At 72.0% G+C, this 57,671-nt stretch carries 44 protein-coding genes (2 of these 44 running past the window's edge); 31 read left to right on the top strand and 13 right to left on the bottom strand.

Going from position 1 to position 57,671, the window contains the following annotated elements; translation table 11 throughout:
• Positions 1 to 118, top strand: the end of a protein-coding gene (locus tag ACFWY5_RS20990; RefSeq protein ID WP_379633715.1) for a MerR family transcriptional regulator. The gene continues 770 nt to the left of window position 1, outside the view; 118 of the gene's 888 nt are visible here — the last part of the coding sequence; the start codon falls outside the window, past its left edge; its stop codon occupies positions 116 to 118.
• Here the strand turns inward: ACFWY5_RS20990 and ACFWY5_RS20985 are convergent.
• The gene (locus tag ACFWY5_RS20985; protein ID WP_379633713.1) at positions 115 to 1,281 is read right to left on the bottom strand and encodes an MFS transporter; all 1,167 of its coding nucleotides are present in this window, start codon (positions 1,279 to 1,281) and stop codon (positions 115 to 117) included. The two genes, ACFWY5_RS20990 and ACFWY5_RS20985, sit on opposite strands and share 4 nt — an antisense overlap.
• A 104-nt stretch (positions 1,282 to 1,385) precedes the next feature.
• On the opposite strand from ACFWY5_RS20985, the gene ACFWY5_RS20980 reads away from it, so the two are divergent.
• The 13 genes from ACFWY5_RS20980 to ACFWY5_RS20920 all read left to right on the top strand — a co-directional run bounded on the left by ACFWY5_RS20980 (position 1,386) and on the right by ACFWY5_RS20920 (position 26,681).
• On the top strand, positions 1,386 to 2,402 hold the full coding sequence (locus tag ACFWY5_RS20980; protein WP_379633711.1) for a cysteine synthase family protein: 1,017 nt from the start codon (positions 1,386 to 1,388) through the stop codon (positions 2,400 to 2,402).
• Positions 2,399 to 3,790 (top strand): argininosuccinate lyase, encoded by a 1,392-nt coding sequence (argH, locus tag ACFWY5_RS20975; RefSeq protein WP_379608895.1) that lies wholly within the window; start codon positions 2,399 to 2,401, stop codon positions 3,788 to 3,790. The genes ACFWY5_RS20980 and argH overlap by 4 nt, the downstream gene beginning before the upstream one ends.
• Positions 3,787 to 4,983 (top strand): ATP-grasp domain-containing protein, encoded by a 1,197-nt coding sequence (locus tag ACFWY5_RS20970; RefSeq protein WP_379633709.1) that lies wholly within the window; start codon positions 3,787 to 3,789, stop codon positions 4,981 to 4,983. The genes argH and ACFWY5_RS20970 overlap by 4 nt, the downstream gene beginning before the upstream one ends.
• 69 nt (positions 4,984 to 5,052) lie before the next feature.
• Positions 5,053 to 8,028, top strand: coding sequence for an amino acid adenylation domain-containing protein (locus ACFWY5_RS20965; RefSeq protein ID WP_379633707.1), 2,976 nt, complete (start codon positions 5,053 to 5,055; stop codon positions 8,026 to 8,028).
• Positions 8,025 to 8,267, top strand: a complete 243-nt coding sequence (locus ACFWY5_RS20960) for a phosphopantetheine-binding protein (protein WP_184966298.1) — start codon at positions 8,025 to 8,027, stop codon at positions 8,265 to 8,267. Before ACFWY5_RS20965 ends, ACFWY5_RS20960 begins: the two co-directional genes overlap by 4 nt.
• Positions 8,268 to 8,270: 3 nt before the next feature.
• Positions 8,271 to 8,507, top strand: a complete 237-nt coding sequence (locus tag ACFWY5_RS20955; RefSeq protein ID WP_379608899.1) for a phosphopantetheine-binding protein — start codon at positions 8,271 to 8,273, stop codon at positions 8,505 to 8,507.
• Positions 8,504 to 9,664: an acyl-CoA dehydrogenase family protein gene (locus ACFWY5_RS20950; RefSeq protein ID WP_379633704.1), complete on the top strand. Its 1,161-nt coding sequence runs from the start codon at positions 8,504 to 8,506 to the stop codon at positions 9,662 to 9,664. The genes ACFWY5_RS20955 and ACFWY5_RS20950 overlap by 4 nt, the downstream gene beginning before the upstream one ends.
• Positions 9,665 to 9,666: 2 nt before the next feature.
• Positions 9,667 to 10,392 carry a thioesterase II family protein gene (locus ACFWY5_RS20945; protein WP_379608903.1) on the top strand — a complete coding sequence of 242 codons (726 nt, stop codon included), beginning with the start codon at positions 9,667 to 9,669 and terminating at the stop codon, positions 10,390 to 10,392.
• Positions 10,389 to 11,750 (top strand): AMP-binding protein, encoded by a 1,362-nt coding sequence (locus ACFWY5_RS20940; RefSeq protein WP_379633702.1) that lies wholly within the window; start codon positions 10,389 to 10,391, stop codon positions 11,748 to 11,750. The genes ACFWY5_RS20945 and ACFWY5_RS20940 overlap by 4 nt, the downstream gene beginning before the upstream one ends.
• Positions 11,747 to 14,845 carry an amino acid adenylation domain-containing protein gene (locus ACFWY5_RS20935; protein ID WP_379633700.1) on the top strand — a complete coding sequence of 1,033 codons (3,099 nt, stop codon included), beginning with the start codon at positions 11,747 to 11,749 and terminating at the stop codon, positions 14,843 to 14,845. Before ACFWY5_RS20940 ends, ACFWY5_RS20935 begins: the two co-directional genes overlap by 4 nt.
• An 11-nt stretch (positions 14,846 to 14,856) precedes the next feature.
• Positions 14,857 to 15,024 (top strand): MbtH family protein, encoded by a 168-nt coding sequence (locus tag ACFWY5_RS20930; protein ID WP_379633698.1) that lies wholly within the window; start codon positions 14,857 to 14,859, stop codon positions 15,022 to 15,024.
• An 18-nt stretch (positions 15,025 to 15,042) separates the two neighbouring features.
• A complete protein-coding gene (locus ACFWY5_RS20925) occupies positions 15,043 to 23,583 on the top strand; it encodes an amino acid adenylation domain-containing protein (RefSeq protein WP_379633696.1) in 8,541 nt (2,846 codons plus the stop codon).
• A gap of 194 nt (positions 23,584 to 23,777) precedes the next feature.
• On the top strand, positions 23,778 to 26,681 hold the full coding sequence (locus tag ACFWY5_RS20920) for a BTAD domain-containing putative transcriptional regulator (RefSeq protein ID WP_379633694.1): 2,904 nt from the start codon (positions 23,778 to 23,780) through the stop codon (positions 26,679 to 26,681).
• A 412-nt stretch (positions 26,682 to 27,093) separates the two neighbouring features.
• Here ACFWY5_RS20920 and ACFWY5_RS20915 read toward each other — a convergent pair whose 3' ends face one another.
• On the bottom strand, positions 27,094 to 27,702 hold the full coding sequence (locus tag ACFWY5_RS20915) for a cysteine hydrolase family protein (protein WP_379633692.1): 609 nt from the start codon (positions 27,700 to 27,702) through the stop codon (positions 27,094 to 27,096).
• A 182-nt stretch (positions 27,703 to 27,884) separates the two neighbouring features.
• Positions 27,885 to 28,868: a GlxA family transcriptional regulator gene (locus ACFWY5_RS20910; protein WP_379633690.1), complete on the bottom strand. Its 984-nt coding sequence runs from the start codon at positions 28,866 to 28,868 to the stop codon at positions 27,885 to 27,887.
• A 208-nt stretch (positions 28,869 to 29,076) separates the two neighbouring features.
• Between ACFWY5_RS20910 and ACFWY5_RS20905 the strand changes: the two genes are divergently transcribed.
• Positions 29,077 to 29,400, top strand: a complete 324-nt coding sequence (locus ACFWY5_RS20905; RefSeq protein ID WP_379633688.1) for a hypothetical protein — start codon at positions 29,077 to 29,079, stop codon at positions 29,398 to 29,400.
• A 16-nt stretch (positions 29,401 to 29,416) separates the two neighbouring features.
• Here ACFWY5_RS20905 and ACFWY5_RS20900 read toward each other — a convergent pair whose 3' ends face one another.
• Positions 29,417 to 30,550, bottom strand: coding sequence for a serine hydrolase domain-containing protein (locus ACFWY5_RS20900; RefSeq protein ID WP_379633686.1), 1,134 nt, complete (start codon positions 30,548 to 30,550; stop codon positions 29,417 to 29,419).
• Between the two features lie 200 nt (positions 30,551 to 30,750).
• On the opposite strand from ACFWY5_RS20900, the gene ACFWY5_RS20895 reads away from it, so the two are divergent.
• The gene (locus ACFWY5_RS20895) at positions 30,751 to 31,473 is read left to right on the top strand and encodes a helix-turn-helix domain-containing protein (protein WP_379633684.1); all 723 of its coding nucleotides are present in this window, start codon (positions 30,751 to 30,753) and stop codon (positions 31,471 to 31,473) included.
• Between the two features lie 440 nt (positions 31,474 to 31,913).
• Here the strand turns inward: ACFWY5_RS20895 and ACFWY5_RS20890 are convergent, their stop codons facing one another.
• On the bottom strand, positions 31,914 to 33,182 hold the full coding sequence (locus ACFWY5_RS20890; RefSeq protein ID WP_379633757.1) for a D-arabinono-1,4-lactone oxidase: 1,269 nt from the start codon (positions 33,180 to 33,182) through the stop codon (positions 31,914 to 31,916).
• Positions 33,183 to 33,480: 298 nt separating this feature from the next.
• Here ACFWY5_RS20890 and ACFWY5_RS20885 point away from each other — a divergent pair, with 298 nt between their 5' ends.
• Entirely contained in the window at positions 33,481 to 34,458 is a 978-nt protein-coding gene (locus ACFWY5_RS20885; protein WP_379633682.1) for an aldo/keto reductase, read from the top strand.
• On the opposite strand, the gene ACFWY5_RS20880 is transcribed toward ACFWY5_RS20885, so the two are convergent.
• Together ACFWY5_RS20880 and ACFWY5_RS20875 are read right to left on the bottom strand one after the other, a co-directional pair.
• Positions 34,443 to 34,892 (bottom strand): NUDIX hydrolase, encoded by a 450-nt coding sequence (locus ACFWY5_RS20880; RefSeq protein ID WP_379608914.1) that lies wholly within the window; start codon positions 34,890 to 34,892, stop codon positions 34,443 to 34,445. The genes ACFWY5_RS20885 and ACFWY5_RS20880 overlap by 16 nt on opposite strands.
• The gene (locus tag ACFWY5_RS20875) at positions 34,882 to 35,532 is read right to left on the bottom strand and encodes a TetR/AcrR family transcriptional regulator (protein WP_379608915.1); all 651 of its coding nucleotides are present in this window, start codon (positions 35,530 to 35,532) and stop codon (positions 34,882 to 34,884) included. The genes ACFWY5_RS20880 and ACFWY5_RS20875 overlap by 11 nt, the downstream gene beginning before the upstream one ends.
• 336 nt (positions 35,533 to 35,868) lie before the next feature.
• Here ACFWY5_RS20875 and ACFWY5_RS20870 point away from each other — a divergent pair, with 336 nt between their 5' ends.
• The 4 genes from ACFWY5_RS20870 to ACFWY5_RS20855 are packed head-to-tail and all read left to right on the top strand — an operon-like array spanning position 35,869 to position 41,368.
• Positions 35,869 to 38,964 carry a bifunctional cytochrome P450/NADPH--P450 reductase gene (locus tag ACFWY5_RS20870; protein ID WP_379633680.1) on the top strand — a complete coding sequence of 1,032 codons (3,096 nt, stop codon included), beginning with the start codon at positions 35,869 to 35,871 and terminating at the stop codon, positions 38,962 to 38,964.
• Between the two features lie 52 nt (positions 38,965 to 39,016).
• Positions 39,017 to 39,691 (top strand): response regulator transcription factor, encoded by a 675-nt coding sequence (locus ACFWY5_RS20865; protein WP_379633678.1) that lies wholly within the window; start codon positions 39,017 to 39,019, stop codon positions 39,689 to 39,691.
• Positions 39,688 to 40,992 (top strand): ATP-binding protein, encoded by a 1,305-nt coding sequence (locus tag ACFWY5_RS20860; protein WP_379633676.1) that lies wholly within the window; start codon positions 39,688 to 39,690, stop codon positions 40,990 to 40,992. The genes ACFWY5_RS20865 and ACFWY5_RS20860 overlap by 4 nt, the downstream gene beginning before the upstream one ends.
• Entirely contained in the window at positions 40,976 to 41,368 is a 393-nt protein-coding gene (locus ACFWY5_RS20855; RefSeq protein WP_379633674.1) for a VOC family protein, read from the top strand. The genes ACFWY5_RS20860 and ACFWY5_RS20855 overlap by 17 nt, the downstream gene beginning before the upstream one ends.
• Here the strand turns inward: ACFWY5_RS20855 and ACFWY5_RS20850 are convergent.
• Complete coding sequence (locus ACFWY5_RS20850; RefSeq protein ID WP_379633672.1) at positions 41,345 to 42,637, bottom strand: sulfatase; 1,293 nt, start codon at positions 42,635 to 42,637, stop codon at positions 41,345 to 41,347. The genes ACFWY5_RS20855 and ACFWY5_RS20850 overlap by 24 nt on opposite strands.
• Before the next feature lie 105 nt (positions 42,638 to 42,742).
• Here ACFWY5_RS20850 and ACFWY5_RS20845 point away from each other — a divergent pair, with 105 nt between their 5' ends.
• Entirely contained in the window at positions 42,743 to 43,540 is a 798-nt protein-coding gene (locus ACFWY5_RS20845; protein ID WP_379633670.1) for an NAD(P)H-binding protein, read from the top strand.
• 67 nt (positions 43,541 to 43,607) lie between these two features.
• A complete protein-coding gene (locus tag ACFWY5_RS20840) occupies positions 43,608 to 43,766 on the top strand; it encodes a hypothetical protein (protein ID WP_379608922.1) in 159 nt (52 codons plus the stop codon).
• Between the two features lie 7 nt (positions 43,767 to 43,773).
• Here ACFWY5_RS20840 and ispG read toward each other — a convergent pair whose 3' ends face one another.
• Positions 43,774 to 44,868, bottom strand: coding sequence for a flavodoxin-dependent (E)-4-hydroxy-3-methylbut-2-enyl-diphosphate synthase (gene ispG / locus ACFWY5_RS20835; RefSeq protein WP_379608924.1), 1,095 nt, complete (start codon positions 44,866 to 44,868; stop codon positions 43,774 to 43,776).
• On the bottom strand, positions 44,865 to 46,601 hold the full coding sequence (locus ACFWY5_RS20830; protein WP_379608925.1) for a 1-deoxy-D-xylulose-5-phosphate synthase: 1,737 nt from the start codon (positions 46,599 to 46,601) through the stop codon (positions 44,865 to 44,867). The genes ispG and ACFWY5_RS20830 overlap by 4 nt, the downstream gene beginning before the upstream one ends.
• 164 nt (positions 46,602 to 46,765) lie before the next feature.
• Between ACFWY5_RS20830 and ACFWY5_RS20825 the strand changes: the two genes are divergently transcribed.
• The 7 genes from ACFWY5_RS20825 (at position 46,766) to ACFWY5_RS20795 (ending at position 54,525) form a co-directional block, all read left to right on the top strand.
• Positions 46,766 to 47,821, top strand: coding sequence for a polyprenyl synthetase family protein (locus tag ACFWY5_RS20825; RefSeq protein ID WP_379608926.1), 1,056 nt, complete (start codon positions 46,766 to 46,768; stop codon positions 47,819 to 47,821).
• A complete protein-coding gene (locus ACFWY5_RS20820) occupies positions 47,818 to 48,771 on the top strand; it encodes a 4-hydroxy-3-methylbut-2-enyl diphosphate reductase (RefSeq protein ID WP_379608927.1) in 954 nt (317 codons plus the stop codon). The genes ACFWY5_RS20825 and ACFWY5_RS20820 overlap by 4 nt, the downstream gene beginning before the upstream one ends.
• Positions 48,768 to 50,156: a family 2B encapsulin nanocompartment shell protein gene (locus ACFWY5_RS20815; RefSeq protein ID WP_379608928.1), complete on the top strand. Its 1,389-nt coding sequence runs from the start codon at positions 48,768 to 48,770 to the stop codon at positions 50,154 to 50,156. The genes ACFWY5_RS20820 and ACFWY5_RS20815 overlap by 4 nt, the downstream gene beginning before the upstream one ends.
• Positions 50,156 to 52,306, top strand: coding sequence for a germacradienol/geosmin synthase (locus tag ACFWY5_RS20810; RefSeq protein ID WP_379633667.1), 2,151 nt, complete (start codon positions 50,156 to 50,158; stop codon positions 52,304 to 52,306). The genes ACFWY5_RS20815 and ACFWY5_RS20810 overlap by 1 nt, the downstream gene beginning before the upstream one ends.
• Entirely contained in the window at positions 52,303 to 53,631 is a 1,329-nt protein-coding gene (locus ACFWY5_RS20805) for a family 2B encapsulin nanocompartment shell protein (RefSeq protein WP_379608930.1), read from the top strand. Before ACFWY5_RS20810 ends, ACFWY5_RS20805 begins: the two co-directional genes overlap by 4 nt.
• Before the next feature lie 94 nt (positions 53,632 to 53,725).
• Positions 53,726 to 54,178, top strand: coding sequence for a hemerythrin domain-containing protein (locus ACFWY5_RS20800; RefSeq protein WP_379608931.1), 453 nt, complete (start codon positions 53,726 to 53,728; stop codon positions 54,176 to 54,178).
• A complete protein-coding gene (locus ACFWY5_RS20795; protein WP_379633665.1) occupies positions 54,175 to 54,525 on the top strand; it encodes a nucleotide pyrophosphohydrolase in 351 nt (116 codons plus the stop codon). Before ACFWY5_RS20800 ends, ACFWY5_RS20795 begins: the two co-directional genes overlap by 4 nt.
• Before the next feature lie 114 nt (positions 54,526 to 54,639).
• Here the strand turns inward: ACFWY5_RS20795 and ACFWY5_RS20790 are convergent, their stop codons facing one another.
• Positions 54,640 to 54,963: a hypothetical protein gene (locus ACFWY5_RS20790; protein ID WP_379633663.1), complete on the bottom strand. Its 324-nt coding sequence runs from the start codon at positions 54,961 to 54,963 to the stop codon at positions 54,640 to 54,642.
• Between the two features lie 256 nt (positions 54,964 to 55,219).
• Complete coding sequence (locus ACFWY5_RS20785; RefSeq protein WP_379633661.1) at positions 55,220 to 55,822, bottom strand: TetR/AcrR family transcriptional regulator C-terminal domain-containing protein; 603 nt, start codon at positions 55,820 to 55,822, stop codon at positions 55,220 to 55,222.
• 81 nt (positions 55,823 to 55,903) lie between these two features.
• Here ACFWY5_RS20785 and ACFWY5_RS20780 point away from each other — a divergent pair, with 81 nt between their 5' ends.
• Positions 55,904 to 57,151 carry an FAD-dependent monooxygenase gene (locus ACFWY5_RS20780; RefSeq protein ID WP_379633659.1) on the top strand — a complete coding sequence of 416 codons (1,248 nt, stop codon included), beginning with the start codon at positions 55,904 to 55,906 and terminating at the stop codon, positions 57,149 to 57,151.
• A gap of 405 nt (positions 57,152 to 57,556) precedes the next feature.
• Here the strand turns inward: ACFWY5_RS20780 and ACFWY5_RS20775 are convergent, their stop codons facing one another.
• Positions 57,557 to 57,671: the final stretch of an ATP-dependent RecD-like DNA helicase gene (locus tag ACFWY5_RS20775; protein WP_379633657.1), read on the bottom strand. 1,988 nt of this gene lie beyond the right edge of the window; the window shows 115 of its 2,103 coding nt (coding positions 1,989–2,103); its start codon lies beyond the right edge, outside the window; the stop codon is at positions 57,557 to 57,559.

Genomic DNA, 57,671 nt, shown 5'->3' with positions numbered 1-57,671 from the left:
TCCGCGGGCGGCCAGGTTGTGGGAGCTGGTGTCGATCATCCAGGAGACCCCCTGGCCGGCGGAGCAGACGATCGCCTACGGCTGGCTCGAGTCCACGCTCCGCAAGCTGGAAGGCTAGGTGTCGAGGGCGCGTACGCAGGTCAGGCCGGTCAGCGCGACGACGGCCATGACGGCGAACAGGGGGCGCAGGCCGATCTGCTGGGCGAGCAGGCCGCCCACGAGAGCCCCCAGCGGCATCGTGCCCCACGCGATCAGCCGGTAGCAGCTGTTGACCCGGCCCAGCATCGCGTCCGGGGTGATGCGCTGGCGTAGCGAGACCATGACCACGTTGGCCACCACGATGCCGATCCCGCCGACGAAGAAGCCCACGCCGACGAGGTACGGGCTGGTGGTGACCGCGGGGACGCCGATGAGCACCGCGCCGGCCGGCAAGGCCACGAAGAGTGTCCGGGTACGGCCCAGCCGCCGCTCCAGCCAGGCGCCGGTCAGCGAGCCCACCAGGCTGCCCGCGGCGATGGTGCCCAGGAGCAGGCCGTACCCGGCTTCCGGCAGGCGCATCGGGCCCGTGGCGTACAGGACGAGGACGGCCGTCGTGGCGTTGCTCGCGAAGTTGAACAGGCCGGTCAGCGCCGCCAGCCGGCGCAGCACCTTCTGCCGCCACAGGTAGCGCAGCCCAGCCGCGATGTCGGCGCGCAGGGTGGCGGGTTCGGCGCGGTCGACGCGGTAGGAGCCGCGCACGAGGAACAGGGCGGCGACGGCCAGCAGCCACAGGGCGGCGGGGGTGGCGAAGGCGAGCGCCGCCGCGGCCGCCGCCAGCAGGCCGGCGAGTGGCGGGCCGATGAACTGGTTCGCGGTCAGTTCGGCGGCGAAGAGGCGGCCGTTGGCCTGGGTGAGGCGCTCGCGGGGGACGATCTGGGGGACGATCGACTGGGCCGCGGTGTCGTAGACGGTCTCGGCGGTGCCGATGAGGAAGGCGGCGCCGTACAGGATCCAGATGGAGCCCCAGCCGAGCAGGACGGCGGCGGTCACGGCGGCGAGGAGCGCGGCGCGCGTCACGTTGGCGGCGAGCATGGCGCGGCGGCGGTCGAGGCGGTCGACGAGCGCGCCCGCCGGCAGCGCGCACAGGAGCCAGGGCAGGGTGACGGCGACGGCGAGGCCGGCCACGAGCGGCGGGGAGCGGGTGAACTGGACCGCGACCAGGGGCAGCGCGACCTTGAGTATGCCGTCGGCGAGGTTGGACAGGCCGGATGAGGTCCACAGCTGCCAGTAGGCGCGCGACATCGGTGCAGGGTTTCACGTAGATCGCCGGTCGTGCAATGGCCAGGCGATAGGGCGGCAATAGCGACATTTGGCGTAGTGGCCTCATCACGGGATGGAGGCCGGCCTTGACAGAAGCGACTGCGGCATACCAGAACCCCCGCCTGGTACGACTGGGACCGAACCTGTGGGCTGCGTGCTTCACGCTGATGAAGCTCATCCCGGCGCGCTACATCCTGCGCCGGGCCGCCGAGCAGGGACTGCTGACGCCGGACACGGTGATCGTGGAGACCACCTCCGGCACGTTCGGGCTGGCGCTGGCCATGCAGGCGGTGCACCTCGACCGCCGCCTCGTGCTGGTCAGCGATCCGGCGATCGACGAGCGGCTGTACCGGCGGCTCACGGACCTGGGCGCGGTCGTGGACCGGGTGCCCAAGGAGGCGGGCGACGGGCCCGGCGGGTTCCAGACGGCTCGGCTCAACCGGCTCGCCGAGGTACGCGCGGAGCTGGAGCACTCCTTCTGCCCGGAGCAGTACACGAACCCGGACAACCCACGCTCCTACGCGATCGTCTCCGAGCTGCTGCGCGAACGGCTGGGCCGGGTCGACTGCGTGGTCGGGCCGGTGGGCTCGGGCGGCTCGATGTGCGGGACCGTCACCCACCTGCGCCGCACCGACCCGCACTGCCGCGCCATCGGCGTGGACACCCACGGCAGCGTGCTGTTCGGCCAGCCCGAGGGACACCGGGAGCTGCGCGGGCTCGGCATGAGCGTGCTGCCGGCCAACCTCGACCACAGCGTCTTCGACGACGTGCACTGGTGCTCGGCTGCCGCCGCCTACCAGGCCACCCGCGAACTGCACCGGAGCCACGCCCTGTTCATGGGCCCGACCAGCGGCGCCGCGTACCTGGCCGCGCGCTGGTGGGCGCAGCAGAACCCGGAGGCGGTCACGGTGGTGATGATGCCGGACGAGGGCTACCGCTACCAGGACACCGTCTACGACGACGCCTGGCTGGCCGAGCACCGCCACGACCGGCTGCTCCTGCCCGCCGAACCCAAGATCGTCGACGTGGCCGCCGCGGCGGACGCCGCCTGGACCGGGTTCGCCTGGGGACGGCGTTCCTACGGCGAGGTCGTGGGACCGTGAACAACGACGCCGGGCGCATCCTCGGCGAGCTCGGACTAAGGACCAGGCAGGTCGTGTACGGCGCCGCCGCCCCCGACGAGCTCCCGATGATCATGAAGGTGGACCGGGCCCACCTGGTGATGCTCGCCGAGCGGCGGCTCATCGGCAGGAAGGCGGCCGCGGCCCTGCTGCGCTGCCTGGAGGACCTGACCCCCGGCGACCTGAGCGGGCGCCCGGCCCCCCGCGGCACCTACCTCATGTACGAGGGATACCTGATCGAGCGGCTCGGCCCCGACGTCGGCGGCGTCCTGCAGACCGGCCGCTCGCGCAACGACCTCAAGGCCACCATCACCTCACTCCGGTGCCGCGCCTGGCTGCTGGACTTCGCCGAGCAGGCCATCCGCCTGGAGGCGATCCTGCTGGCGCGGGCCCGCGCCCACCAGCCGGTGGTCATGCCGGTGTACACGCACTTCCAGGCGGCCATGCCGATCACGTACGGCTACTACCTCCTGGGAGTGGCGCGGGCGGTGGGCAGGGAGATCGACGCGCTGGCGGCCGCGGCAGGCGGGCTGCACATCTGCCCTCTCGGGGCCTGCGCCGTCGCCGGTACGGACCTGCCCATCGACCCGTCGCGCACCGCGAGCCTGCTCGGCTACATCGACGCCGCCCGGCACGCGCTCGACGCCGTCGCCAGCCGGGACGCCGTGCTGCGCATGCTGGCATCGGCCGCCGCGCTGAGCGTCGTGCTCAGCAGGCTGGCCACCGACCTGCAGCTGTGGAGCACGGCCGAGTTCGGCTTCATCGCCTTCCCCGACCGGCTGGTGGGAGGCAGCTCCGCCATGCCGCAAAAGCGCAACGCCTTCCTGCTGGAACACCTCAAGGCCAAGCCGGGACGGGCGATCGCCGCCTGGGCCGGGGCGGCGTCGGCCATGGCGGCGACGCCGTTCACCAACACGATCGAGGTCGGCACCGAGGCCATGGAGTGCGTCTGGCCGGGGCTGGCCGCCGTCGAGCAGGCGGTGCAGCTCGCCCAGGTCGTGGTCGGCGGGGCCAGGCCCAACGCCGACCGGATGGCCGAGCGGGCCGCGGGCGGCTTCACGACCGCGACCGCGCTGGCCAACCGGATGGTCCGCGACGGCGTGCCGTTCCGCACCGCGCACCGCGAGGTCGGCGCGGCGGTGCGCGCGGCGCTCGACGCGGGCGCCACCTCGCTGGCGGACCTCGACCTCGCCCAGGTCGTCCGCGAGCAGGCCTACGGCGGCGGGCCGGGCGCCTTCGCCGAGCCCTACCAGCGTGCCTACGCCTCCTGGGTCCGCCACCGCCGGTGGTGCCTGGACTGGCGCGACTCGCAGGCCGAGGCCGACGCCGCGCTGGCGACGGCCGTGACGAGCGTGATGGAGCAGGCATGAGCTGGTTCGTGCTCGTCGAGAGCAACACCACCGGGTCCGGGCGGGTGTTCTGCGAACGCGCCCGCGAACTGGGACTGCGGCCGGTCGTCCTGGCCCGCGACCCCGCCCGCTACCCCTACGTCGCCGCCGACGGCATCGCGGCCAGGCAGATCGACACCGGCGACCCCGCGGTCGTGCTGGCCGCCTGCCGCCGGCTCGGCGGCCGGGTCGCGGGGGTGACCAGCAGCTCCGAATACCACATCGCGACCGCGGCCGAGGTGGCCAGACGCCTCGGCCTGCCGCACCCCGACCCCGGCGCCATCCGCGCCTGCCGCGACAAGGCGGTCCAGCGGGCCGTGCTGCGCGAGGCCGGGGTGCCGAGCGCCGCCTTCGCGCCCGCCCGCACCCCCGGCACCGCCGTCGCGGCCGCCCAGCGCATCGGCTTCCCCGTCGTCGTCAAACCCGTCGCCGGATCGGGCTCGGTCGCCACCCGCCTGTGCCGCGACGCCGCCGAGGTCGAGGCGGCCACCCACCACGTCCTGAACACCGACGGGCTGCCGCCGCAGAGCGCGGTCATGGTCGAGGAATACCTGCGCGGCGCCGAATACTCGGTCGAGACCTTCGACGACCAGGTGGTCGGCGTCACGCGCAAGCACCTCGGCGCGGAGCCGTACTTCGTGGAGGTCGGGCACGACTTCCCCGCGCCGCTCGACCCGGCCGCGCGCGCCGCGGCGGGCGAGCTCGCGCACGCGGCGCTGAAGGCGCTGGAGCTGTGCTGGGGTCCCGCCCACGTCGAGATCCGGTACGGCGCCGCCGGCGCGCGCATCGTCGAGGTCAACCCCCGGCTGGCCGGCGGCATGATCCCGCGCATGGTCGAGGAGGCCACCGGGATCGACCTCATCCGGCACACGGTGGCCAAGGCCGCCGGCCGCGACGAACCCCTGCGGGCCACCCGGGACCGCGCGGCCTCGATCCGGTTCCTGGTGGCCGGCGAGGAAGGCACGTTGACCGCGATCGACGGGACCAAGGACGCCGGCCGCGTGCCCGGAGTGGTCGAGGTGGGCCTCACCCGCGAGCCCGGCCAGTACCTGGTGCTGCGCCGCTCGTTCCAGGACCGGCTCTGCTACGTGATCGCGGCCGCCGACACCGGCGCCGCCGCGGCCAGGGCCGCCACGACAGGACTTCACGCACTGAAAGCACGCATCACGACATGAGCGCGATAGGGCGCCGATAGGGAGACGAAGGGCGGTCCGACCACCGTGAAAACAGCGAACGGAGGAGCGGTGAAGACGGTAACGGCGCTGGTGGAAGCGCGGGTGGCGGCCTCGCCCGACGCGATCGCGATCGTGGACTCGACCGGATCGACGTCGTACGGCGAGCTGAACCGCCGGGCGGAAGCCGTGGCGGCCCGGCTGCGCGCGAAGGGCGCCGGCCCGGGTTCGATCGTCGGCGTCCGGCTGGGCCGGTCGGCGGCGATGGTCACGGCCTGGCTCGGCGTCCTGAAGGCCGGGGCCGCCTACCTGCCCCTGGACGGCTCCTACCCCGAGGCGCGGCTGCGCTTCATGCTCGACGACTCGGGCGCCGAGCTGGTCCTTTCCGAAGCGGACGTCCTTGGGATCGACAGGCCCGAGGCCCCCGGACCCGACGCGCCCGCAGCGCGCGTCGAGCCCGGGGACCTGGCCTACGTGATCTACACCTCCGGCTCCACGGGCCTGCCCAAGGGCGTCATGATCGAGCACCGGAGCATCGCCAACACCCTGCAGTGGTACGCCGACATCTTGGGCGTGTGCCCGGGTGACCGGGTGGGGCAGACGGCGGCGAGCGGGTTCGACATCGCCGGCTGCGAGATCTGGGGCGCCCTCATCGCCGGCGCCGAACTGCGCATCGCCCCGGAACCGGCCAGGAAGTCGCCCGAGGAGCTCTGCCGCTGGGCCGCGGACGGCCGCCTGGACGTGCTGTTCATGGTGACCCCGCTGGCCCAGCTCGCCATCGAGCACGGCTGGCTGGACGGCTCATCGCTGCGCGTGCTGGCCACCGGCGGCGAACGGCTGCTGGTCGCGCCGCCCGAGGGAGCCGGCTACCGCTTCCTCAACATGTACGGGCCCACCGAGACCGCCGTGGTGGCGACCTGCACCGAGGTCGCGCCGGGCGCCGAGCTGCCGCCGCCGATCGGGACGCCCATCGCGAACACGACCGCGTACGTGCTGGACGAGGACGGCGCGCCGGTGCCGGACGGGGCCGAGGGCGAGCTGTATCTCGGCGGAGCCGGGGTCGGCCGGGGCTACCTGGGCCGGCCGGAGCTGACCGCCGAGCGCTTCGTCGTCCGCGACGGTGAGCGGCTCTACCGCACCGGCGATCTGGTGCGCCGGCTCGCCGACGGCAACCTGCGCTTCGCCGGCAGGACCGACGACCAGGTGAAGGTCCGCGGCTTCCGCATCGAGCTGGGCGAGGTCGAGGCGCAGCTCCGCGCCTGTCCCGGCGTGGGCGAGGCGGCCGTGGTCGTGTGGGAGCCGGAACGCGGCTTCCCCCGCCTGGCCGGGTACGCCTGCGGCGACTTCGACGCCGCCCGCGTACGCGCGCTGCTGGCCGAACGGCTGCCCGAGCACATGGTGCCCGCGGTGATCGTGCCCATGGGTCGCCTGCCGCTGACCCCCAACCAGAAGCTCGACCGGGCCGCCCTGCCCGATCCCGCGGAGCACGGCGCCGAGCCACGCCCGGCCGCCGGGTTCGACCCCGCGCAGGCGGCGCTGGCCGAGGACTGGCGACAGGCGTGCGGGGTCACCGCGCGCGACGCCGACGACAGCCTCGTCGTGCTCGGCGCCGGCTCCCTGGACCTGATCATGCTGCAGGCGCGGCTGGCGGACCGGATCGGGCTGCCCGTCCCCGCGGGTCTGCTCAACCTTTCCCAGCCGCTCAAGGAGCAGGCCCGCCTGCTGGCCGGGATCGAACCCGGCGCCGCCGTACCCGTGCGGGCCGCGCGGGCGTACGAGGGGCCGGGCAGCCTGGGGCAGGAGGCGGTCGTCTTCCTGGAGGAGCTGACCGGCAGCGGCATGGGCTACCAGTACCAGATGATCCTGGAAGGGCCCGGCACGCCGGACGTCTCCCTGCTGGAGAAGTCGCTGCTGGCGGTCCTCAGGAACCAGGCGGCGCTGAGCTGCCACTGGCGGATCACCGCCGCGGGCCTCGAAGGCCGGCGCGAGGAGCCCGACACCGTCCCGCTCGCGCTGCACCGGGTGGCGACCGAAGAGGTCGAGGCCCTGGTGGCCCGCCTCGTGGACCGGCCCTTCCGCTACGACGACTTCCCCCTGGTCGGCTGGGACCTCATCCTGCACCCGGGCGGCACCGTCCTGCTCCAGCGCGAGCACCACCTGATCCACGACGGCTGGTCGGTGGGCGTCTTCCTCAGCCAGCTCCAGGCCGCCTACGACGGCACGGAGCCGAGGGAGAGCCGGGTCAGCTACTTCGACTGGGCCAGGGACCAGCGCGAGTGGGCCGACGGCGACCGCAGCGCGGCGACCAGGGCCTACTGGCACGAGCGGCTGAAGGACTGGCGCCCCGACTCCGATCCGCCCGGCGAACTGCGCACCCACCTCAGCCTCCAGCCGCTCGGCGAGGCGCGCTCGGCGCTGCTGGAGTCCGCTGCCGCGCGGCTGGGCGTCACGCCGTACGCGCTGATGCTGGCCGTCTTCCGCCAGGTCACGGCGGAGAGCGTGGTCGGCGCCAGCTTCGCCAACCGCGACGTCGACACCCAGGAGCTGGTCGGCCTGTTCGTGAACGTGCTGCCCCTCGTCAGGGGCCGCCTCCACGGCGAGAGCCCGGCGGACGCGGCCCGCGCCGAGATGGCCCTGGTCGTCGCGGCCGACCGGCACCAGAGGCTGCCCACGCCCGAGATCCTCCGGGTCAGCGCCCCGGGCGCCAGGAGTCCGCTCTACCCGATCATGTTCAGCCAGCACGACTCGCCGCTGCCCGAGCTGAGCCTGGGCGCATGGCGGCCGCGCGTACGCGAGCTGGGCAACGGCCGCGGCAAGACCGACCTCAACGTGATCGTCATGAACCGCGGCCTCCAGCACGGCAGAAGCACCGGCCGCCGTGACGCGAGCGCCTACGCCCTGCGCTGGGAGCACGAGCTCACCCGCTTCCCCGACCACGTGGTCAATGAACTCCAGCGGCGGTTCACCCGGCTGCTGGACCACGCCTGCGCGCACCCGGACCAGCCGTGGCCGCCCGCCGGCGACAACCGGAACGGAGAGACAAGATGATCGAATCACAGGTCGCCGAGATCGTCCGCAAGCGCTGGTGCGAGGTCCTGGAGACCCCGCAGGTCGCGCAGGACGACGACTTCTTCCTCTCGGGCGGGCACTCGCTGCTGGCCGTACGGCTGACCGCCGCGCTGAGGGAGGACCTCGCCGTCAGAATCCCCGTCTCGGTGCTGTTCGAGTCCAAGACCCTCGAGTGCTACGCCGGCCGGGTCGCCGACTTCGTCCTGGCGGAAACCTGAGCGATGGACGAGCTGACCACGGCCGTGCGGGCCGCATGGGAACAGAGCCTCAACGTGTCCGTCGGCGACGACGCCGACTTCTTCCGCCTCGGCGGCGACTCGATGAAGGCCATCACCATCTGCGCCAAGGTCGAGGAGTCGTGCCAGGTACGGCCCAGGCTCAGGGTGCTGTTCGACAACCCGCGCTTCGACGCCTACGTGAACGCGGTCTCCGACATCGTGCGGGAGAAGCGGCGATGAACGACTTCGTGCCTTCGACGTCACCGGAGGAGATGCTCAAGGACCCCTGGGTCTCCCGGGCGATCCTCGCCGAGGTGCTGGACTGGCTGCGCGCGCACGCGGCGGACCGGCCGGAGCCGGAGCAGCGGGCGCTGGCCCGCGCGGCAGGGGTCGCCTCCGGGCTGTTCGCGGCCGAGTTCCCCGAGAAGTACGGGGGCTGGTCGCTGCCGGAGCTGGTCGTCGCCGACCTGCGGGAGGAGGCGGCCGCCAGCGGCCTGCCGTACTCGCGGCACATCCTGTCCTGCCCGGACGGGCCGAGCAGGATCGTGCTGTGCGGCACCCCCGAGCAGCGTGAGCGGTGGCTGCGCCCGATGATCGAGGGGCGCATGCGGCGCTGCCTGGCGATGACGGAGGAGAGCGGCGGCTCGGACGTGTCGGCCATGAGCACGACCGCGACCCGCGCGCCCGGCGGCTGGGTGCTGAACGGCCGCAAGTTCATGATCAGCAACGCGGAGACCGCGGACGCCGCGGTCGTGCTGGCCAACGTCGTGGGCGAGCCCGCGGCGGGGCCGACGTTCTTCATCTTCACCACCGACGTCCCCGGCTGGCGGATCGTCCGGCGGCTGCCGGGCATGGAACCCGGCTACGACCCGTACGAGGTCGAGCTGGACGGGATCGAGGTCGGCGACGAAGCGGTGCTCGGCGGTCCCGGCCAGATCGGCGGCGCGAACGGCATGGCCATCGAGTGGCTGCCCTACGGCCGGGTCTCGCTGGCCGCGCGGGCGATCGGCCTGGCCCGGTGGGCGCTCGGCGTCGCGCGGGCCCACGCCGCCCAGCGCAGGATCGCCGGCGGGCGGCTCAGCGACAAGCAGTACATCCGCGAGTTCATCGTCCGCTCCGACGTCAAGATCGAGGCCTCCCGCGCGCTGATCAGGCAGGCCGCCCGCGCGCTGGACGAGGGCCGGATCGCGGTGCGCGAGGCGGCGATCGCCAAGCTCCACGCCACCGAGTCGGCCTGCGAGGTCATCGACGACGCCATGCAGACGCTCGGCGGGCGCGGCTGGCTGCAGGAGTACGGGCTGGAGCGGGCCTACCGGGAGGCACGCGTCTTCCGCATGGTGGACGGCGCCTCCGAGCTGCTCAAGGAGACCATCTTCCACATCCCGGGCGGAGAATGATCATGAGCGACTGGCTTCAGCCGATCCGCGAGCAGGGCAGGGACAGGTTCGTCTTCTTCCCCTCAGCCGGTTCGAGCGCCTCGGCCGCGCTGGCCCTGGCCGACGCCGTGCCCGATGGGTGGTCGTTGTGGAGCGTGCAGTACCCGGGCCGCGGCCCCCGGCTGCGCGAGCCGCAGGCCGCCTCGGTCAGGGAGATCGCGGTGGGCTGCCTGCCCGAGCTGCTGCGGGCGCCCGGCCGCCTGCTGCTGTTCGGCCACAGCTTCGGCGCCTTCGCCGCCTACGACACCGCCCAGCTGCTCGCGGCCAAGCAGCGGCCCGCCGCCGGGCTGGTCGTCTCCGGCTCGGCGGCGCCCGGCTCGCCCATGCCCGACCTGTCGCCGGAACGGCTGAGCGCCGGATCGCTGATCGCCTCGATGACCCGTCAGGGCGGCACCGCGGCCGAACTGCTCGACAACGAGGAGCTGATGGAGCTGGTGCTGCCCGCGCTGCGGGCCGACCTCGCCCTGGGCAGGCAGTACGTGGACGACCACCCGGCGCCGCTGGCCACCCCCGTGCTCGCGCTGGCCGGACGGCACGACCCGGTGATGACCGAGGCGCACCTGGCGACCTGGCGCCGGCACACCGCCGCCTGGCTCGGCTGCGAGTCCAACGAGGGCGACCACTTCTTCTACCTGCGTGACCCGGCGGTGCTCGCCGGGGCCGTCGACCGGCATTGGCGGGCGGCATGATCTATGACCAGGTGATGAGCTGGATCAGGAAGGACCCCGAGCGGGCCTGCGTGCTGGAGGGCGGCAGGGTCCACACCTGCGGCCGGATGCTGCGCGACATCGAGGAGTTCAGGACCGAGCTGGCCCGCGCCCGCGTCGGCCCCGGCGACCTCGTGGCCGTGGCCTGCGCGGGCCGGGGGCGGGCGATCGCCGGCATGCTCGCGGCCTGGTCCGCCGGCGCCGCCTACCTGCCGCTTGCCCACGGCCTGCCCAAGGCCAGGGTGCGGACGATCCTCGACACCGCCCGTCCCGCCGTCGTGCTCACGGACGGCGACGGTGACGGGCCGGGCTCCGGCAGCTGCCGTCTGCTGGCCGATCCGGCCCCGATCGACCCGTCCACCGCGTACGTGATCTTCACCTCGGGCTCCACCGGGAAGCCGAAGGGCGTGGTCGTCAGCCACGCCGGGCTGGGCCCGATGACCCGCTGGTACAAGGAGATCACCACGCTGGAGCCGGGTGACGTGGCCGGCCAGGTCGCGCAGCTCAGCTTCGACGCCAGCGTGCTGGAGATCTGGGGCGCGCTGGCCAACGGCGCCGCGCTCGCGGTGCCCTCGCTCGACGCCGTGCTCGACCCGGCCGACTACCGGGACTTCCTGCGCGAACACGAGGTCAGGGCGTCGTTCGTACCGACCGGGATGGTCGCGGGCGTGCTCGACCAGGACTGGCCGGCCGGCTTCCCGACCCGCATGCTGTTCACCGGCGGCGACCGGCTCACCCGGCGGCCCGAGCCGCGCCACCCGTTCGCCTTCTACAACATCTACGGTCCCGCCGAGTGCACCGTCGCCGCGACCTGCCAGCGGGTCGGGCCGGGCGAGGGGCCGCCGCCCATCGGGCGGGCGCTGCCGTACGTGCGGGTCCGGGTCAGCGGCGACGGCGAGCTCTGGCTCGGCGGGCCCGCCCTGGCCCTCGGCTACCTCGGCGCGGGCGACGAGGCCTTCGTCCACCACGACGGCGAGCGCTGGTACCGCACCGGCGACCTCGTCTCCGCCGACGCCGACGGCGTGCTCCACTACCTGTCGCGCGCCGACGACCAGATCCAGATCGGCGGGCGCAGGACCGAGCCGGCCGAGATCGTCCACGCCATCCTCATGCTCGCCGGCCTCACGGACGCGGTCGTCTACACCCGGGACACACCCTCGGGAGAGGTACGGCTGGCCGCCGCCGTCACCCCGGCCACCGCGAACCGGCAGGACATCCAGCGCCACCTCCAGGACCTGCTGCCCGCGTACATGATCCCGTCGGAGATCGCCGCGATGGACGCGCTCCCGCTCACCCGCCACGGCAAGATCGACGTCGACGCCCTGAGGGGAAGCTCGTGAACCACGTCCGCGTGCCCCGCGTCCAGCACCGCCTCTGGCTGGCCGACCAGCTCACCCCCGGCGACGCCGGCTATCTGGGCAGCACCTTCCTGCGCCTGCGCGGCCCCCTCGACACCGGGGCGCTGGAGCGGGCGCTCACCACGATCGTCACCCGGCACGAGGTGCTGCGCACCTCCCTGGACACCCGCGACGGCGAGCTGGCCGGAGTGCTGAGGCCGGCCGCCGGCTTCCGCCTCGATGTGCGCCCGATCGGCGAGGACGACCTCGGCCCGGCGCTCGCGGCGGAGGCGGCGACGCCGCTCGACATCTCCGCCGGTCTGCCCCTGCGCGCGCTGCTCCTGCGCCTGGCGCCGGACGAGCACGTGCTCTGCCTGACCGTGCACCACCTCGCCTTCGACCGCGGCTCGGTCGGCATCCTCTACCGCGAGCTCACCGAGCTGTACGCCGGGCGTGAACTGCCGCCGATACCCCGGCAGTTCCGCGACCTGGCCGCGGCCGACGACGCCGCGTACGACGCGGGCGAACTCGCCTCGATCGTGGCGGAGCGGCGCGAGGCGCTGGCCGACCTGAGCCCGTTCGAGCTGGCCCCCGACCATCCTCGGCCGCAGATCCGCGGCGGCGAGGGAGCGCTGCGCCACGGGTTCGAGCTGCCGGAGGAGACCGCCCGCGCTCTGGCCGAGCTCGCCCGCGGCCAGGGCGCCTCCCTGTACATGGTGCTGCTGGCGGGCGTGCACGCCCTGCTCTACCGCTACAGCGGCCGGGGTGACGTCACCACCGGCGCGTCCTCGTCGACCCGGCGCGAGCCGGTGATCGGCCCGTTCTTCAACATGCTCGTGCTGCCCGGCGACGTCTCGGCGAACCCGGCCTTCACCGAGCTGGTCGGCCGCGTGCGCGACGCCGCCCTGGACGCCTACGACGGCCGGGCGCTGGCCTTCGACTCCCTCGTCACCGAGCTGCGGGTCGAGCGCGACCCGTCCAGGACGCCGCTGTTCCAGATCCTCGTGGACCTCACCGCCCCCGTCACCCTGCCCGGCCTGGACGGCGTCGAGGTCAGCGAGATCCTGACCCCCGGCGGCGGCTCCAAGTACGACCTCACGATCGAGTTCCGCCGCGAGGGCGACGGCGTCGCCTACTCCGTCGAATGGGACACCGCGCTCTACGAGAGCACCACCGTCATGCGGCTCATGGCGCACCTGCGGGCGGTGCTCGACGCGGTCGCCGCCGACCCGTCGCTGCGCGTGGACGACGTGCCCGTGCTCGCCGACGCCGAGGTGCTCGGCCTGCGCGCGCACGCCGAGCCCGGCCGGGTCGAGCTGCCGGAGCGCTGCCTGCACGAGCTGTTCGCCGAGCAGGCCGCCCGCACGCCCGCCGCCCCCGCGGTCCAGGACGGCGCGCACACGCTCACCTACGCCGAGCTGGAGCGCCGGGTCGACGCGATCGCCCGCGCGCTGGCCGCCCGCGGCGTAGCCGCCGACACGCCGGTCGGCGTCATGCTGGAGCGCTCGGCCGACCTCGTGGCCGTGGTGCTCGGGGTGCTGAAGGCCGGCGGCGCGTACCTGCCGATCGAGCCCGACACCCCGCCCGCCCGCGTGCGCAGGCTCCTCGACCTGGCCGGCGCGGAGCTCTGCGTGAGCGCGGGCGACGTCGCCGAGCTGCTGCTCGGCGAGGGCCCCGACCCCGATCCGGTACGGCCGGGCCACCTGTGCGCCGTCTACTTCACCTCCGGCTCGACCGGCGAGCCCAAGGGCGTGGCCTGCACCCACCGGGGCTGGGTCGGCCAGATGGCCAACCTGCAGGAGCGCTACCAGCTCGCCCCCGGCGAGGCCGTCCTGCTCAAGACGCCCCTGACCTTCGACGACGTGGCCAGGGAGATCTTCTGGCCGCTCATGGCCGGCGCCCGCGTCGTGGTGCTGCCGCCCGGCCTGCACCGCGACGCGCAGGCGCTGCTGCGGGCGGCGATCGAGCACGAGGTGGTCTGGCTGCAGTTCGTGCCGAGCATGCTGGTGATGTTCCTGGACGAGATCGGTCCGGGGGCGCGCGAAGGCCTGCACGCCCTGCGGCACGTGGTCTCCGACGGCGACCGGCTGCGTCCGGAGACCGTCGCCGCCTTCTACGACCGGCTCGGCTGCCGGCCAAGGCTCAACAACCACTGGGGCACCACCGAGGTCTCCATCGACTCCACGCACCACGTGTGCACGCCCGCCGACGCCGACGGCGGCGAGGCGGTCTGCCTGGGCCGGCCGATGGAGAACCACGAGGTGTACGTGCTGGACCACACCCTCCAGCCGGTGCCGCACGGGGCGGTCGGCGAGCTGTGCATCGGCGGGGTCGGACTGGCCCGCGGCTACGTGGGCGATCCTGGCAAGACGGCGCGGGCCTTCGTCCCCCATCCGTGGCGGGCGGGCGAGCGCGTCTACCGGACCGGCGACACCGGACGGCTGCGGCCCGACGGCTCCCTGCAGTACCGGGGTCGGCGCGATCACCAGGTGAAGGTGCGGGGGGTGCGGATCGAGCTGGGTGAGGTGGAGGCGGCGCTGCGCGCCTGGCCCGGTGTGACCGACGCGGTGGTCGCCACCTGGGAACCGCTCCCGGGGGACAAGCGCCTTGCCGCCTATGTGAGCTTCGACGGGCCCGCGCCCGGGGTGGGCGAGGTGCGGGCGTTCCTGGGGGAGCGGCTGGCCCCGCAGGCGGTGCCGAGCGCGATCGTGGCGCTGCCGAAGCTGCCCAGGATGCCCAGCGGCAAGGTGGACCGCAGGTCGCTGCCGGAGCCGGACCCCGGCACCCTGAGCGACGAGCCGTTCGTGCCCCCGCGCACCGACACCGAGCGGGCGATCGCCGAGGTGTGGGCGGCCGTGCTGGGCGTGCCCAGGCTGGGCGCCAACGACGACTTCTTCGCGATGGGCGGGCACTCGCTGCTGGTCACCAGGGCGGTCAACCGGATGCGGGAGGCCTTCGCCCTCGACATCCCGCTGCGCCTGGTGTTCGAGCACTCCACGGTACGCGCCGCGGCCGCCCGGCTCGAAGAGCTGATCTTCGCCGAGATCGAGGCGATGAGCGACGACGAGGCCGCCCGCCTCATGGTCGCCGAAACGTGAGGAGGCACCCCATGTACAAGGTCGTCGTCAACGACGAGGAGCAGTACTCCATCTGGCCCGCCGCCCGGGACGTCCCCTCCGGCTGGCACGAGGAGGGCACGAGCGGCACCGAGGAGGAGTGCACCGCCCACATCGAGCGGGTGTGGGTGGACATGCGCCCGCGCAGCCTGCGCACCTGAGTCCTTGAGGGAGCGACGATGAACATCGACAGCCTTTCGCCCGAGAAGCAAGCCCTGCTGCGCAGGCGCCTGCAGGGCCGGGCCGGGGGCGGCGACGGGGGCATCCCGCGCCGCCCGGCCGGTGCCGCGCCGCTCTCGCCGGTGCAGCACGCCATGTGGGTCACCAACCAGTTCTTGGACTCGAACGCGGTCTACACCGTCCCCCGGCTGCTGCGGATCCCGGGCGAACTGGATGTCGACGCCCTGCGCCGCGCCCTCGACGCCCTGGTGGAACGGCACGAGATCCTGCGCACCGCCTACCGGGGCACGCCGCCGCTGCAGGAGGTCGCCCCTCCCGGCCCCGCCGCCCTGCGCCTGACGGCCGCCGCCGATCGGGACGAGGCGCTCGCCCTTGCCCTCGCCGAGATCGCCACCCCCTTCGACCTGGCCGAAGGCCCGGTCTTCCGCGCGCTGCTCATCCGCGTCGCCGAGCCCGGCGAGCACCTGCTCGCGCTCACCACGCACCACGTCGCCTCCGACGGCTGGTCGTGCACGCTGATGGTCCGCGAACTCGACGAGCTGTACGGCGCCGCCGTGGCCGGCCGGACCCCGTCCCTGTCGCCGCTGCCCGTCCAGTACGCCGACTACGCCCACTGGCAGGCGCGCCGCGTCGCCGAGCGCGAACCCGCCCAGCTCGCCTACTGGCGCGCCGCGCTGGACGGCGTCCCGCAGGTCCTTGAGCTGCCCACGGACCGGCCCAGGCCGACGACCGAGTCGCACGCCGGCGACGCCGTCGACCTGGAACTCGCCCCCGAGCTGAGCGGCCGGGTACGCGCCCTGGCCGCCGACCACGGCGTCACCGTGTACACCGTGCTGCTGGCCTGCTATGCGATCGTCCTGAGGCACTACTGCGGCCAGCGCAGGTTCGCGATCGGCTCGGTGCTGTCGGGGCGCAACGCCGCCGAGACCGAGGCGCTGCTCGGCCTGTTCGCCAACGCGGTGGCGCTGCCCATGGACCTGTCGGGCGAACCGGCCTTCACGGAACTGCTGCGCCGTACGCACGAGGTGGTCCTGGGCGCCTTCGACCACCAGGACGTCACCTTCGACCAGGTGGTGGCGGCGGTGAAGGCCACCAGGTCGGCCGCGCGCAACCCCGTCTACCAGGTGCTCTACCAGTGCTTCGAGACCGGCGAGCGGGCCGGTGAGCTGCCCGCGCTGAAGGGCGAGCCGGTCGGCTTCGCCGACCCCACCGCCAAGGTGGACCTGACGCTGATCGCGGTCAACGGCGGCGCGGGCATCGAGCTGTCGCTGAACTACGCCACCGACCTGTTCACCGCCGACACCGCCCGGCGGCTGCTCGGCTACCTGGTGAACGTCGTCGAGCACGTGGCCGCGCACCCCGGCGAGCCCGTCGCGAGCGCGGCCGTCCTGGGGGACACCGAGACGCACCTGCTCACCCGCACCTGGGCCGGGCCCGCCAGAGGGGAACCACCCACCGGGACGGTGGTGAGCCTCGTCCGGGCGCAGGCGGCGGCCTCGCCGGGGGCGACCGCCCTGGTGTGCGGTGAGCAGGTGTTCAGCTACCGCGAGCTGGACGCGGTCACCGACCGGCTGGCGCGCGGGCTGCTGGCCGAGGGCGTGCGGCCGGGGGACGTGGTCGGCCTGTCGCTGCCGCGGGGCGCGGAGTTGGTGCTGTCGGCGCTGGCCGTGATGAAGGCGGGCGCCGCCTATCTGGCGCTGGATCCGGCCTACCCGGCGGCGCGGCTGGCGTACATGCTGGAGGACGTCGACGCGGCGTTCGTGATCACCGGCGACCGCTTCGGCGAGCTGGGGGCGGACGAGGGGGAACTGCCCGAGCCCCGGCCGGGCGATCTGGCCTACGTGGTGTACACCTCGGGGTCGACCGGGCGGCCCAAGGGCACCGACGCCACCCACGCGGCCGTGGTGAACCTGCTGCACGGCGCGCGCGAGTACCTGGGCGCGAGCCCGGACGACCGGTGGCTGCTGCTCGCCTCGATGGGCTTCGACGCCTCGACGCTGGAGCTGTACCTGCCGCTGATCTCCGGGGCGCGCGTGGTCGTGGCGCCGGAGTCGGCGCGGGCCGACGGGGCCGAGCAGTGCCGGGTGATCCGCGAGCACGGCGTCACCCACGTGCAGGCCACCCCGTCGGGCTGGCGGCTGCTCATGGCCGGTGACGTCGGCACCTCGCTGCGGGTCGCGCTCTACACCGCCGAGCCCATGCCCGAGACCCTGGCCACCGAGATCAGGGCGCGGGCGGACCGGCTGGTCAACGGCTACGGGCCCACCGAGACCACCGTCCACACCACGTACGCCGACGTGCCGGCGGGCGCGCCGCCCTTCTGCATCGGCCGGCCGATCTCCGGCGCCGCCGTCTACCTGCTCGACGAGCAGTCGCGGCCGGTGCCGAGGGGAGCCCTCGGTGAGCTGTGCATCGGCGGGCGCGGCCTCGCGCTCGGCTACCACGGACGTCCCGGGCTGACCGCGCGACGGTTCGTGCCCGATCCGTTCGGTACGCCGGGCTCGCGCATGTACCGCACCGGCGACCGGGCCAGGTTCCTGCCCGACGGGCGGCTGGAACTGCAGGGCCGCATCGACAACCAGGTGAAGATCCGCGGCAACCGGGTCGAGCCGGGCGAGGTCGAGGCAGTGCTGCTGGCCCACCCCGGCGTCAGGCAGGCGGCGGTCGTGCCGGTCGAGGGGCCGGGCGGGCTGCGGCTGGCCGGGTACGTCGTGCCGTCCGGCGCGATCGAGGTGGCCGAGCTGCGACGGCACCTGGCCGGGGCGCTGCCCGGGTACATGGTGCCGGCGGCGCTGGCCGTACTGGAGGAGATTCCGCTCACCCCGAGTGGCAAGCTCGACCGCAGGCGGCTGCCCGCGCCGGAGGACGGCGGGCCGGCCGACGCCGAGCCCGCCACCGACGCCGAGCGGGCGCTCGCGCGGGTGTGGGCGGACGTGCTCGGCCGCGAGGCCGTCGGCGCCGGCGACAACTTCTTCGACATCGGCGGCGACTCCGTGCTGGCCATCTACGTCGTCGCCGGGGCCCGCGCGGCCGGGCTGGAGATCACCCCGCGCCAGGTGCTGTCCCGGCAGACGTTGCGGGAGCTGGCCGCCGTCGCGGTCCCCGCCGCCGCGCAGGAGGACGACGACGCCGCCGCGGAGAGCTACCCGCTGTCGCCGCTGCAGGCCGGGATGGTCTTCCACACGCTGTTCGAGCCGGAGAGCACCGACTACATCGTGCAGTTCGTCCACACCATCGACGGCGACCTGGACGTGCCCGCGCTGCGCCGCGCCTGGGAGCACGTCGTCGCGCGCCACCCCATCCTGCGCACCACGTTCGCGTGGGACGGACTGCCCGAACCCCTGCAGATCGTCCACCCCTCAGCTCCGGTACGGCTGCGCGAACTCGACTGGACCGGCGTCCCCGCGCCGAAGGTCGCCGAGCGCCTGGCCGGGCACCTCGCCGAGGAGCGCGCCCGCGGCGTCGACCTGGAGAACGAGCCCCCACGCCGCTTCGACCTCATCAGGCTGGCCGACGGCACCCACCGGCTGATCTGGCACGGCCACCACGTCCTGCTGGACGGCTGGAGCGTCCGCCTGGTCCTCGACGAGGTCCGCGAGGTCTACCGGAGCCTGCGCGAGACGGGCGAACCGCCCGTGCTGCCCGAGCCGGTGCCGTTCAGGAAGTACATCGAGTGGGTGCGCGGCCAGGACCCGGCCGCCGCCGCGGGCTACTGGCAGGCCATGCTCGCCGACGTCACCAGCCCCACCCCGCTGACGATCCTGCCGCCCGAGCGCGGCGACGGCCGCGGCGCGACCAGCCAGGATGTGGCGCTCCTGCACGAGCGGCTGCCCGCCGAGGTCACCCGGCGGCTGCGCGAACTGGCCCGCGAGCACCGCATCACGGTCAGCGCGATCGCCCACGCCGCGTGGGGCCTGCTGCTCAGCCGGTACGCCAGCACCCGCGACGTCGTCTTCGGCTCGACCGTCTCGGGGCGCTCCGGCGGGCTGCCCGGCGTCGAGCGGACCGTCGGGCTGCTGATCAACACCCTGCCCGTGCGGGTACGCGTGCCCGAGCGGGCCACGGTCGCCGGCTGGCTGCGCGAGGTCCACGAGCAGCTCGTGGAGCACCGCGACCACGAGCACTGCGCGCTGGTCGAGGTGCAGCGGCAGTCGCGGGTGCCCGCCGGGCAGCGGCTTTTCCACACGATCCTCATGTTCGAGAACTTCCCCCACAAGGAGCGGGCGCCCGGCGGCCTGGAGATCGCCTCGGCCCAGACCTGGGAGCAGACCGGCTACCCGCTGGTGCTGAACGTCGGGCTCAACGACGAGCTGCGGCTGCGGCTGGACTACCAGCCCTCCCGGGTCACCGCGGACGGCGCCGGGCGGCTGCTCGCCCACTACCGGATGCTGCTCGAAGCGCTGGCCGCCCGGCCCGGCGCGGCCCTGGCCGAGCTGGCGCCGCTGCCCGCCGAGGAGTGGCGCGCCGTGGTCGAGGAGTGCAACGACACCGCGGCGCCGTACCCTCGCGAGCGCTGTCTGCACGAGCTGTTCGAGGACAGCGCCGAGCGCGCGCCCGGCGCGGTCGCGGTCGTCTCCGGCGCGTCTTCCGTCACGTACGGCGAGCTGGACGCGCGGGCCAACCGGCTCGCCCACCACCTTCGCGACCTGGGCGTCGGACCGGAGACGCTGGTCGGCATCTGCGTCGAGCGCGGCGTGGAGATGGCGGTGGCGGTGCTGGGCGTGCTCAAGGCCGGCGGCGCCTACGTGCCACTCGACCCGGAGTACCCGGCGGAGCGGCTGGCGTTCATGCTGGCCGACACCGCGGCCCCGGTCGTGCTCACGCAGGAACGGCTGGTCGGGCGGCTGCCCGAGCACACCGGCCGGGTGGTCGTGCTCGACGGCGAGCACGACGCGGCGCGCATCGCCGCCCGCGACCCCGGCCGCCCCGGACGCGCGGCCCGTCCCGGCAACCTGTCGTACGTCATCTACACCTCCGGCTCGACCGGGCGGCCGAAGGGCACGCTCATCCGGCACCAGGGCATCGTCAACTACATCTGGTGGATGGTGCGCGGCTTCCCCCTCGACGACGGTGACAAGGTCCTGCAACTGGCCGGGCTGAGCTTCGACATCTCCGTCTACGAGATGTTCTGGCCCTGGGCCTCCGGGGCGGCGGTCATCCTGGCCAGGCCGGACGGCTACCGCGACCCGCACTACATCGTCCGGGTCATGACCGAGGAGAACGTCACCGCCGCGCACCTGGTCCCCTCGATGCTGCGGGCCATGCTGCCGCTCGTGGAGGACGGCGGGCTGCCGCTGCGCTGGTTGTTCGCCAGCGCCGAGGCGCTCACCACCGACGTGCTGCGCGAATGGGGCAAACGCTGCCCGGACACGCGCCTGCTCAACCTCTACGGCGCCACCGAGGTGTCCGTGGACTCCACCGTGTGGGTCTGCGACCCCGCCGCCGAGCGGGTCTCGGTGGGCGGGCCGATCGCCAACACCCGCGTGTACGTGCTCGATCCCGGCGGCGATCCGGTGCCCGTCGGGGTGGCCGGGGAGGCGTACCTGGCCGGGGACAGCGTGGGCCGCGGCTACCACGGCCGGCCAGGACTGACCGCCAGGCGCTTCGTGCCCGACCCGTTCGGCCCCCCGGGCGGACGGCTCTACCGCACCGGCGACCTGGTCCGCCGGCTGCCCGAGGGGACGCTGGAGTTCCTGGGGCGGCTCGACCACCAGGTGAAGGTCCGCGGCTTCCGGGTCGAGCTGGGCGAGGTCGAAGCGGTGATCGAGACGCACCCGCTGATCGGCCAGGCCGTCGTGGTCGCCCGCGAGGAGGAGGGCGCGCCCAAGCGCCTCGTGGCCTACGCGGTCGCCCGCGGCCGCACGCCGACCACCTCGGAGCTGCGCGCGCACGTGCAGTCCCGGCTGCCCGACTACATGGTGCCGAGCGCCTTCGTCATGCTCGCCGAGATGCCGCTGAACCCGAACACGAAGGTCGACCGGCAGGCCCTGCCCGCGCCCGACGCCGTCCGCCCCGAACTGGCCTCGGCCTTCGTGGCCCCGCGCACCGAGGTGGAGAAGATCCTCGCCGAGGCGTGGAGCGAGGTCCTGGGCGTGCCCGACGTCGGCGTCCACGACAACTTCTTCGACCTCGGCGGCGACTCGATCCTGTCCATCCAGGTCATGGTCAAGGCCCGCCGCGCCGGTCTCGCGCTGACCCCGCGGCAGATGTTCGCCGACCCGACCATCGCGGAGCTCGCCCACGCCCTGGAGAGCGCGGACGTCCCCGCCACCGCCCACGCCGAGCAGGGCACGGTCACGGGCGCGGTCCCGCTCACCCCCATCCAGCGCTGGTTCACCGCGCTCGACTGGCCGCACGACCACTACCACCAGACGGTACGGCTGCGCTGGACCGAGACCCCCGACCCCGATCGGCTGCGGGCGGCGCTGACCCGGCTCACCGCCCACCACGACGCCCTGCGGCTGCGCCTGCGCAGGTCGCCGACCGGCTGGACCCAGCACCTCGCCGCGACCGAGGACGCCGATCTGCTCCACGCGGGCCCGCCCCTGAGCGGCGGCCTCGACCTGGAACACGGCCCGATCGTGCGCGCGCACCTGGACGGCCGCGAGCTGACCGTCACCATCCACCACGTCGCCGTGGACATCGTCTCGTGGGGCATCCTGCTCGACGACCTGGCCACCGCCTACCAAGGGCTGGAGCTGCCCCAGAAGACCACCTCCTTCCGGCACTGGGCGGTGAAGCTGGCCGAGCACGCGGAGTCGGCCGGGTTCGCCACCGAGGCCGCGTACTGGCGGATGCCGCGCCCGCAGGCGGCGCCCTTCCCCGTGGACACCCCCGGCGGCGAGAACGTCGAGTCCTCCACCGTCACGGTGGTCCGCACCCTGGACGCCTCCTACACGCAGGCGCTGCTGCGCTCCGCGCACACCGCCCACCGCACCTCCGTGCACGACCTGCTGGTGACCGCGCTGGCCCAGACGGCCGCCGACCACACCGGCAGTCCCGACGTCCACATCGACCTGGAGGGACACGGGCGCGAGCCGCTCTTCGACGACGTCGACCTGTCCAGGACGGTCGGCTGGTTCACCGCGCTGCACCCGCTGCACGTCCACCTGCCCGACGCCCTCGACACCGGCCGCTGCGTCAAGATCGTCCGCGAGCACCTGCACACCACGCCGCACCACGGCATCGGGCACGGCCTGGCGGTCGAGCACGAGGCGGCGCCGATCAGCTTCAACTACCACGGCCAGGTACGCACCGCCGCGGAGACCGGGCTGTTCACCCGGATCAGGTCGGCCGCGGGCGGCGACCGCGCGCCCGCCGGGCGCCGGCCCCACCTCATCGAGATCAACGGAGCCGTCGTGGACGGCGTCTTCCAGGTCGCCTGGAACTACTCGGCCAACCTCCACCGCGAGGAGACCGTGGGCGCGCTGGCCGACCGCTTCCTCGACCGGCTGGTCGCGCTGCTCATCCCGGCCCAGGGGCACACGCCGCACGGACGCGCTTTCCTGGACCGCTTCTTCCCCGGCATCCCGGCCACGCGGCTGCGCCTGCGGCGCCACCGGGTGCCCGGCGCCGCCGTCGCGCTCGTCGCCGACGGCACGGTGGCCGAGGCGTGGGGCGAGGGTCTCGCCTCGGCCGCCACCGGAGCGCTGGTCAGGCCGGACACCGTCTTCCAGGCGGGCTCGGTGAGCAAGCACGTCACCGCGGTCGGCGTGCTCAAGCTGGCCCAGGACGGCATCGTCGACCTCGACGAGGACGTCAACCACTACCTGCGCGGCTGGCGGCTGCCGTCGGCCGGCGTGACGCTGCGCGGGCTGCTCGCGCACACCGCCGGGCTCACCCCGGACGAGTTCGGCGGGCCGGGCGCCCGGCTGCCGGACGATCCGGCGCCGAGCCTGCTCGACGTGCTGGACGGCCGGCCGCCCGCGGCCACCGCGCCGATCCGCGCCGAACTGGCGCCGGGAGAGCGGTACCGGTACTCGGGCAACCACTTCGTCGTCGTCGAGCAGGTGTTGTGCGACCTGACCGGCCGGCCGTTCCCCGAGCTGATGCGCGAGCTCGTCTTCGGCCCGCTCGGCATGCGCGACAGCGGCTACGGCACCGCCTTCGCCCGTTCGCTCGGCGAGCGCGCGGCGGTCGGGCACGACCAGGACGGCCGGCCGCTCGACGGCGGCTGGCGGGTCTACCCGAGCGCCACCGGCGGGCTGTGGACCAGCGCCGCCGACCTGGCCAGGGTGGCCGCGGAGATCCAGCGGGCGCACACGGGCACCGGCCGGCTGCTCGACCGGTGGGCCGCCGGGCAGTTGCTCACCCCGGGCGCCGGGGCCGCGTACGGGCTGGGGACCGTCGTCAGGGAGGTCGACGGGATCCGCTGGTTCGGGCACACCGGGGTGGCCGCCGGGTACCGCTGCTATTCGGGTATCGGCCTGGAATCGGGGGCCGGAGTGGTCCTGATGTCGAACGGAGAATCGGGAACGGACTTCGCCATCGACCTGCTCGTGGAACTCGACGCGGGATTCCACGCCTGGGCGGAACAGTAGTCAGACTTTGCCGGGTGCCACCTGCCGATTTCAGCGGGTGGCACCCGTGCTGTTATGAAGATTAACTCGTATGTTGGCATTTGTGCTGGCCGAAACCCTGCCCCCGAATCGGGGTTCTCCCCAACGTCATATTTCACGCATATAGTGACCTCTGCAGATCAACGGTAACTCGTTGTCAAGTGAGTAGGTGGGCGTTGATCCTCGAGTTTCGGGTGCTTGGGCCGCTCGAAGTATTCGCCGGAAGCAAGGTGAATATCGAGGGCCGCCGCCGCCAGATCGTGCTGGTGATGCTGTTACTCGAACCCGGCCGCGTGGTCACCACCGGCCGCCTCGTCGAGGCGCTCTACGGCGAGGAGCCCCCGAAGACCGCCGACGCCCAGGTCCAGATCTGCATCTCCCAGCTACGCGGCTGGTTCGGCAAGTACACCGACACCGAGGTCATCGTCACCCACTCCGCCGGATACCTCATCCGGGTCCCCGAAGACTGCCTCGACCTCACCCGCTTCCGCCGCCACGTCACCCGCGGCCGCGAGGCCGCACGCTCCCAGGACCTCGAAGGCGCGGTCAGCGAGTTCCGCTCCGGCCTGGCCCTGTGGCGGGGCGAGGCGCTGGAGGGCATCAACAGCCGCCGCGTCCAGGCCGCCGCCACCCGGCACAACGAGGAACGCTTCGTGGCGCTCCAGGAGTGCATCGACCTCGAACTGCGCCTGCAACGCCACCATGAGCTGCTCGGCGAGCTCAAGGAACTCGTCGCCGTCCACCCGCTGCGCGAAGAGCTGCACATGCAGCTCGCCCTCGCCCTCTACCGCGCCGACCGGCAGGTCGAGGCGCTCGAAGTGCTCAGGAACGTGCAGTACACGCTGGTCGAGGAGCACGGGCTCAGCCCCGGCGAGGAACTGCGCCAGCTCGAACAGGCCATCCTGTCGCAGGACCCCGCCCTGGCCGCCGCGCCCGTAGCCGAACCGGCGAAGATCGTGCCGCACCAGCTGCCCGCCGGGCCGTCCAACTTCGTCGGCCGCGACGAGGTCATCGCCGACGTGCGCGACCACCTGGTCAACTCGCGGCAGTTGCACCGGGCCGCCGTGGTCATGGTCACCGGGCCCGGCGGGGTGGGCAAGACGGCGCTGGCCGTACACGCCGCACACAAGGCACGCGAGGCCTTCCCCGACGGACAGCTCTACGCCCACCTGCGCGACGCCGACGGCCACCCCGTCCCCGCCGAGCAGGTGCTCGAACGCCTGCTGCGCTCCCTCGGCGTCGCCCCCTCCGTGCTCCCGAGCGGCATCGTCGAGCTCGGCACCATGTACCGCAGCGTCATGGCCAACCGCCGGGTCCTCGTCGTGCTCGACGACGCCGCCAGCGCCCGCCAGATCCTGCCGCTGGTGCCCGCCGAGCCGCGCTGCGCCCTCCTGGTCACCAGCCGCCGCTCCGTCATCGGCCTGCACGGCGCCCACCACGTCGACCTCGACGTCTTCGACGAGTCCACCAGCCTCGAACTGCTCTCCCAGGTGATCGGCCAGGGCCGGGTCATGACCCAGCACGCCGCCGCCAGACGCCTGGCGGAAGCCTGCGGCCACCTGCCCCTCGGCCTCGGCATCGTCGCGGCCAAACTCTCCATGCGCCAGCACTGGCAGATCGACCAGATGGTACGCAGGCTCGCCGACGAACGCCGCCGCCTCGACGAGCTGATCCTCGGCGACGCCAGCGTCCGGGCGACCATCTCCATCTCCTGCCAGGAACTCGACCCGCCCGCCGCCCGGCTGGTGTTGCTGCTCGGGGCGCTGGACGAGGTCGACTTCGGCGGCTGGATCGCCGGACCACTCCTCGACATGGACCCCTACGCCGCCACCGACATCCTGGAGACCCTGGTCGAGGAACGCCTCGTCGACCTGGTCGTCCGGGACGACCAGCAGGTCCGGTACCGGCTGCACGACCTCACCAGGACCTACGTGCGTGAACTGCTGGCCAGGGAGATTCCGGCGCAGGAGCAGGAAGAGGCGCTGCACCGGCTGCTGCGGTGCTGGCTCCACCTGGCCGGCCGGGCCCACCGGCAGGCCTACGGCGGCGACTACACCATCCTGCACTCCGGCACCGAGCCGTGGACGCTGCCCGAAGAGCTGGTGGAGAGCCTGATCGCCGACCCGATCGAATGGTTCCAGATCGAGCTCACCAACCTCGTGTCCAGCGTGCACCAGGCCGCCCGGCTCGGGCTCCACGAGCTGTGCTGGGACCTGGCCGTCACCTCGGTCACGCTCTTCGAGACCCGCTCCTACCGGCAGGCCTGGCGAGAGACACACGAAGTGGCCTGGGGTGCGGTACGGCGGGCCGGCGACAAACGCGGCGAAGCCGTCGTCCGGTACTCGCTCAGCGGGCTGGAACTCGTCGAGCAGCGGCTGGCCGAGGCGCAGCAGAACCTCGAAGCCGCCCGCGCCTGGTTCGAGGCGAGCGGGGACGTGCACGGGCGGGGGCTGGTGTTGCGGCACCTGGCCTTCATCGAGCGCACCAAGGGGCAGTACACCGTCGCTCAGGAATGGTACGAGCAGGCGCTCGAAGACCTGCGATCCGTGGGCGATCCGGTGGGGGAGGCGCATGTCCTGCGCAACATCGCCCAGATCCACCTGGAGTCGGGGCGGGCGGAGGAGGCGGAGCCGTACCTGCGGGAATCGCTGGCCATCTGCGTGCGTACCGGATCCAGCCGGATCGAGGCGCAGGTCCGGTTCCGGCTGGGTGAGGCGCTGCTCACGAGGGGGCGGCTGGAGGCGGCCGAGGAGTCGTTCGACGCCGCCCTGCACACGGCGACCAGCATGAACGACTCCATCGGCGAGGCGTTCGCGCTGCTGGGAATCGGACGGGTGCGGCTGGCACAGGGCGACCTGACGGGGGCACGGCCGCTGCTGGGCGACGCCCTGATGGCGGCGTGCTTGGGCGGCAGCCAGCAGTGCGAGGGACAGTCGCTGCTGGCGTTGGCGGAACTGGCACTGGCCCGCGACGAGCCGGAGATGGCGACGGTCCGGTTGGAACGGGCGGAGGCCATCTTCACGGACAGCGAGGCAAAGGTATGGCGCGCCCGAGTGGACGAGCTCCGCAGCAAGTTCTAAGGGCAAGGTGCTCCGCTTCGCTTCACGCGTTCTGTTGGGGCCCGCCCGTTGCCCGGCTAAGTGGTTGGGCAGTTGGATCCCACCCAGAACAAAGGTGCTCCGCTTCGCTCCGCGCGTTCTGTTGGGGCCCACCCGTTTGCCCGGCTGGGTGGTTGGGCGGTTGGACCCCGCCCGGGACAAAGGTGCTCCGCTTCGCTCCGCGCGTTTTCCGTCGGGCGGAGCCCGACTCCCCGCTTGCGCCAGGGCTCACCTCTGTGGTTGCCCGGGATAGCCGGGTCTCCTTGGGCGGATCCGCTCAGCCGACAGAAGCTCAAATACTCCGCCAGGTGCCTGTCAGAGCGATCCTCCGGCCGGTCGCTCCGTGTGAGCGTGTTGGCCGGAGGATCGGGCGGTGTCGCTTCGATGGGGGATGTCAGATCGGGAGGGCGTCGGCGCTGGGGACCACCACGCCGAACAGGTCGCCGATCGTGGACAGGGCGGCGGTGTGCAGGGTGGTGGCGGGCACCGCCGTGTTGTCCGGGGCGGGGAGTGGGCGGGTGGCGCAGGCGTCGGCGACGATGGTGGGGCGGTAGCCCAGGTTGAAGGCTCCCTGCGCGGTGAACGTGACGCACATGTGCGTCATGAAGCCCGCCAGGATGAGGTCGGGGCCCGCGTTCAGGCCGGTCAGGACCTGCTGGAGGTCGGTCTCGTGGAAGGCGTTGGGGAACGTCTTGACCACCACCGGCTCACCGTCGCGCGGTGCGACCAGCGGGTTGATGGCGCCGATCTCGGCTCGGATGTCGTAGGGGGTGTCGGGGCCGCCGTCGTTGATGATGTGGATGACCTTCGTGCCGGTGGCGCGAGCGCGTTCGAGCAGGCGGGCTCCTGCGGTGAGGGCCTGGTCGGCGGCGGTGAGGGCCATGACGCCGGTGGTGTAGGTGTTCTGGTAGTCGATCATGATCAGGGTCGCGTCGGTCAGGCGGGCCGGGTCGGTGGGCAGGCCGGAGACCTCGCGGAGGGTGGGCGAAGCGGTGGTGCTCATCGTTGGGTTCCTTTCGGGTTGACTGGCAGGCTTGCGCCTCGGGATATCTGGGGGCCTCGGGATTTCGGGCAGGCTCGCGCCGGCAGAGGTGCGGGCTTGGGTCGGTACAGGTACGCGGCGAGGGGCTCGGGTACGCGACAAGGGCGCAGGTACGCGGCGGGTGAGGTCGGTAGGTGGGTGGGTCAGGCGACGGTGCGGAAGCGGCGGCGGTAGGAGCCGGGGCCGGTGCCCAGGCGGCGGCGGAAGGCGCGGTGCAGGGTTTCCACTGAGCCGAAGCCGCTGTCGGCCGCCACCCGGGGCAAGGGCAGGTCGGTGGTTTCCAGGAGACGCCGGGCCGCCTCCACGCGGGCGGCCTCGATGTAGGCGCCGGGTGTGGTGCCGGTACGTTGCCGGAACACGCGCGTGAACTGGCGCTGGCTCAACCCCATCCGGGCCGCCATTTCGACGGCGGTGAGTTCCTCGGCCAGGTGTTCGGCGATCCACAGGCGCAGGTCGTCGATGTCGCGGCGGCCGGTGGCGGCGTGGGCCATCGGGACGCTGAACTGGCTCTGGCCGCCCTGCCGTTTGAGGTACATGACCAGTTCGCGGGCCACCGCCAGCGCGGTCTCCTCGCCGTGGTCGTCGGCGACGAGCGCGAGGGTCAGGTCCAGGCAGGCGCTGATGCCCGCGCCCGTCCACACCTGGCCGCTGGATCGTACGAAGATCGGGTCGGGGTCGACGGTGATGTCCGGGTGGTCGGCGGCCAGTTGTGCGGCGGTGGACCAGTGGGTGGTGGCCGTGAGGCCTTCCAGCAGTCCGGCCTCCGCCAGGATGTGCGCGCCTACGCACACCGATGCCACGCGGCGGGCGATGGGAGCGGTTCGCCGGACCCATGCCACTACTCCGGGGTCCGTCAGGGCCAGCGGGCCTTCGGGGGTGACGTCCACGGCGCCGGGTACCAGCAGGGTGTCCACCCGGTCGCCGACCTCGTCGAACGCCAGGTCGGCGACCAGCCTCACCCCTGCGGACGTGGTGACGTGCCCGCCTTGGGGTCCGGCCAGCAGCACCTCGTACAGGACGCGGCCGCTGACCCGGTTGGCCAGGGCGAACACCTCGGCCGGGCCGGTGACGTCGAGCAGGTCGACGTTCGGGAAGAGCGCGATCACAACGCGGTGTGCGGTGGACATGTCCCGATTGTCACCGAGTGTGCCGAGTGGCCGCAACGACAGTTATCTGTCACATACGGCCATCGCCCCGGGGAGGCCCTCCGCAAACCCCACGGCCGAACGGCCATCGGGCCGGCAGCTCGCGGAACAAGGCCGAGGGCTCAGGAAGAGAGGGACGCCTGCGCGCCGGCGACACCGCCGGGGCTCCGTGCCCGGCTGGTCGCCGTCCATGCTCCAGATGGTCACCGACAACGACGGGCCGTACGTCGATCGTCCTTTGTTCGCCCTGCCGGTCCCACACCTGGGAACCCGCACCGACCGTGACGCCGCCCACCTCAGGTCTCCGCATGGCGTCGGCGCCGACCTGGCCATGCTCGACGGCTGCGAACTCGCCCTCGCGCTGGCCGGTCCCCCCACGGTCGCCGACGCCGTCGCCACCTACGAAAAGACCGTGCTGCCCCGTGCGGCGGACACCGCCCGGACCCTCGAAAACGGCGCCGAGGCCCTGCTCGAGCGACACGACAGCAGCGAATTGGGCCCGCCCCAGCGCTGAATCGTCGGCAAGCGTGTCACAGCCCCTTGCCGAACTCCGCCTTGACGAGGTCGAAGACGATGTCCCAGGTCTTCCATTCGGTGTTGGTGTGCAGGGAGAGCACGTGGTCGCCGTCGGGGGTGCCGACGGTGCAGATGTAGGAGCCCCACAGGCTGCCGCCGGCGCCACGCAGGACGAGGCCGTTGGTGATCTCCCGGTCGAATTCGAAGACGCCGAGGCCGTAGCGGGCATACGGCATCCAGTAGCCGCCTTCGGTGGAAATGGTCGTCCACATCTTGCGGTGCTGCTCCTCGGGTAGCAGGCTGCCGGAGGCCAGGGCGCTGATGAGTCGGATCATGTCGCTGGTGGTGGAGACGACGTCGCCGGCCGACCAGCCGAGCGAGGTGTTGAACTCGGTGACGTCCAACGGCGGGGTGCCGGGCTCCTCCATCACCGTCTGCCAGTTTTCGGCGGTGATGGCGGCGGGGTCGGTGCCGTCCTTCATGAACAGCGAGGAGTAGGCGCGCGGGTGCGGGTCGGCGTAGCTCGACTCGTCCTGCCGTCGTACGTGGGTGTGGGTCAACGCGAGGGGCTGGATGACCGTACGGTCGACCTCGTCGGCGTAGCTGTTGCCGGTGACCTTCTCGATGATGGCGCCGGCGATGTAGAAGCCGCCGTTGGAGTACGTGAAGGCGGCGCCGGGTTCGAAGACGGGCGGCTGGGAGACGGCCAGCTTCAGCAGGTCCTCCTTGGCCCACTGGTCGAGGTGGTGCTGGGCGAAGCCGGAGCGGGTGGCGTAGCGGTGGGTGGCTTCGGGTGCCAGGCCGGTGGAGTACAGGCCGCTGCTGTTGCTGAGCAGGTGCCGGATGGTGATTTTGTTGCCGTCGTAGCCGTTGGTGAGGAGGCCGGGCAGGTGTTGTTCGACGGTGTCGTCGATGTTCAGCCGGCCTTCGGCCTCCAGCGTCAGTAGCGCGGCGGCGGTGAAGGCCTTGCCGGAGCTGCCGGTGTGCAGGTGTTCGCCGGGGACGCGGCGGGTGCCGGTGGTGAGGTCGGCGACGCCGGCGGTGCCGAACCAGGTCCGGTCGCCGTCGCGGATTTCGGCGACGATGCCGGGCACGCCGTGTTCGGTGACGGCGCGGTCGAGGGCGTTCTGGATCTCGGTGTGTGTCATGTCGTGTCCTTGCCTGATAAGTCTTCGCGACATCTCGAAAGTTACGTTGCATACACGAAATCGTCAATCACTATACTGCGAAACATAATGCAAACATGCAGTTCAAGTGCCTAGAATCGTTGCATAGATGCTGACAGTTAATGCAACTCGCGTTTGCACTACGCTAAGCTGAGTCCCGATCGCTTGAAGCAAGGAGCCCGATGCCCGGACAGAGGCTCACCCAGCAGGACCGCCGTCAGATCGCCGTGGGACTGCGTGACGGAATGACGTACGCCGCCATCGCCCGCGCCCTCGACCGGCCCACCTCGACCATCACCCGCGAGGTCATGCGCAACGGCGGCCCGAACGACTACCGCCCCGACCAGGCCCACCGGGCGAGCAGGCAGTCCCTGCGCCCCCAGGGCTCCGGCCGGTCGGCGTCGGCCAGGGCCGCCGACCTCGGCGCCCGCGATCCCCGGGTCGTGGAGCGGGTGTCCACGCACCTCACCGAACTGCTGATCCAGAGCGGGCTGCCGCAGATGATGGCCAGGGTGCTCGCCGCGCTGTTCACCACCGACGGAGGTAGCCTCACTTCGGCCGAACTCGTGCGACGCCTGGGCGTCAGCCCCGCCTCGATCTCCAAGGCGGTCGCCTACCTGGAGGAAATGGAGATCATCAAGCGCGAGCGCGACCCCCGCGGCCGAGCCGAGCGCTACGTCATGGACGACGACGTGTGGTACCAGGCCATGCTGGCCAGCGCCCGGATCAACACCCTGATCGCCGAGGCCTCGCGCAGCAGCGCCCAGGCGCTCGGCGTGGACACGCCTGCCGGAACCCGGCTGGACAAACTTGGCCAGTTCCTCTTCCTGGTCAGCGACGACCTGCGCAACTCGGCGGAACACTGGCGGCACATCTACGCGCCCGAGCCGCAGGATAGGCAATAGGCGCTGGCAATATGTTGCCAATAGGGTGCCGGATGAGAGCATGCGGCTTGGTGCGCGGCTACGTCTTGAGCACTGCGAACTCGTCGCATGGCACGCATGGCGCATGGCACGCATGGCAAGGCACAGCCGCTGTCGCCCGCCGCGCCGACCACTGGAACGGGCGCCCTGACCCGGTGACCGGGTTCACCCGCCTCAGCCGGGAGCCGGACACCAGGTGCTCGGCCGCCGGGCGCGATCGAGCGGACCGTGATGTTCGACGTGGGGCGGGCGCGCCTGGTGGCGGCGTCGGGGTGGGGCAGGTGCGCGTGGTGGCGGCGTTGGGGTGGAGCGGGTGTGCGTGGTGGTGGCGTCGGGAGTGGAGATGGGGCGGTGGGGCGTCTCGTCGTCTCGGTGGCCGTGCCGTACGAGCTGAAGGCTTTGCTGACGTGAAGGGCGCAGGGTCAGGCGGGGAAGAGGGCGTCCACATAGGAGTTGCGGAACTTGCCGGACGGGTCCAGGTCGCGGGCCAGCCGCCCGAACTCGGCCGCCCGCTCGTACATCGCGCTGATCTGCCGGGGTTTGGTCGTGGTGAGCTTGCCCCAGTGCGGGCGGGCGCCCAGCGGCATGAGCCGCTCCTCGACCTCGGCCAGGGCGGGCATGACCGCCGCCGCGTCGCGGATCCAGGTGAAGTGCAGGGTGACGGTGTCGCGGCCGTAGGCGGGGCTGAGCCAGAGGTCGTCGCCGCAGACGGTACGCACCTCCGAGACGTGTAGCACGGGTGCCACCAGCGGGCCGATCTCCCTGATCGCCTCGAAAGCCTTGGTCGCGGCCTCGCGGGGCAGGTAGTACTCCGACTGCAGTTCCTCGCCCGCGCCTGGCACGAACTCGGGGCGGAAGTGCGGCAGCCGTTCGTGCCACGGGCCCGGGACCCCGAGCTGTTCCGTGCAGGACTCGGGCGGCATGCCGGGCACCGGGTGCACCTGCCGCTCGGCGGCCCGGCCTCCCGCCCAGCCGCTTTCCGACCATCCGTCGCCGAAGCCGGAGCTCTCCTCGTCGAGGCGGTGCTTGAGCCACACCTCGGCCTTGCCGGCGCGCCAGTCGGTGAACGTGCTGACGCTGTAGGCCGCGCCGTACACCTCGTCGAAACGCGCGGACACCTCCTCGAGCGGCACGTCGAGCCGGACCCGCTGCACCACGTCGAAGGCGGGCTCGATCTCCAGCGTCAGCCGGGTGACGACGCCGAGCGCGCCGAGCGCGACGACGGCGCCGGGGAAGACGCCGGGGTCGCGCTCGCGGCTCAGCTCGACCAGGTCGCCGTCAGGGCCGACGAGCTGCAGCGCGACGACGGCGGCGGCCAGGCAGCGGCGGCTGTCGCCGGAGCCGTGGGTGCCGGTCGCGCACGATCCGGCGACCGAGATGTGGGGGAGCGAGGCCATGTTGGCCAGCGCGAATCCGGCGCGATGCAGGTGCTCGGCGACCTCGGCGTAACGCAGTCCGGCGGCGACGGTGGCGGTCGAGCGGCCGGCGTCGATCTCCACTGTGGGCGGCAGGCCGTCGAGGCGGACCAGGTCGTGGCTGGTGTCGGCGACCAGGCTGAAGGAGTGGCCGCTGCCCAGGGCCCGTACGCGCGACCCCGCCGCCACCACGCGGCGCAGCTCGTCGAGGGATTCCGGCCGGTGCACCCGGGCCGCGCCGAAGGTGACGTTGCCCGCCCAGTTCGTGATCGGCATGTCGGCTCCTGGTCTGGCGTCGCTCGTCCACCGCGGGTGCGACGAGCGTGCGGGAGACGTGTCCTGGAAGCGCTCGCTCGGCCGCTGGATGGGCGGCAGAATACGGCACTCGTCGACGCGCGGCAGCACGTCGTAGGGAGCCCGCCTATCGAACGGCGAGTTCAGCTCGGGTGTGTGCGGCACTTCTGCGCGGAAACCTTCATGCTCCCAGATTGACATGAACATGCCGGGGGAGGCAATAAAGTGCCAAAAATTGTGCCATTCTGGCAATCATGCTGTCCATCCTAGGGTGGAGCCCGTGGAGCAGCGAGCATTCGGCAGGACAGGACAATCCGCGTCGGTCGTCGGCCTCGGCACCTGGCAACTCGGTGCCGACTGGGGGACCGTGGACGAGCGCGACGCGCTCGCCATCCTCGACGCCGCCGTCACGTCCGGCGTGACCTTCCTCGACACCGCCGACGTGTACGGCGACGGCCGCAGCGAACGCCTCATCGGCCGGTTCCTGCGCGAACACGACGGCCTCACGGTCGCCACCAAGATGGGCCGTCGCGGCCCGCAGGACCCGGCCGAGTTCACCCTGAAGAACTTCGTGGAGTGGACCGACCGCTCGCGCGCCAACCTCGGCGTCGACCGGCTCGACCTGGTACAACTGCACTGCCCGCCGACCCCGGTGTTCGACACCGGCGAGGTCTACGACGCGCTCGACACGCTCGTACACGAGGACCGGATCGCCGCCTACGGAGTGAGCGTCGAGACCTGCGACGAGGCGCTGGCCGCGATCGCCCGCCCTGGGGTGGCCAGTGTGCAGATCATCCTCAATGCCTTCCGCCGTAAGCCGCTCGAACGCGTGCTCCCGGCGGCGCTGGCGGCCGGGGTCGCGATCATCGCCCGGGTGCCGCTGGCGTCAGGCCTGCTGTCGGGGCGCTTCCGCCGCGACACCGTCTTCGCCGCCGACGACCATCGCGCCTACAACCGGCACGGCGCGGCGTTCGACGTGGGGGAGACGTTCTCCGGCGTCGACTACGAGACCGGCCTGGAGGCGGCGGCCGAGTTCGCCGCGCTCGCCCCGGCCGGGGCCACCCCCGCCCAGACGGCCCTGCGCTGGGTGATCCAGCAGCCCGGGGTGACCACGGTGATCCCGGGCGCCAGCACGGTGGACCAGGCCAGAGCCAACGCCGCTGCCGCCGCCCTGCCCGAACTGCCGCCCGAGACGCTGACCGCCATCGAGGACCTCTACGACCGCCGCATCCGCGCCCAGGTTCACCACCGCTGGTAGCCCTCACCGAGCAGGCGTAGGGCGTCGGCCGCGGCGGGCGAAAGCGCCGGGCCAGAAGCGTCCCCCAGGTCCGCGATCGGCAGCCAGGTCACCGCGTCCGTGGTGCCGTCCGCCTCGGTCACCGCCGGAGAGCCCGGCGCCACCTCGGCGGCGTAGAACAGACCGGTCAGATGCCAGCTCACCCCGAGCCGGGTCACCGCGTACGTCCTGGCGGCGACCAGGCGCGCGCCGGTGAGGTCGAGGCCGGTCTCCTCGCGCAGTTCGCGGGCCAGCGCCTGTTCGGGCTGCTCGCCGGGGTCGATCCCGCCGCCCGGCAGGTGCCACGCGCCGGGCGGGAAGATCGGGGAACTCTCCGACAGCCGGGTCAGCAGCAGCCGCCCGGCCGAGGTGACGATCGCGTACGCGGAGACGCGCGTGCGTACCTCACCGTTCAAGGCGAGCGTCCGACCCAAGGCGAGCGTCCGACCCAAGGCGAGCATCTGGTACGGCGAGCGCGAGCGTGGCGTCGAGCATGAGGCGCAGGGTCGACTCGCAGGCGGCGAGGTCGTAGTCGTCGGTCAGGTACCGGGTCACGATCCCGTCGAACCCGCTGAGGAAGAAGCGGGCGATCTCCTCGGCGGGCAGCGCGAGATCCTGCCCGGCGCGCGTGGCGGCGTCGGAGAGCAGGCGCGCCGCGGTGGCGTCGAGGTCGTGGGTGAACTCGGAGGCCACCTGGCGCAACACCGGGTCGCGCAGGGACAGCATGATCAACTCCACCAGCAGCCGGTAGCGCTCACGCTCCTCGGTGACCGTCCGCCACAGCTCGTTGACCAGCGCCGATACGGTCTCGCCGAAGTCGGCGTCGGCGGGCATGGCCGCCCGGACCCGGGTGACCAGCGACGTGCCGAGGTCCTCCAGCACCGACCGGTAGAGCTCCTGCTTGGAGCCGAACGTGTAGTGCACCATCGCCTGCGCGACGCCCGCTTCGGCGGCGATGGCCCTGGTGCTCCCGGCCGCGACGCCTTCGCGGGCCATGAGCCCGATCGCCGCCTCCACGATCTGCGGGCGCCGCTCGGCGGCGGGAACATGAGCCATGCCCGCACCCTATCGGCTGTGACCTGCACGAAGTTCCGCTCCCCCAACGGCCCCCGACACCCCGACCACACCACCAGAAAGAGAACAAACCCCGTTCCCGGACCCCCGGACCCCCGGACCCCCGGACCCCCGGACCCCCGGACCCCCGGACCCCCGGACCCCCGGACCCCCGGACCCCCGGGATCCACGGGAGCCATCGGCCATCGGGCTTCTGGTTGTCGGGGTGGGTGTGGGTGGCGGGGTTGTGGGCGGGTCTGTTCGAGTGACTTAGTCGAGTGACAAAGTCTCGTGCTAGCCTGACAACGAAGACGTACACCTGCAGAAGGGAACGTTCGCGTGTCCACAGCCGAGATTCCGTCGCCGCCCGCCCTGCCGATCGTCGGCCATGCCCTGAGCACGCCGGTCGACCGGCAGGTCGCCTACCTGGTCGAGCTGGCCGGCACCTGGGGCCCGATCTTCAAGCTGGGCGCCTTCGGGGAGGAGTCCGTGATCGTCACCGGTCTCGACCTCGTCACCGAACTCTGCGACGAGACCCGCTTCCGCAAGAACGTCCACCCCGACCTGGTCAACCTGCGGCCCCTGGCGGGCGACGGGCTGTTCACCGCCTATGGCGACGAGCCCAACTGGCGCAAGGCGCACGACATCCTGCTGCCGGCCTTCTCCGTCTCCGCCATGCGCGGCTACCACGCGACCATGCTCGGCGTCGCCAGGAAGCTGGTGGACTCCTGGTCGCGAAAGGGGCAGGAGCGCGTGGAGGTCAGCGCGGACATGACCCGGCTGACGCTCGACACCATCGGCCTGTGCGGATTCGGCTACGACTTCGCCTCGTTCGAGAGCGCGGAGCCGCACCCGTTCATCGGCTCCCTCGTCGGCGCGCTCAAGTACGCCCAGGCCAAGGGCGCCTTCATCCCCGGCCTCGACGTCCTCTACCGCAGGCGCACCCGGCGCTTCCACGAGGACGTGCGCGCCATGGAAGAACTCGTCGACGAGGTGATCAGGCAGCGCAGGGAGTCGGGCGACCAGAGCACCGGCGACCTGCTCGGCCGCATGCTCCACAGCCGCGACCCCGAGACCGGCGAGCCGCTCGACGACCTCAACATCCGCTACCAGGTGATCACGTTCCTGATCGCCGGGCACGAGACCACCTCGGGCGCGCTCTCGTTCGCCCTGTACTACCTGGCGAGGAACCCCGCGGTGCTGGCCAGGGTCCAGGAGGAGGTGGACACGCTGTGGGGCGACGTGGCCGAGCCCGACCCGTCGTACGCCGACGTGGGCAGGCTGAGCTACACCCGCCAGGTGCTGATGGAGAGCCTGCGGCTGTGGCCCACGGCCCCGGGCTTCGCGGTGGAGGCGCTGGCCGACACGGTGATCGGTGGCCGGTACGAGATCAAGGCGGGCGAGTCGCTGTTCGTGCTGACGCCGCGCCTGCACCGCGACCCGGCCTGGGGCAGGAACGTGGAGCTGTTCGACCCTGACCGCTTCGCCCCCGAGGCGCAGGACGCGCGGCCGCCGCACGCGTTCAAGGCGTTCGGCAGCGGTGAGCGGGCCTGCATCGGCAGGCAGTTCGCGCTGCACGAGGCGACGCTGGTGCTGGGACTGCTGGCGCACCGCTTCCACCTGACCGGCGAGCCGGACTACGACCTGGCGGTCAAGGAGACCCTCACGCTGAAGCCCGACGGCTTCACGCTCCAGGTCGAACCCCGCACCGCCGCCGACCGCCGCGTCCGCCCCGCGGCCAAAACGCCGGAGCCGCAGCCGCAGCCGCAGGTGAAGCGGGCCGGGCCGGGCGAAGCGCTCTCCATCCTGTACGGCTCCAACATGGGCACCTGCTCGGCCATCGCCCACGACCTGGCCGCCGAGGCGGAGGAACGCGGCTTCGCGGCCAAGGTCTCCTCTCTCGACGAGGCGGCGGGCACGCTGGCCGACACCCCGGTCGTCATCGTGGCCGCTTCCTACAACGGCCGCCCGACCGACGACGCGACCCGGTTCGTGGACTGGCTGGCCGCGGCGGACACGGTGCCCGGCACGCCGTACGCGGTGCTGGGGGTGGGCGACCGCAACTGGGCGGCCACGTTCCAGCGCGTCCCGAAGCTGATCGACGAACGGCTGGCAGAGACGGGCGCGATCCGCCTGGCCGAGCGGGGCGTGGTGGACGCCTCCGGCGACCTGGAGGGTGCCATCGACGCCTGGTCCGCCAAGCTGTGGCACGCCCTGGACGGCTCGGAGAAGACCGCCCCGGAGGGGCCCGCGTTCCGCCTGGAATCCGTGATCAGGTCGCCCGCCGAGGAGCGCGCCGAGCACCACGGCGTGCGTCCCATGCGCGTGCTGCTCGCCGAGCCGCTCACCCACCCGGACGGCCGCCCGAAGCGCCACCTCCGCCTGGAACTGCCGCAAGGCGCCACCTACCGCACCGGCGACCACCTCGCGGTCCTGCCGGAGAACCCGCCGCACCTGGTCGAGCGCGCCGCCGCCCGTTTCGGCCTCGACCCCGCCCAGCCCGTACGGCTGCGCCAGGCCCGCCGTACCCGCACCCAGCTCCCCCTCGACACCCCGGTGACCGTGCGCGAACTCCTGTCAGGCTTCCTGGAGCTCCAGCGCCCGGCCACCGTCCACCAGGTACAAACGCTGGCCGCCCACACCCGCTGCCCCCACACCAGGGCCGGCCTGGAAGCCGCGGACCCGGCGGGGACCACGGTCCTGGCCCTGCTGGACGAGTACCCGGCGTGCGAGCTGCCGTTCGAGGTGTTCCTGGAGCTCATGCCGGCCCTGCGCCCGCGCAACTACTCGATCTCCACCTCCCCGCTGGCCAGCCCCGGCGCGGTGGACCTGATGGTCTCGCAGCTGAGCGGCCCGAACCGGACGGGCGCCGGATGGTTCCACGGCGTGGCGTCCAGCCACCTGGCCGGCGTCGAGCCGGGCGCCGTCGTACAGGCGCGGGTGGTGCCGGGCCCGGCCGCCTTCCACGGTCTGGCCGACGAGCAGGTTCCGGCGATCCTGGTCAGCGCGGGCACCGGCCTGGCCCCGTTCCGCGCCGTCGTCATGGAGCGCCTGCACCGCCGCGCCCGCGGCACGCTGCTGTGCTACTTCGGCTGCGACGCCCCCGACCTCGACTACCTGCACCGCGCGGAGCTGGAGGAGGCCGATGCGGCGGGCGTGGTCAGCCTGCGTCCGACGTTCAGCGAGACTCCGGAGAACGGCCTGCGCTACGTGCAGGACCGGCTCCTGCACGAGGCGGACGAGGTGTGGCGTGTGCTGGAGGACGGCGGCCGCGTCTACGTCTGCGGCGACGGCAGCCGCATGGCCCCAGCGGTGCGGGCGGCCCTGGCCCGCGTCCACGGCGAACGCACCGGCGCCGACCGGGCCGCGAGCGACGCCTGGCTGGAGGACCTGCGCGCCGCAGAACGCTACAACGAGGACGTCTGGGAAGGCTGAAGATTGCCTGAGGGGCGTTTTGTCCGGTCCGGTGGGTTCGCATAATGGGCGGATGACCAGTTCGGCGCGGGTGATGGTGGTCGAGGACGCGGAGGCGATCCGGCTCGCCGTGCTGTCCGGGCTGGGGTCGGCGGGGTACGTGGCCCGCGGCGTGCCCGACGGCACCGGCTTCGAGCAGGAGCTCAACACCTTCCAGCCCGACCTGGTCGTGCTCGACCTCATGCTGCCGGGCCGCGACGGGTTCGCGCTGCTGGAGGTGGTGCGCGGGCGCAGCGACGCCGGGGTCATCGTGCTCACGGCCAGGGACGGCGTCTCCGACCGGCTGCGCGGGCTGCAGGCGGGCGCCGACGACTACGTGGTCAAGCCGTTCGAGCTGTCCGAGCTGACCGCGCGGGTCGGAGCGGTGCTCAGGCGGCTGCGCCGTACGCCGTCGACGCTGCAGATCGGCAGCCTGATCATCGACGTGGACAAGGGACTGGTCCTGCGTGACGGCCGGCCGGTCGAGCTGACCAGGACCGAGCTGCGGCTGCTCGGCCACCTGGCGCTCCACCGCGGCCAGGTGCTGAGCAAGACGCAGCTGCTCACCAGCGTCTGGGGCTACGACGCCTACGACCCCAACCTGGTCGAGGTGCACGTCAGCGCGCTGCGCCGCAAGCTCGAAAGCTCGGGCGAGCGGGTCCTGCACACCGTGCGCGGGCTCGGCTACGTCCTGGACGGACCCCGATGAGACGGCCCGCGGGCTCCCTGCGCGGCCGGGTGGCCGGGGCGACCCTGCTGGTCGTCGCCGTCACGCTGGTCGTGCTGCTGGTGGCCGTGGACGCGCTGTTCGGCCTGCTGGCCAGGAACCAGGCGCAGGACCGGCTCGTGGACCGCGCCCAGTTCGCCGTCCAGCTCGACCGGCGCAAGGTCATGCCGGACCGGCTGGTGCGCCGGGTCAGCGGCGCCGGTATCGAGGCGGTGCTCGTGGACCTGGCCGGGCGCCGCCACACGCTGGGCGGCTTCGCGGCCGATCTCGGCGACCTGACCCTGACCAGGCGGCTGCCCGGCGGCGGGCTGCTCACGCTCTACGCCGACACCGAGACGATCGACGGGCCGCGCACCACCCTGCGCATGCTGATGCTGGTCGCCGGCCTGGCGGCGCTGGCCGCGCTCGGCTTCGTGCTGCCCGTCGCGCTGCGGCGCGCGACCCGGCCGATGGACGACCTGGCGGGGCTGGCCAGGCAGATCGCCCAGGGGCAGCGGGGCAAGCGGCTGGCGCCGGAGCGTACCGACACCGAGCTTGGCCGCACGGCCGCCGCGTTCGACTCGATGCTCGACTCGCTGGAGGGTGCGGAGCAGCAGGCCCGCGAGTCGGAGAACCGGTCCCGGCAGTTTCTCGCCGACGTCGCGCACGAGCTGCGTACGCCGCTGGCGGGCATCCAGGCGACGGCAGAGGCGGTGCTCCAGGCGCCCGCGGCGATGCCGGCCGAGGAGCGCGAGCGCATGCAACTGCTGCTCGTGCGTGAGACGCGGCGGGCCGGACGCCTGGTCGACGACCTGCTCGCGCTGGCCAGGATCGACGCCGGGCTCGGCCTGCACCGCGAGCCCGTCCAGTTGCGGGCGCTGTGCGAGGCCGAGGCCGACCGGGTCATGCTGCGCGCGCCGGAGATCACCGTGGCGGTCGAGGGGGAGGAGGCCGCGGTGATCGGCGACGCCCAGCGGCTCGGCCAGATCATCGCCAACCTGCTCGACAACGCCCGCCGGCACACCCCGCCGGACGGCCTGGTCACCGTGACGGTCAAGGGCGAGGCCGGTGAGGCGATCGTGGACGTGGCCGACACCGGCCCCGGGGTGCCGCCGTCGGCGCGCGACCTGATCTTCCACCGGTTCGTCCGCCGGGACACCACCTCGGGCGGCGCCGGGCTCGGCCTGCCGATCGCCCGCGGCCTGGCTCTTGCCCACGGCGGCACGCTGACCTGCGAGGAGTCGCCGTCGGGTGCGGTGTTCCGCCTCCGCCTGCCAGCATGGGCGGATGGCTCTGCTTCATGACATCGTGTTCGACTGCCGTCACCCCGCCGCGCAGGCGAGGTTCTGGGCGGAACTGCTCGACGACTACGCCGTGGCGCCGTACGACGAGGCGGAGCTGGAGCGCCTGCGCGCCCGTGGCCTGTCCGGCCCGGAGGAGGACCCGACGGTGCTGGTCGAGGGGCCGCCGGGGGCGCCGAGGTTGTGGTTCGTCCTGGTGCCCGAGCCCAAGACGGTGAAGAACAGGGTGCACCTCGACGTCCGTGCCGCCGACGTCGAGGCCGAACTGGAGCGCCTGCGGGCGCTCGGGGCCGTCGAGGCGGCCAGGCACGAGGACTGGATCGTGGTGGCCGACCCCGAGGGCAACGAGTTCTGCCTACAGCCCGCGCGCAGTGGCTAGCTGTTTGGCCAGGTCGTCGGCGCGTACCCGGTTCTCCAGCTGGTGGGGGTCCTTGCGCAGGTCGTAGTACTCGCGGAACTTCACCCCGCCGCCGCCGTCGTAATACTCGGTGTAGATGCGGGAGCCGGTGTAGACCGAGGCCCAGACGCCTGGGCCGGTCCCGTCGGGCTGGCCGTGGTACTCCAGGAACAGGTGGCTCCGCCTGCCGCCGCGCAGCAGCGACCTGCCGTCCATCCGGGTACGCGGCCGGATCCCGGCGGCGTCCAGGATGGTCGGGGCGACGTCGATGTTGGCGGCCAGGCGGTCGTCGTCCGTGCCCTTGCCGAAGCCGCCCGCCGGCCACGACAGGTAGAACGGCACGCGGAAGGCCGGCTGGTAGGGCACGCTCTTGCCGATGTGGCCGTGGTCGGCCCAGCTGAAGCCGTTGTCGCCGATGAAGATGATCAGCGTGTCGTCGAGCTTGCCCTGCGCCACGAGCTCCGCCCTGACCGCCTTGAACAGGTCGTCCACCGACTTCAGCGTGCGCAGCTGGGCCTGGCGGACCTTCTGTCCCGCGGCCAGGTCCTGGGAAGCGTTCTGGATGTAGGGGGGTTTGTCGCTCTTGTCGGTCTCGGCCACGGCGGGGTTGCCGTCCCAGGCGGGCACGGGCAGGTTGGCGTACTTGTCCTCGGGGGTGTTCGGCCCGTGGGAGGCGTACGGCGACAGGTACAGGAACCACGGCTGGTCCCGGTTGGCCTTGATGAACTCCAGCGCGTGCCGCCTGACGAGCGTGGTCGTGTAGCCGGGGCGGCGGCCCACGGTGCCGTTGACGTTCCACTGGGCGCGGCGGTAGGCGGGGCGCATGATCGCGAAGTCGTCGAAGTTCGGCGGGGCCTGGTTCAGGTCCCAGGCGTTGAGGTACTTGCCGAACAGGCCGGTCCGGTAGCCGCCCGCGCGCAGGTGGCTCTGCACCGTGGTGTCCTGGTCGAGCCGGCCGGGGGCGGTGTTGTCGACGACGCCGTGGTTGCGGGCGTAGCGGCCGGACATGATCGACGCGCGTGAGGGCGAGCAGAGCGGCGTGGTGACGCAGCCCTGGGAGAACGCGACTCCCTGCCCGCCGATCAGGTCGACGATCGACGGGATCGCCCACTCGGTCTCCCTCCTGTGGTCGTCGGTGACGATCAGCAGGATGTTGGGGCGTTTCGGCTTGGCCGCGGCGGCGGGGGCGCTGGTGACCGCGGCTGCGGCAGCCGTACCTGCGATGAAGGTTCGTCTGCTGAGTTGACTCACGTCGCTGACCTCCAGAAAGCGGTGGTCCGCAATTATTGGCCGCTCTTGTGGGTTGATTTCCCGTCGAATGGGGCATTCCCAGCTTTCCTTAAGAAGGGGTGTGGCATGAACGAGATCCTGGTTCTGGGGGCGACGGGCTCGACGGGGCGTCGCGTGACGGACCTTCTGCGGTCCTCCGGCCATCCGGTACGGCCGGCGTCAAGGCACGGCGAGGTGCGCTTCGACTGGAACGACCGGGGCACCTGGCGGCCCGCGCTGGCCGGGGCCGACCGCATGTACGTGATGGCGCCGGACGATCTGCCGGTCGACCCGGAGTTCGTGGCGGCGGCGGTCGAGGCGGGTGTGCGCCGCGTCGTGCTGCTGTCCAGCGGCGGCATCGAGGTGATGGGCGACGAGCGGCTGATGGCCGCCGAGCGGGTGGTACGCGGCTCCGGGGTGGAGTGGACGATCCTGCGGCCGTCGTGGTTCGACCAGAACTTCGACGAGGGCGTGATGCGCGAGGCGGTGCTGGCCGGCGAGGTCGCGGTCCCGCTGGGCGAGGCCCGCCAGGCCTTCGTGGACGCCGGCGACATCGCGGCCGTGGCGGTGGCGGCCCTGGTCGAGGACGGGCACGCGGGGCGCTCGTACGAGGTGACCGGGCCGCGCGCGCTGACCTTCGCCGAGGTGGTGGAGATCATCAGCCGGGCCTCGGGGCGGACCGTCCGCTATCTGGGCTCGGAGGCGGACTACCTGGCGGTCATGACCGGGTTCGGGCTGCCGGAGCCGGACGTGCGGGCGGAGATCGAGGCGTTCGCCGCGCTACGTGCCGAGGGCGACGCCGTACCGACCGATGTGGTGCGGCAGGTGACGGGCCGGCCGCCCAAGTCCTTCGAGGATTTCGCGGCCGACGCGATCTGGGGTTGACACCACTCCGCTTGTAGTACTACGTTGACAGCACTTCAAACGAAGTGGTCTCAAACAAAGGAACCAGATGCGAATCAAGCTCCCCAGCTCCATCACCGGCACCACCACCGAGCAGGCCAATGGCCGGGCCGCCAAGCGCGAGCACGCGGTCCGCGACATCCAGCCCACCGGCCGCGCCAACCTGTCCCGCCGGCCCACCGCCGCCCCGCGCAGGAGCTCCTACTGAGCCGCTCCTACTGGGGTTGCTCCTCCGCGAGGCGCAGCGCCTCCTCGATCAGGGTCTCCACGATCCGCGACTCGGGAACGGTCTTGATCACCTTGCCCTTCACGAAGATCTGTCCCTTGCCGTTGCCCGAGGCCACGCCCAGGTCCGCTTCGCGGGCCTCGCCCGGCCCGTTCACCACGCAGCCCATGACCGCCACACGTAGCGGGAACGGGAAGCCCTCCAGCCCGGCCGACACCTCCTCGGCCAGGCGGTAGACGTCCACCTGTGCCCGTCCGCAGGACGGGCACGAGACGATCTCCAGCTTGCGCTGCCGCAACCCCAGAGATTCGAGGATGCCGATGCCGACCTTGACCTCCTCCACCGGAGGCGCCGACAGCGAGACCCGGATCGTGTCGCCGACGCCCTCGGCCAGCAGTACCCCGAAGGCCACCGCCGACTTGACCGTCCCCTGCATGAGCGGCCCCGCCTCGGTCACGCCGAGGTGCAGCGGGTAGTCGCAGCGCGCGGCGAGGCGGCGGTAGGCGGCGATCATCACCACCGGGTCGTGGTGCTTGACCGAGATCTTGATGTCGCGGAACCCGTGCTCCTCGAACAGGGAGCACTCCCACAGCGCCGACTCCACCAGCGCCTCCGGCGTCGCCTTGCCGTACTTCTCCAGCAGCCGGGGGTCCAGGGAGCCGGCGTTGACCCCGATCCTGATCGGGACGCCCGCGTCCGCCGCCGCCCGCGCGATCTCACCCACCCTGTCGTCGAACTTCTTGATGTTGCCCGGGTTCACCCGCACCGCCGCGCACCCGGCGTCGATGGCGGCGAAGACGTAGCGCGGCTGGAAGTGGATGTCGGCTATCACCGGGATCTGCGACTTGCGGGCGATGTCGGGGAGCGCGTCGGCGTCGTCCTGCGTCGGCACCGCCACCCGGACGATCTGGCAGCCCGCCGCGGTCAGCTCCGCGATCTGCTGCAGCGTCGCGTTGACGTCGTGGGTGGGCGTGGTGGTCATCGACTGCACGCTCACCGGCGCGCCGCCACCGACCGGCACGCCGCCCACCATCACCTGCCGCGAGACCCTCGGCCTCCTCGTCGGCATTCCAAGCTCGATCATCGGGCCAGCTCCTTCCGTACGGCGTGCGCGATCCCCGAACCGGTCAGTCCCGCGTCGGCCAATAACCGCTCGCGCGAGCCGTGCGGGATGAACGTGTGCGGCAGCCCGAGATGGCGCACCCGGGTCCCGCCCGCGCACGCCTGCCCGATCGCCGCGCCCACCCCACCGGCCACCACGCCGTCCTCGACGGTGACGACCAGGTGGTGCGCGGCCGCCGCCCGGACCAGGCCGGGCGCGACGGGCAGCACCCAGCGCGGGTCGACCACCCGAACCCCCACGCCGTCCTCCGCCAGCGTCGCCGCCGCCTCCACGCACGCCTCGGCCGTCGCGCCGACCGCGACGATCAGCACGTCGCCGCCGGTGCTCCACAGCACGTCCAGGTCGTCGGAACGTTCCACGGCGGCGAGCTCCGCGCCCGCCCCGGCCTTGGGGAAGCGCAGCACGGTCGGGCCCGCCACCGCCACGGCCTCGGCGAGCAGTTCGCGCAGCCGCCGGCCGTCGCGCGGCGCGGCCACCCGCAGGCCCGGGATCGCCGACAGGATCGCCAGGTCCCACATGCCGTGGTGGCTGGGGCCGTCGGGACCGGTGATGCCCGCCCGGTCAAGGACGATCGTGACCGGCAATCGCTGCATGGCCACGTCCAGGAGCACCTGGTCGAAGGCGCGGTTGAGGAACGTGGCGTAGACGGCCACCACCGGGTGGAAGCCCTCAAGTGCCAGCCCGGCCGCCGACACCATCGCGTGCTGCTCGGCGATGCCCACGTCGAACATCCGCCCCGGAAACCGCCGGCCGAACGCCTCCAGCCCGGTGGGTCCGGCCATCGCCGCGGTGATCGCGACCAGGTCGGGCCTGGCCTCGCCGAGCGCGCACAACTGCTCGGAGAAAACGTGGGTCCAGGTCCGGCCCCCGGCTGACAGCGGTTTCCCGGTACGCGGGTCGCTGGCCGGGATGGCGTGCATGTGCTCGCCCAGATCCAGCTCGGCGGGGCGGTAGCCGTACCCCTTGCGGGTCTTGCAGTGCACGACGCTGGGGCTCGGCAGCGTGCGCGCGGTGCGCAGCGCGCGCTCGACGGCGGCGACGTCGTGGCCGTCGACGGGGCCGAGGTAGACGAAGCCGAGGTTCTCCAGCAGCGTGCCGAGGTTGCGGGCGCAGCCGCCGTGGGTGGGGGCGTAGGAGCGGCCGTTGTCGTTGAGCACGATGACGACCGGGCGGCCCTCGCCGTCGCTCAGGTTGTTGAGCGACTCCCAGGCCAGCCCGCCGGTCAGCGCGCCGTCGCCGACCACGGCCACCACCGCGCGGTTTTCCTCGCCCTTGAGCCTGCGGGCCTTGGCGATGCCGTCGGCGTAGGCGAGCGCGGTGGAGGCATGGGAGTTGTCGATGTGGTCGTGCGGCGACTCCTCGCGCGAGGGGTAGCCGCTGAGGCCGCCGTGGGCGCGCAGGCTGTCGAAGTCGGCCCGCCGCCCGGTGAGCAGTTTGTGGACGTATGCCTGATGTCCGGTGTCAAACAGAAGTGTGTCCTCCGGGGAATGGAAGACGCGGTGCAAAGCAATCGTGATCTCGACCATGCCGAGGTTCGAGCCGAGATGCCCGCCCCTCGCCATGACCTTCGCGATGAGGAACTCGCGGATTTCCCCAGCCAGTGTCCCCAGGTGCGCGGCTGGGAGAAGGCGCAGGTCGCGGGGGCCGGAGATGGTTTGGAGCAGAGATTCGTCCAGTCCAGGAGGGGCCGCCATGGTTGCTCCACAAGGGTCGGCTGCGGTCGTGGTCGAATACTGGCTCCGCCGGGGGACGTCCGTGAACCGGGTGTTCCGGTCAATGGAACGACCGATTTCACTCTGGGTATTCGTGACCTAGCTTCTCGTGTGTGTCCGACGATCTCGAAAGAGGAGAACGGATCATGACGGCGGAGGTTGCGGAACCCCCCGTGGAGCCGGTCGACACGACCATCCACAGGGTCAGGACAGCGGTCGACGACCTGCTGGGCGAGTTCATCGACACCCATCCCGCTCCCGTCGCCGACCCGGAACTGGCCGAGGGCCACCGGCTCCTGCGCGAGTTCGTGGTCAAGGGCGGCAAGCGGATCAGGCCCCTGCTCTGCTACTGGGGAGCGCGCGGCGCCGGCGGCACGGACGAGACGGCCCCCGTCGCCGCGGGCGCCGCGCTGGAGCTCTACCACGCGGGCCTGCTCATCCACGACGACATCATGGACGGCAGCGCCCTGCGCAGAGGCCGGCCCACATTGCACCGGAGCCTGGCGCGCCCGCCGCGCCATCCGGGCGCCGAGCCCTTCGGCCACAGCGCAGCCGTTCTCCTCGGGGTGCTCGCCCAGGCCTGGGCGGACGAGCTCTTCGGCGACACGGGCGGCGCGCCCAGGCGGCTGTTCAACCGGATGCGCGCCGAGGTGATCGCCGGCCAGTACCTCGACATCCAGTCGCACCTCGACCCGGACGCCGAGCGCGCGCTCACCGTCATCCGCTACAAGACCGCCAAGTACACGGTCGAGCGGCCCCTGCAGATCGGCGGCGCGCTGGCCGGCGCCTCCCGGCCGCTCCTGGAGTCCTACTCACGCTTCGGGCTGCCGCTCGGTGAGGCGTTCCAGCTGCGTGACGACGTCCTGGGCGTGTTCGGCGACCCGGGCGTCACCGGCAAACCCGTCCTCGACGACCTGCGCGAGGGCAAGGCCACCGTCCTCATCGCGCACGCCTTCGCCGAGGCCACCGGGCCCGCGCAGCGCCTGCTGCGCGCCTGGCACGGCAACCCCGACCTCGACGAGAAACGCGCCGCCGACCTGCGGCAGATCATCGTCGACACCCGAGCACTCGCCCGCGTCGAGACGATGATCGACGGCCGGGTCCGAACCGGACTTGAGGAGTTGCGGACATGCGCGATCGACCAGCACGCCCGGCAGGGGCTGACCCTGATGGCCGACCGGCTCACGCACCGCAACGCGTGAAGCGGGTCCTGCTCGCCGCCCCGCGCGGCTACTGCGCCGGGGTGGAACGTGCCATCCGCACCGTCGAGGAGGCCCTGAAAAGGTACGGCCCGCCGGTCTACGTCCGTAAACAGATCGTCCACAACACCTTCGTGGTCGCCGACCTCACCACGCGGGGCGCGGTCTTCGTGGAGGAACTCGACGAGGTGCCCGACGGCTGCCTGGTCGTCTTCTCCGCCCACGGGGTCTCGCCCGCGGTCAAGGACACCGCGGCCGGCCGCGGCCTGCGCAGCATCGACGCCACCTGCCCACTGGTCACCAAGGTGCACAAGGAGGCGGTCAGGTTCGCCGAGTCCGGCTACGACATCGTGCTCATCGGCCACGCGGAGCACGAGGAGGTCGAAGGCACGCTCGGCGAGGCCCCCGACCGCATGCACGTGGTCGACCCGTCCCGCCCCGACGAGCTCGATCTGCCGGCCGACCGGCCGATCAGCTGGCTGTCGCAGACCACGCTCTCGGTGGACGAGACCATGGGCGCGGTCGAACGCCTGCGCGAGCGCTACCCCGGCCTCGTCGACCCGCCCAGCGACGACATCTGCTATGCCAGCCAGAACCGTCAGGAAGCGGTCACCGCCATCGCCCCCGAGTGCGACCTGGTGATCGTGGTCGGCTCGGCCAACTCCTCCAACTCCCGGCGCCTGGTCGAGGTCGCGCTCGCCGCCGGCGCCCGTGCCGGCCACCTCGTGGACGGCGTGGCCGAGGCCGAGGAGAGCTGGCTCGACGGCGTGGAGACCGTCGGCGTCAGCTCCGGCGCCTCCGTCCCCGAGCACCTCGTGGCCGAACTGCTCGGCTGGCTCGCCGAGCGCGGCTTCGCCGACGTCCAGACCGTGACGCTGGCCGAAGAAAGCCTGATCTTCTCCCTCCCGCCCGAGCTCCGTGAGCTCCGCTCCCCGATAGGTGGTGTCCTGTGACCGAATCCGTCCTGAACAACGAGAGCCCCCTCAGCCTCGGTACGAAGGCCGCGCGCAATCTGGCGACCACGACCAAGACGCAGCCGCAGATGCAGGAGATCACCTCCCGGCACCTGCTCAAGGCGCTGCCGTGGGTCGAGGTCGTCGGCGGTGCGTACCGGGTCAACCGCCGGCTCACCTACACGGTCGGGGACGGAAGGGTCACCTTCACCAACACCGGAGCGGCTGTGCGGGTGATTCCCGCGGAGTTGTGCGAGCTGCCCGCGCTGCGCGGCTATGACGATATAGACGTACTGACCGCCCTGGCCGACCGGTTCACGCAGCGCGAGTACGAGGCCGGATCGGTGATCGTCGAGGCCGGCACCCCGGCGACCGAGGTCGTGCTGGTGGCGCACGGCAAGGTCAGCCTGCTCGGCGAGGGCGCGTACGGCAAGCAGACCGTGCGCGGCGTGCTGGCCGACGGCGACTACTTCGGCGACAGGTCGCTGGCCGGCGAGGCGGGCACCTACGACCTGACCGTCCAGGCGGTCACCGCGTGCACCGTGCTCGCGCTGCCCAGGGCGGCCTTCGACGAGGTCGCCGACCAGACCGACGGCCTGCGCGAGCACGTCGAGGCGTGGGCCGCCGACCCCGACCGGTCGCTGAACGCCCACGGCGAGGCGGAGATCGCCCTGGCCTCCGGCCACACCGGCGAGCCGACGCTGCCCGGCACGTTCGTCGACTACGACGCGGCGCCGCGCGAGTACGAGCTGAGCGTCGCCCAGACGATCCTGCGGGTGCACACCCGCGTGGCCGACCTGTACAACGAGCCGATGAACCAGACGCAGCAGCAGTTGCGGCTGACGGTGGAGGCGCTGCGCGAGCGCCAGGAGAACGAGCTGGTCAACAACCGCGAGTTCGGGCTGCTGCACAACGCCGACCTCAAGCAGCGCATCCACACGCTGACCGGCCCGCCCACCCCGGACGACTTCGACGAACTGCTCGCCCTGGTCTGGAAGAACCCGGCCGTCCTGATCGCGCACCCGCGGGCGATCGCCGCGTTCGCCCGCCAGTGCACCGAGCGGGGCATCTACCCGCAGAGCGTGGAGGTCAACGGGCAGAAGGCGCCGTCGTGGCGCGGGGTGCCGATCCTGCCGTGCAACAAGATCCCGGTCAGCGACTCCGGCCTCAGCTCGATCATGGCGATGCGGGTGGGCGAGGCGGCCCAGGGCGTCATCGGCCTGACCCGCACCGGGCTGCCGGACGAGTACGAGCCCGGCCTGTCGGTGCGCTTCATGGGCATCAACGACAAGGCCGTCATCTCCTACCTGGTCACGACCTACTACTCCGCGGCGGTGCTCGTGCCGGACGCTCTCGGCATCCTGGAGAGCGTTGAGGTGGGCTGATGGCGTATGAGCTGCCTGATTTCTACCTGCCGTATCCGCCCAGACTGAACCCTCATCTGGAGACCGCCCGCGCGCACACCCGCGCGTGGGCGGCCCGGATGGGCTTCTTCGACGACCCCGACATCTGGGGCCCCGCCGACCTGGAGGCGCACGACTACGGCCTGATGTGCGCCTACGCCCACCCCGACTGCCCGGCACAGGAGCTCGATCTCGTCACCGACTGGTACGTCTGGGTGTTCTTCTTCGACGACCACTTCCTGCACGCCTTCAAGCGCACCAAGGACCTCAAGGGCGCCCAGGCCTACCTGGACCGCATCGACCTGTTCATGGCCGACGACCCGCCCGAGCCGACCAACCCGGTCGAGCTGGGCCTGAAGGACCTGTGGGCCAGGACGGTACCGGCGATGACGGACGGGTGGCGGCGCCGCTTCGTCACCGTCACCCGCGACCTCACCCAGGAGTCGATGTGGGAGCTGTTCCACATCGACTCGGGCCTGGTCTCCAACCCCATCGAGTACATCGAGGCGCGCAGGAAGGTCGGCGGCGCCCCCTGGTCGGCCTGCCTGGTCGAGCATGCGGTCGCCGCCGAACTGCCCGCCCGCCTCGCGTCCACCCGGCCGATCCGGGTGCTGACCGAGACGTTCGCCGACGCCGTGCACCTGCGCAACGACCTGTTCTCCTACCAGCGGGAGGTGGTGGCGGAAGGCGAGCTGTCCAACTCCGTGCTGGTCTGCGAGAACTTCTTCGGCTGCGACACCCAGCGCGGCGTCGAGATCACCAACGACATGATCACCTCGCGGCTGCACCAGTTCGAGCACACGACGCTCACCGAACTGCCGGCGCTGTTCGCCGAGCACGCGGTGGCGCCGCACGAGCAGGAACGGGTGCTGCGTTACGTCAAGGGCCTACAGGACTGGCAGGCCGGCGGCCACGCCTGGCACCTGGCCTCCAGCCGCTACACCAAGGCCAGGCGCGAGCACGGCCCGCTCAACGTCTCACCCGCGCACGTGAAGAGCGGCCTGCGTAACTTCTCCCACCGCCCCTACACCGAGACCACGGTACGGCTGCCGCAGATCTACATGCCGTTCACCGTCCGCGACAACCCGCACCTGGAACAGGCTCGCGCGAACGGCGTGCGCTGGTGCAGGGAGATGGGCTTCGGCGACGGCCTGCCCGGCCTGCCGTCCACAGCGCTGTGGAGCGAACGGCAGCTGACCAGCTTCGACTTCGCGCTGTGCGCCTCCGGCCTGGCCCCCGACGCCTGCGCGGAAGCCCTCGACCGGGCGACCCACTGGCTGGCCTGGGGCACCTACGCCGACGACTACTATCCGCAGGTCTTCGGCGCCAGCCACGACCTGACCGGAGCCAAGCTGTCCAACCGGCGGCTGCGCGAACTCATGCCACTTGACCGGCTTCCGCTCACCCCGGCCGTCAACGCCGTGGAGCGGGGGCTGGCCGACCTGTGGGCACGCACCGCGGCCCTGCTCTGCGAGGAGGACCGGCGCGCCTTCCGCCGAAGTGTCGAGGTCATGCTCGACAGCTGGGAATGGGAGATCGCCAACCTCATCCAGAACCGGGTGCCCGACCCGGTCGACTACCTCGAGATGCGCCGCCTGACGTTCGGCACCGACCTCACGTTCAACCTCGCCCTGATCCATCTCCCGCGGCGCCCGCCCAACGAGCTCTTCCGCACCCGCGAGCTCCTCGCCCTGGCCAACGCGGCGGCCGACTTCGGCGCCCTGCTCAACGACCTCTTCTCCTGCCAGAAGGAGATCCAGTTCGAGGGCGACCTGCACAACGCCGTGCTGGTCATGCGCAACTTCTTCGACTGCGACCTGGACGGGGCCGTCACCATCGTCAACAAGCTCCTGACCGCCAGGATCACCCAGTTCGAGCACGTCGCCGGCACCGACCTGCCCGCCATGCTCGACGCCCGCGGCGCCGACGACGAGACGCGCGGCGCGGTCGCCCTGTACGTGACCGGGCTGCAGGACTGGATGGCCTCCGTCATGCGCTGGCACGCGCAGACCACCCGCTACCCCGAGACCGAGCTACGCCGCCGCTCCGCCGTCCGCTGGACCCAGGGCCCCACCGGCCTGGGCACGGCGGTCCGCCGGATCCACTCCCTGCTACCGATGGGCGCGCCATGACAGAATCCCTGCTCAGCCTCGGGACCGCGGCGGCGCGCAAGCTCGCCACGACCACCAAGACCGTCCCGCAGATGCGGGAGATCACGCCACGCCACCTGCTGCACGTGCTGCCGTGGGTGGAGGCGGTCGGCGGCGTGTACCGGGTGAACCGGCGGCTCAACTACACCGTGGGCGACGGGCGGGTGAGCTTCACCTCGGTCGGCGCCGCCGTACAGGTGATTCCGGATGAACTACGCGAGCTGCCTTCGCTGCACGACTTCGAGGACCCGGCCGAGTTGCAGGCGCTCGCCGAGCGCTTCGTCCAGCACGACCTGGTCGAGGGGCAGGAGGTACCCGACGGGCAGATCGTGCTGGTCGCGCACGGCAAGGTCGCCAAAACCGGCATCGGAGGGTACGGCCGCGCCACCGTCGTCGGCATGCTGGCCGACGGCGACCACCTGGGCGACCTGACCGGCGAAGGCGCCCAGCCCGCCAGGGCGATGACGGCCTGCACGGTGCTGGTGCTCTCCCGGGAGGACGCTGGCCGCCTGCGCGAGCGCTCCGACAGCCTGCGCGAACACCTCGACCGCCCGGCCAGGAGCGGCCCGAGCAACAAGCACGGCGAGGCCGAGATCGCCATGTCCGCCGGCCACCGGGGCGAGCCGACGCTGCCCGGCACGTACGTCGACTACGACCGCGGGCCCCGCGAGTACGAGCTGAGCGTGGCCCAGACCGTGCTGCGGGTGCACACGCGGGTCGCCGACCTCTACAACGGGCCGATGGACCAGACGGAGCAGCAGTTGCGCCTGACCATCGAGGCGGTGCGCGAACGGGAGGAGCACGAGCTCGTCAACAACCGCGAGTTCGGGCTGCTGCACAACGTCGACCTCAAGCAGCGCTTCCAGACCCGCACCGGCCCGCCCACCCCGCACGACATGGACGAACTGCTGTCGCGCCGCCGCAGCTCCCACTACTTCTTCGCCCACCCCCGGACGATCGCCGCCCTCGGCAGGCAGTGCACCGCCCGCCGCATCCAGCCGGACGTCACCGAGGTCAACGGCGCCAAGGTGATGGCCTGGCGCGGGGTCCCGATCCTGCCCACCGACAAGATCCCGATCAGCGAGCAGGGGCTGAGCTCGATCATCGTCATGCGTACGGGGACGGAGAAACAGGGTGTCATCGGGCTCACCCGCACCGGGCTGCCCGACGAGTACGAGCCCGGACTGTCGGTGCGCAAGCTGGGCATCGACGACAAGGCGCTCATCAGCTACCTGGTGACCACCTACTACTCGGCGGCCGTGCTGGTGCCCGACGCGCTCGGCGTACTGGAGAACGTCGAGGTCTGAGTACGACGGCGGGATGACGTCCGGGGTCGGCCGTCCGGCCGACCCTCCGGGCGCTGTGCTGGGCACCCGGGGTGACCCTCTAGGATCGGGGCGCGTGAATCAGATCGCCGCGTTCGGAACCCAGCTCATCGAGGTCCACGACTGGCTGAGAGGGGAACTCGTACGGTTGCGCGAGGACCTCGCCTCCGGCGGACGCCCGGCCGACCTGCGCGCCCACTGCCTGGCATTCTGTACGGCGGTGACCCGGCACCACACCGGCGAGGACGGCGTGGCCTTCCCCGCACTCGCCGAACGCCACCCCGAGCTGCGGCCCGTCATCGCACAACTGGAGGAGGACCACCAGCTGGTGGCACACCTCCTCGAACGCATCGAATCCCTGGACGGCAGTGACCCCGAGGCCGCCCTGTCCGAGCTCGACGGCCTGACCGCCATCCTGGAGTCGCACTTCACCTTCGAGGAACGCAAGATCGTGGCCGCGCTCGATGCCCTAGACCTGCCTGAATGGCGGGACCATCGGCCTGACTACCTGGTGCGGGACGACTCGTGAGCACCGAGATCGAGGAGCTGGCAGCCCGGTTCCGCGCGTTCGTGGAGGCCCGGGACTGGGAGCAGTTCCACACCCCGAAGAACCTGGTGATGGCGCTGGCCGGTGAAGTGGGGGAGTTGGTGGCCGAGTTCCAGTGGCTGGCGCCCGGCGAGCCGTTGGATGATGCTGCCATGAGGCGGGTGCGGGCTGAGCTTGGGGATGTGACCGGGTATTTGGTGCGGCTGGCGGATGTGCTCGGGGTGGACCTGATCGCTGACGCCCACGCCAAACTGGACCAGAGCGAAAAGCGATACGACCCCGACACCTACCGAGGCTCAGCCCGCAAAGCCCCACCTCTACCCCCCTGACCCCCGGCCATCTGCCCCTGGCCCCCGCGAGCTCCTGCCCTGGGACCTCCAGCCTTCCGACCTCTGGATTGCCCGTACGCCTAGGTCTTTGCCCATTGGTCTACCGCCCTGCGGTTACCGGCTCCTCAGCCCGCGGCCCCGGCCCACGGCGTCGCGGTCGAGCTTGCGGTATAACGACGTCGAGCGAAGGAGATCGGCAAAGCCGTCCCCGTCGAACCACTGAACGGTCGGATACCACCGCACGATCGCCGGGCCGAACAAGCCGCCGGGATCGTCGACCAGACCCCAGCTCTCGTCGGTGGCGCGTACATCGTCCTCCAGCGGAGGATGACCCCAGGCAGGGTTCCCGGGGCAGAAACGCTCATGGAGGTCGGCGGTCCCGGCATACACCCGGCCGAGGTCACGTCGTGCCGGGCGCGCCCTCGGATCATCAGCCATGAGCGCACAGGCTATGAGACTCATCCACAGGGGACGGCAGCCGCTGCGAACTCGGTGGTTCGGCCTTTGAGGAGCGTGGCACTGGGTGGGTCGGAGCGGTGACGTGCGGCGTGTTCCTCCGCCGCCGTCACCGGTGTGGATGACGGGCTTGGGTTGCGGCTCGGCGTCATCGCTTCGATGAGGTACGGCAGCGCGGCCGGTCTCGGCTCCCCGCTCCCGAACGTGTCCTCAGACCCAAAGTGTGTGCCAGAGTCCGTCAGTTGATCCGGTCGGGATCGGGAAGGGCCCTGGCCGGTTTCTGAGCGTGCTCGGCGCGATGGGCCAGGCCATCGAGGATGAGGGCCAGTCCGGCCTCGAAAGCCGCTTGGTGGTCGATCGTCGGGACGTTGGCCGCGCGGGCCGTACTGGGGTCGGTGTCGGCTTGTTCTTCCAGGACACTGCCGACGGTGAAGCGGCTTGCGGCCATCATGGCCATCTGGGCGTCCTTCTCGGGCAGGCCGGAGGCGGTCAGGAAGGCCATCTTGTGGGCGATCCGGTCGAGGTCGGCCGGGCCGGGACTGGACCCGGAGTGCAGGCGTGCGCCGTCACGGCGCATCAGCAGGGTGCGCCGGAAGCTGCGCGTGTTGTCCAGGAACCATTCCTGCCAGTCCTGGCCGGGGACCGGTAGCGGTGCTGTGGCGTGCGGTGCCATGGCGGTCTCGGCCATGGCGCTGAGGAGTTCCTTCTTGTTCCTGAAGTGCCAGTAGAGCGACGGCTGCTCCACGCCCAGGCGTCTGGCCAGCTGCCTGGTGCTGATGGCGTCCAGGCCGACCTCGTCGAGGAGGTCCAGCGCCTGGGCGATGACGGTCTCACGATTCACTTTCACCACCTTTGACAAACTATCACCGATAGAGTTCCCTGATGGATGAACCTATCAGTGATAGATAAGAAGGTCGATGACATGGCTCTCGCATCAGGAACCCGCTCCTTGAAGATCCTCATCTGCGGCGGCGGGATCGCAGGCCAGGCGCTGGCCTACTGGCTTGCCCACGGCGGTCACCGGGTGAAGGTCATCGAGCGCTTCCCGGCGCTGCGGGCCACGGGCGCCCAGGTCGACCTGCGCGGCCAGGGCATCGAGGCGATCGAGCGCATGGGGCTCATGGGCGCCGTCCGGAACAAGCTCGTGGACGAGGCGGGCGTCGCGTTCGTGAACGCCCGCGGCAAGGCCAGGGCGACGATCAGGGCCAACACCTCCGGGCAGGGCCGCCAGACCTTGACGTCGGAGTACGAGATCATGCGCGGCGACCTGGTGCGCATTCTCAACGACGCGACGAAGGACAAGGTGGAATACGTCTTCGGCAAGAGCGTGGACGGCTTCGATCAGGATGAACACCAGGTCGTCGCGCACTTTTCCGACGGATCATCGGAGGAGTTCGATCTTCTGGTCGGCGCGGACGGGCAGGGATCACGTCTGCGGCGGGCGATCCTTCCTGAGGGATTCGACCCGTATTGGCGGGTCGGCATCCACATGGCCTACTGGTTCGTCCCGCGCGTCGCGTCCGACAGCAACATCCGCGACACCTACATGGTCCCGGGCGGGCGCCAGATCATGCGCCGCAGCCACAACCCGACCGAGACGCAGGTCTACTTCGTGATGAGGGAAGACTCCGAGGAGGCTTCGGCGATTCACCGCGAGCCCATCGAGCGCCAGCAGGAGTTCTGGGCCGGCAGGTTCGCCGGCGCCGGATGGCAGACCGAGCGCTTCATCGACGGTATGAAGACCAGCCCGTTCTTCTACTCCCAGGAGATCGTCCAGGTCCGCATCGACACCTGGTCCAAGGGCCGCGTGGTCCTGGTCGGTGACGCCGCCCACTGCGCCTCCCCCTACAGCGGCATGGGCGTCTCCGGCGGCCTGGTGGGCGCGTACGTCCTGGCCGGAGAGATCAACCAGCACCCCGATGACCTGCCGGCGGCGCTGGCGAACTATGACACGACGCTGCGGCCCTTCGCCGAGGAGATCCAAGGCCACGTCAACCCGCGCCTCCTACGGTTGGGCATGCCCATGACCCAGCGCGCGATCGACGCCTTCCTCACCGTCACCGGGCTGGCCACCGCGCTACACCTCCCCGACCTTGTGGCACGTTTCTCCAAGGAGGACCGCGGTGGAGACTGGCGACTCCCGGACTACCCACAACTCCAAGCCGCCTAGCCGCCCGCGAGGCGTCGGGATGAGAAGGTTAGGAGACCGTGGCCCTAACTGCGCTGCTGGACCGGGTGTGTCTCGCGTTCGGCAATGCCGCAGGTCGGGGGTACGGCGGAGGCGCCGCCCGCCTGCCATCTGGAGGACGATCTCTGGCAGGCCGGTGGTCTGGGTTCCGGATGGCTGGAGCAACGCGGGCGACTGTTTCGGTGGGGAACCGCCCGGCTGTACACGCGAGCCGCGCCGGAGGCGCACGATTGAGGGCGTCCGAGCGGAGCGAGGTCCATTGACCAGGGCGGGATCCAACTGCCTAACCACTTGGCTGGGCAACGGGTGCGACCCCAAAAGAGCGTCCGACCGAAGGAAGGCCCTTTTCCCAGGAAACGCGCGGAGCGAAGCGGAGCACCATGCTTTTCAGAGGCCCGCAGCCTCCAGCCGGGCTGTCAGGGTGGTGTTGCGGCGGTGGCCCAGGCGGTGGACGGCGAGGTCGAGGGCGTTGCGCTGGCCCACCAGGACCACCCAGGAACGT

It is taken from the genome of Nonomuraea sp. NPDC059007 (assembly GCF_042740555.1).
Taxonomy (GTDB): Bacteria; Actinomycetota; Actinomycetes; order Streptosporangiales; family Streptosporangiaceae; genus Nonomuraea.
Note: the sequence above shows the minus strand (reverse complement) of the source record. Positions and strands in the feature narration are given on the sequence as shown.

Bases quoted from the DNA above. Each gene is read 5' to 3' on its own strand.
- ACFWY5_RS20985 (WP_379633713.1), bottom strand. From the start codon at position 1,281: ATGTCGCGCGCCTACTGGCAGCTGTGGACCTCATCCGGCCTGTCCAAC.
- ACFWY5_RS20970 (WP_379633709.1), top strand. From the start codon at position 3,787: ATGAGCTGGTTCGTGCTCGTCGAGAGCAACACCACCGGGTCCGGGCGG.
- ACFWY5_RS20960 (WP_184966298.1), top strand. From the start codon at position 8,025: ATGATCGAATCACAGGTCGCCGAGATCGTCCGCAAGCGCTGGTGCGAG.
- ACFWY5_RS20955 (WP_379608899.1), top strand. From the start codon at position 8,271: ATGGACGAGCTGACCACGGCCGTGCGGGCCGCATGGGAACAGAGCCTC.
- ACFWY5_RS20950 (WP_379633704.1), top strand. From the start codon at position 8,504: ATGAACGACTTCGTGCCTTCGACGTCACCGGAGGAGATGCTCAAGGAC.
- ACFWY5_RS20945 (WP_379608903.1), top strand. From the start codon at position 9,667: ATGAGCGACTGGCTTCAGCCGATCCGCGAGCAGGGCAGGGACAGGTTC.
- ACFWY5_RS20940 (WP_379633702.1), top strand. From the start codon at position 10,389: ATGATCTATGACCAGGTGATGAGCTGGATCAGGAAGGACCCCGAGCGG.
- ACFWY5_RS20930 (WP_379633698.1), top strand. From the start codon at position 14,857: ATGTACAAGGTCGTCGTCAACGACGAGGAGCAGTACTCCATCTGGCCC.
- ACFWY5_RS20925 (WP_379633696.1), top strand. From the start codon at position 15,043: ATGAACATCGACAGCCTTTCGCCCGAGAAGCAAGCCCTGCTGCGCAGG.
- ACFWY5_RS20915 (WP_379633692.1), bottom strand. From the start codon at position 27,702: ATGAGCACCACCGCTTCGCCCACCCTCCGCGAGGTCTCCGGCCTGCCC.
- ACFWY5_RS20910 (WP_379633690.1), bottom strand. From the start codon at position 28,868: ATGTCCACCGCACACCGCGTTGTGATCGCGCTCTTCCCGAACGTCGAC.
- ACFWY5_RS20905 (WP_379633688.1), top strand. From the start codon at position 29,077: ATGCTCCAGATGGTCACCGACAACGACGGGCCGTACGTCGATCGTCCT.
- ACFWY5_RS20900 (WP_379633686.1), bottom strand. From the start codon at position 30,550: ATGACACACACCGAGATCCAGAACGCCCTCGACCGCGCCGTCACCGAA.
- ACFWY5_RS20895 (WP_379633684.1), top strand. From the start codon at position 30,751: ATGCCCGGACAGAGGCTCACCCAGCAGGACCGCCGTCAGATCGCCGTG.
- ACFWY5_RS20890 (WP_379633757.1), bottom strand. From the start codon at position 33,182: ATGCCGATCACGAACTGGGCGGGCAACGTCACCTTCGGCGCGGCCCGG.
- ACFWY5_RS20875 (WP_379608915.1), bottom strand. From the start codon at position 35,532: ATGGCTCATGTTCCCGCCGCCGAGCGGCGCCCGCAGATCGTGGAGGCG.
- ACFWY5_RS20865 (WP_379633678.1), top strand. From the start codon at position 39,017: ATGACCAGTTCGGCGCGGGTGATGGTGGTCGAGGACGCGGAGGCGATC.
- ACFWY5_RS20860 (WP_379633676.1), top strand. From the start codon at position 39,688: ATGAGACGGCCCGCGGGCTCCCTGCGCGGCCGGGTGGCCGGGGCGACC.
- ACFWY5_RS20855 (WP_379633674.1), top strand. From the start codon at position 40,976: ATGGCTCTGCTTCATGACATCGTGTTCGACTGCCGTCACCCCGCCGCG.
- ACFWY5_RS20845 (WP_379633670.1), top strand. From the start codon at position 42,743: ATGAACGAGATCCTGGTTCTGGGGGCGACGGGCTCGACGGGGCGTCGC.
- ACFWY5_RS20840 (WP_379608922.1), top strand. From the start codon at position 43,608: ATGCGAATCAAGCTCCCCAGCTCCATCACCGGCACCACCACCGAGCAG.
- ispG (WP_379608924.1), bottom strand. From the start codon at position 44,868: ATGATCGAGCTTGGAATGCCGACGAGGAGGCCGAGGGTCTCGCGGCAG.
- ACFWY5_RS20830 (WP_379608925.1), bottom strand. From the start codon at position 46,601: ATGGCGGCCCCTCCTGGACTGGACGAATCTCTGCTCCAAACCATCTCC.
- ACFWY5_RS20825 (WP_379608926.1), top strand. From the start codon at position 46,766: ATGACGGCGGAGGTTGCGGAACCCCCCGTGGAGCCGGTCGACACGACC.
- ACFWY5_RS20810 (WP_379633667.1), top strand. From the start codon at position 50,156: ATGGCGTATGAGCTGCCTGATTTCTACCTGCCGTATCCGCCCAGACTG.
- ACFWY5_RS20805 (WP_379608930.1), top strand. From the start codon at position 52,303: ATGACAGAATCCCTGCTCAGCCTCGGGACCGCGGCGGCGCGCAAGCTC.
- ACFWY5_RS20790 (WP_379633663.1), bottom strand. From the start codon at position 54,963: ATGGCTGATGATCCGAGGGCGCGCCCGGCACGACGTGACCTCGGCCGG.
- ACFWY5_RS20780 (WP_379633659.1), top strand. From the start codon at position 55,904: ATGGCTCTCGCATCAGGAACCCGCTCCTTGAAGATCCTCATCTGCGGC.